This window comes from Cylindrospermopsis curvispora GIHE-G1, from assembly GCF_014489415.1.
Lineage (GTDB): Bacteria > Cyanobacteriota > Cyanobacteriia > Cyanobacteriales > Nostocaceae > Raphidiopsis > Raphidiopsis curvispora_A.
Map to the genome: position 1 here is coordinate 3,175,269 of NZ_CP060822.1, position 57,671 is coordinate 3,232,939.

A 57,671-nucleotide genomic window follows, 5' to 3' on the forward strand; every position below is an offset into this window, starting at 1 on the left:
TGGTTAATAGAGTTTATCAGATCAGTCTGGTTGTGCTTCTTAGCAACGCCCCATAAATCAGCAATGAGGTCAAAGGAACCATCGCTATTACGAGACCAACCTAAATCGTACTCGCCTTCCAATACCGCAACAATGTCCGAACGTACACGCTGACCGTTATAACCACGTACATCAGCCTCAGTTTTTACAGTAATACCTAGGTCGCTTAGGGAAGCTTTGAGAATTTCGGCATCGGTAATCTTAGTACGCAGAGTGCTAAAATGAGACATTTGGGTTTCCTCCAATAAGAAGATTGATGAGAAAAACGACAACGGTTTCTTTTTCACCAAAGCCGCATTAATCTGGGATTAATTGGGAAGCGGCTTAACTCGTAACCCGTTAGCCCGTGGACTAACCTTTCCCCTCTGGTTTACAGAGGAAAGCTTTTAAAACTCCAATCGCTGATACTCAGCTACGGAGGATGCTGCTGGTCTAGCACGCTGTCTGGCCCAGTCCCTTAAGGCTGTGACCTGTTCTTGCATCGTCCTTGACAACGGCAATGTAGACTTCAATGCAGCAATAATATCTAATTGGGTGAACTCCCGATCCTGAGCAAAGGCCTCATACATGGCTGCAATTATTGCCTGCTCTATTTCAGCACCGGAAAAACCATCGGACATCTTGGCTAGTTGCTCTAGGTCAAATCTAGCAATTTCCTCTCTTCTTTTGGTTAGGTGAATCCTAAAGATATCCTGACGTTCTTCCGGTGTGGGTAAGTCCACAAAGAAAATTTCATCAAAGCGACCTTTTCTTAAAAACTCTCCTGGCAACCTTTCTACTCGGTTAGCTGTTGCCATGACAAATACTGGAGACTTTTTCTCCTGCATCCAGGTCAAGAAGGAACCAAAAATTCTACTTGATGTCCCTCCATCAGAATCGCTAGACCCCGCACTACCAGCAAAGGATTTATCCAGTTCGTCTATGAATAAAATAGTTGGGGAAATAGATTCTGCTGTTTTTAAAGCATTACGCAGGTTCGCCTCGCTCCGACCCACCATGGAGCCATCGTAAACTCTCCCCATGTCCAATCTTAAAATTGGCAATCCCCATAACCTGGAGGTGGTTTTTGCTATCAGTGACTTCCCGCAACCAGGAACTCCTAAAATTAACATCCCTTTCGGTTGTGGTAATCCATACTCCCTCGCCCTTTCTGTAAAGGCGTTGGACCTCTGTTTCAGCCACTTCTTTAATTCCTCTAACCCACCTACGGCTTCGATAGTTTCATCTTCTTCAATGTATTCTAAAATGCCATTGCGGCGAATTAGCTGTTTCTTTTCTGATAAAACTATATCAACTTCATCTTCCGTCAGCCTCCCACTTGTTACCTGGGCCTTTCGATATACTTTCTCGGCTTCATCCTTGGTCAGTCCTAAGGCCGCTCTCAGTAGTTTTTCCCTAGCTTCGGTAGTTAAACGCCGCCCCCTATTCTGCTCCTGGTGGGCAGTGAGAACTTTACTTAACTCGGTCATGTCTGGCAGTTGGAAGTCAATAACAACAACCTCTTTCTCCAATTCTATCGGTACTTGTTGCATCGGAGACATTAAAATAATGTTCTTTTGCATACCTTTAAAACTGGCGATCGCATCCCTTAAGGACCTGGTTGTTGCCGGAGCATCAATAAAAGGATGTAAATCTTTAAAAATAAATATACCAGGTTCTTTCTGTCTAATTGCCCACTCAATAGCTGCCTCTGGTGACACGGTGTTATGCTGGTTTGTACTCCTAGCCTGCCCGTATTCCACAATACCATGGGTTACAGTCCACACGTAAACCCGACGCTGGGATTTTAACGACTGAGCCATCGTATAAATTGCTTGCTCTGCCCGTTCTTCCTCGGAGGTCACAAGGTAGATTAAAGGGTATTGAGCTTGAATGAGTATGTTTAGCTCTTCTTTCATATCTATCGACCTACTTGAGACCTTATAGAAACACTACAATTATGGTTATCAGAATAACGGAAAGGTTTAAAAGTTTCCACTCACCCATTCATAATTTTTAACTAGCAAGGTACTAATTCTTCCTCAGTCCTGGGATGGGTTTGACTTTCAGTACACAGGTCATCTTGTCCAATAATTCCCGGTTGACGACCCAGGGCTATTAATTCCCCATCCTTTAAAACCAGTGAACTCAGACAACTGGGACAGGGATAAACTCTGTGGGTTCCTCCGTAAATCGACTCTTCCAGTTCAGCTATCACCTCTGAATGGGCTAGATAGAAACTGATTGCTCGCTCTGCTAAACCTGACATCGTTTCTGAGTCCATAACTGAGCGAATCTTGAGCTTTCTGTGTAATTCGGGCGATAAGTGCAACGTTACTTTTTGTTTTGTTTCCTGCTTTGTGTGCATATTACTATTCGACTGTCCTACCCGGGTATGTAAATCACCTTATCTCTTATTTTTTTTCTTGTCAAGCCATCAAACCAGTTTAACGCCTATTTTGTTACATTTCTTAACAATGTTCATTTTTGGTAGCAGGGGATGAAATTAATGGCTGGGGGAATTCATAGCGCAGGATACAAAAATCTGATAGATTTAGCTATCAGCGAGTAAAAACTGGTAAAGATGAAAGTCCTGGTTATTGGTGGCGATGGATATTGCGGTTGGGCAACGGCTCTGTACCTTTCTAATCGAGGTCATGAAGTTGGAATTTTAGACAGTTTGGTGCGTCGGCACTGGGATAATACGCTTGGTGTTGAGACTCTAACCCCAATTGCACCAATTCAACAACGTCTCCAACGATGGCAAGATTTGACGGGTAAATCCATCGACTTGTTTATTGGCGATATTACCGACTATGGTTTTTTGCATAAGGCGTTGCATGAATTTGAGCCAGAAGCAATAGTACATTTTGGTGAACAGCGTTCGGCACCATTTTCCATGATTGACCGTGAACACGCTGTGCTCACCCAGGTCAATAACGTAGTTGGCACGTTGAATCTACTCTATATCATGAGAGAAGACTTTCCCGATTGCCATCTAGTGAAATTGGGAACCATGGGTGAATATGGGACACCTAATATTGATATTGAGGAAGGCTATATTACCATTGAACACAATGGGCGTACAGATACCTTACCCTATCCTAAGCAACCCGGTTCCATGTACCATTTAAGTAAGGTTCATGACAGTCACAACATTCACTTTGCTTGCCGAATTTGGGGTTTACGTGCAACTGATCTCAATCAGGGCATTGTCTACGGTGTGATTACCGAGGAAACCGGATTAGATGAGCTGTTAATTAATCGCCTCGATTATGATGGGGTATTTGGTACAGCACTGAATCGCTTTTGTATTCAAGCTGCTGTGGGTCATCCCCTCACCGTTTATGGGAAAGGTGGACAAACCCGGGGCTTTTTAGACATTCGCGACACAGTGCGATGTATTGAATTGGCCATTGCCAATCCCGCCCAACCTGGGGAATTTCGTGTGTTTAACCAATTCACAGAATTGTTTAGCGTTGGTGATTTGGCCTTAATGGTGAAAAAAGCCAGTTATGCTATGGGGCTAAATGTGGAAATTAACCACATTGATAATCCGAGAATTGAAAAGGAAGAACATTACTTCAATGCCAAAAACACTAAGTTATTAGACTTGGGCTTGCAACCCCACTATCTCTCAGATTCCCTACTGGATTCCCTGTTAAACTTTGCTGTTAAATATAAAAGGCGAGTTGATAACAAACAAATTTTGCCTAAAGTCTCTTGGCACAGAAAATAACTGACACTAGACATTAGTAAGGATTGATATGAATCCCTGTTAATTTAACTTGCTACTAGGCACAAAAAAACAAATCTAGGATAGACAAGGTTGGGGGGAGAGTCAAAAGATTCCATAATACATAATATTAAGATATAAATGTTGAGAATACTGACAGTATCCCCCACCTAATTTTATGAAAATTGCCCTATTCACCGAAACTTTTTTGCCTAAGGTTGATGGCATTGTCACCCGTTTATCTCACACAGTTGACCATCTGCAACGAGATGGACATCAGGTTATGGTATTTTGCCCAGAAGGGGGTATTAAAGAATATAAAGGAGCAAAAGTGCACGGAGTTAGTGGGTTTCCCCTACCTCTTTATCCAGAGTTAAAATTAGCACTACCCCGCCCTGCCATTGGTTATGGGCTACAAGAGTTTGGTCCAGATATAATTCATGTGGTAAATCCAGCAGTTTTGGGACTATCAGGTATTTTCTACAGCAAATTGCACAAAATTCCCCTAGTAGCATCCTATCATACACATCTGCCTCAGTATTTACAACATTATGGACTAAGTTTACTGGAAGGACTACTATGGGAACTGCTCAAGATTGCTCACAATCAAGCAGCTTTAAATCTGTGCACCTCTACAGCTATGGTTGAGGAATTGGCGGCCCATGGAATAGAAAGATTAGACTTGTGGCAACCAGGGGTAGACACAGAGCTTTTCCATCCCGATTTAGCCAGTCAGGAAATGCGCTCCTATCTATCCCAAGGTCATCCAGACAGTCCTCTGTTATTGTATGTAGGTCGTCTTTCGGCAGAGAAAGAGGTTGAACAGATTAAACCCATTTTGGAAGCCATTCCCCATGGGCGTTTAGCCCTGGTGGGGGATGGACCCCATCGGCAAAATTTACAAAATCACTTTGCCCACACTAATACCCATTTTGTGGGCTATCTCAAGGGTCAACAATTGGCCTCAGCCTTTGCTAGTGCCGATGTGTTTGTCTTTCCCTCCCGTACGGAAACCCTGGGATTAGTATTATTAGAAGCCATGGCTGCGGGTTGTCCAGTAATCGCTGCTCGTTCTGGGGGGATTCCCGACATCGTCACTGACGGTGTCGATGGTTATCTTTTTGACCATAATGCCTCTATTCAACAAGCTATCGACCTCACAATTAAGTTGTTAAGAGAAAAACAGGAAATTGCCGTTATGCGTAGTAATGCTCGTAAGAAGGCGGAGAAAATGGGATGGTCTGCTGCTGTAAGACAACTACAAGCATACTACCAGAGAATATTAAATTAAGAGTCAGACTCACTTTCCGGTGGGAAACTTTTACCTATTCTGAGTTGTTTCTTAGAGCGTTTTAATTGTTTCCACAGAGACCTGATTTGTTCATAAGCATCCTCAGGGGGAAGTTTACCACCGGTTTCCAAGTTACAAATATAACTAACTCTCTGAGCAAACTCCTGGAGATTGGCATTAAAAACCAGATTTTCAGGTTGTACATGACCATAGTAGCGACCACGGGGATAGAGGAAATCATCTTTTTTGTCCACTATTTTTTCTCCATATACTTAATTAATCCCATGCTTTCTCAAACAAAATGACGGACAAAGGCTCTTATGCGTATTTTTTTGGTAAGAAAATGCTAAACGTTAAACTAAGATTATGACAAATTTTTTTAGTTATTGGTTAGATTGGTTAATTAGTTTAGTTAATTTGGCGTATAACCAAATCAGATAATAAAATAGTTAAGCTCAAAAACATAGCTCTGGGAAAATAATCTACCACCATGTCTGTTAACACTAATAACAAGCTATACGAAGGTAAAGCCAAAATCATCTACACCACAGAAGACCCACAGGTTTTATTGGCTGAATTTAAAGACGATGCAACCGCATTTAATGCGAAAAAACGAGGTAGTATCCAGGGGAAAGGGAGTATAAACTGCACCATTTCCAGTAAATTGTTTCTCCGCATGGCACAGGAGGGTATAGAAAACCATTTTATTGACAGTCCAGCTGCTGGTCAGATGAGGGTAAAAGCGTTGAAAATTTTGCCCTTGGAAGTAGTAGTGAGGAATATTGCAGCTGGGAGTCTTTGTCAACAAACCGGAATAGAGTTAGGCACAGTGTTGACAAAACCTCTAGTGGAATTTTACTACAAAGATGACAAACTAGGGGATCCCCTGCTGACCAGGGATCGTCTCCTGTTGCTGAAACTAGCCACAGAGGAACAAGTAGAGCAAATTATCCATCTAGCATTACAAATCAACACTTTTCTCCAGGATTTATGGCAGCAGTGTAGTATCACTTTAGTGGACTTCAAACTCGAATTTGGTTTAGACTGGCAACACAAACTGTTGTTAGCAGACGAAATTAGTCCTGATACCTGTCGCTTGTGGGACACGTCAGAAATTGATCCTATTCATCGCATCTTGGACAAAGATAGGTTTCGTCGAGACTTGGGTAAGGTAGAGGATGCCTATCAGGAGGTTTTGACCAGATTGCTGGAAGTTATACCCTAGGTTAACCCCTAACTTAACAAGTGGTGAGTAATGACTAAATTAAATTGTGTGTGGCGGTTAAAAAATGAGTAAAAAGCATTTATCTCCTGTATTTTTGGTTACGGTAGCTGTAGCTGCCAGTTTGGAAAGTTCCTTGAGCGCCCATGGACAAACCCCTACTCAGTCTCAACATTTACTGAGTGGGGACAGCATGAAAGTAAGTAAGTCCTTATCTAGCACAATGTATAATGTTAAGGGTGAGACTTTCATTAGCACAACAGCACAAGCTACTCCTAACAGTAATGGGAATGCAGTAGATGATAATCAATCAGGTAATCAACCTGATAATCCCAATAATACCCAACCAGCAGAAACACCAGAACCTAGAGTATTAATTTCAGAAGTGGTGGTCAAGTCAGCGGTTGGACAACTCCCATCGGAAATAGAAACCCAAGTTTACCAGGTCATTCGTACTAAAGCTGGACAAACTACAACCCGCTCACAATTACAAGAGGATATTAACGGAATCTTTGCCATTGGGTTTTTTACTAATGTACAAGCATTTCCAGAAGATACGCCATCTGGTGTTAAAGTAACTTTTGTGGTCAGTCTTAATCCTGTACTTACCAAAGTAGAATTAGACGCTAATCCCGGTGCTGGAGTGGCTTCCGTTATACCTGCTGCAACCGTGGATAAAATCTTCAGTCAGCAATATGGTAAAGTAATTAACCTACGTGATTTGCGAGCTGGGATTGGGCAATTAACCAAAGAGTATCAAGACAAAGGTTACGTACTGGCTAACTTGATAGCAGCACCCAAAGTTTCTGAGACAGGAGTAATCACCTTACAAGTAGCTGAGGGAATAGTAGAAAATGTCCAGGTTGCTTTTCGCAATAAGGAAGGCCAAGATGTGGACGAGAAAGGTCGACCCATTCGGGGAAGAACAAAAGACTATATCATTAAGCGGGAAATGCAATTAAAACCCGGTCAAGTGTTTAACCGCAATATTGTCCAAAAAGACCTACAAAGGGTTTTTGGACTCGGTTTGTTTGATGATATTAATGTCTCCCTCAACCCGGGAACAGACCCTAGTAAAGTTGTTGTTGTAGTAAATGTGACTGAGCGTAATAGTGGATCCATCGCCGTAGGGGGAGGTATTAGTTCTGCCAGTGGATTATTTGGCACCATTAGCTACCAAGAACAAAATCTATCAGGTAGAAACCAGAAGCTGGGATCAGAACTGCAAATTGGACAACGAGAACTCTTATTTGACTTGCGATTTAGCGATCCTTGGATTGACGGCGATCCCTATCGTACTTCCTACACAACCAATGTTTTCCGCCGTCGTTCAATTTCTCTAGTGTTTGAAGGTAAAGACAGCAACGTAAAAACCTTCAACCCTGATAATACTACTGATGTAAATAGTCAAGCAACCCCCCGCATTGCCCGCTTGGGCGGCGGAGTTTCTTTCGGTCGCCCCCTTTCTACCAATTTATATGAGAATCCAGAATGGTTTGCCTCCCTAGGTTTACAATATCAAAGGATTTCCAGTCGCGATGTCAATGGTAATATTAGACCTCAAGGGGCGGTTTTTGATGACAGTGGCAATCGACTCAGCCCAACCATTCCTCTCACCCAGTCCCCTACCGGTGAAGATGATTTGTTCTTATTACAATTCAGCGCCCAAAGCGATCGCCGGAATAATGGGGTGCAACCAACCAAAGGTTCTTACCTGCGTGTAGGACTGGATCAATCTGTGCCCATAGGACAAGGTAGTATACTAATGTCTAGGGTAAGGGCCAACTACAGTCAATACGTACCCATAAAACTTCTGGGATCTAAAAATCCAGAAACCCTTGCTTTTAACCTGCAAGGGGGTACAATATTAGGTGATTTACCACCTTATGAAGCCTTTAGCCTGGGGGGAAGTAATTCCGTGAGGGGTTACGATGAGGGTAAGTTAGCAGCGGGACGTACTTACGTCCAAGCGTCAGCAGAATATCGTTTCCCCATATTCTCAGTGGTTGGTGGGTCTCTATTTTTTGATTGTGGTAGTGATCTGGGCAGTGCTACCAGAGCAGCTGAAATCCTCAATAAAAATGGGAGCGGTTATGGTTATGGCTTGGGATTGCGCATTCAGTCACCACTGGGTCCTATTCGCATTGACTATGGTATAAGTGATAAAGGTGATAGCCGCATCAACTTTGGTATAGGGGAAAGGTTCTAATAGTGGAAAACTGTAACTAGTTGCGTTGAGATTAAACAAATCGATGTCTTGTCTGAGTGTATCTATCGCCCGTTTAGTTAATAGTGGACCGAATAACTTTGCCGTTTGGGTAGTGAAAGCTCCCTATCCTAGCGGTTACGTTTTGCGTGACTGTGTTTTTCCACCTCAACTTGCTGAGATTTGGATAGAATGGCAGCAAATGTTTGGTGGTTTTGTAGACAACCATGACCTGGGGAAGGGATTGGTTGGGTCTGGGATGGGACAAACCACTGGTTCTTATAGTAATCGGTTAATGCAATCTTTAGGAATCAGTTTATGGCGTTGGCTATTTGATGGAGAAATTCTTAGCAGTCTAGAGCGCAGTCGTGGTCTAGCTATGGGAAGCAATCAACGATTGCGGTTGCAGTTGGAAGTTCGTGAACCCGATTTGATTGGTTTACCATGGGAAATTATGCAACCGGAAGCGGGTCATTCAGCAATCTCCGTCAACCAAGAGGTTTTGTTTAGTCGCACTATCAATCAGGTTGAACCAATAGCAAATTTATCAGCAGATTCCTCTTTAAACGTGTTGTTGGTTTTGGGGTACAATGGCAATCTAGAGTTGGAAAAAGAGGCTACCATTCTGGAGAAAATCCTCCTAGAATCTAGTCCTCCTGGTGGGTATTACATATCAAACTGTTTGGTCAAAAAGCTATTACAACCTACACCAAAGGAGTTGATACAAGAACTGGAAACCAAGGCGTATAATGTAGTTTTTTATGCAGGTCATGGTTTGCCCAATCCGGATGGCGGACTGCTGTATTTAACAGAGGAACAGTCCCTTAATGGTATAGAACTAGGTCAATTATTAGCTCGTAGCAGAGTTAAACTAGCAGTATTTAATGCCTGCTGGGGTGCCCAACCAGCAGTTCATCACAAAGCAATACCCACTAGTAGTTTGGCAGAGGTTTTAATTCGTCATGGTGTGCCCGCAGTTTTGGCCATGCGTGACGAAATTGCTGATCAGGAAAGTCGTAGTTTTATTCAGGGGTTTACTCAAGCACTGCGCATGGGTGAAGCGATTGATGCAGCTGTAGCAGTAGCTAGACAGGAATTATTAGCTATTTACAAGTTTAATCAGCCAGCATGGACTTTACCAGTTCTCTATCTACACCCAGATTTTTCGGGTCAGTTGATTAAAAGTGTTGATGAGGGAATTACAGAATTGCCAGATCTAACTACTGGAATAAATGTTCCCCAGTCCAGTGCTGTTTTGCGCTCAGTTTCCCCCCAGGGTCAAAGTTGCTCCCTGCGTTCCGATGTCACTCGCATTGGTCGCACCAAGGATAATGATCTTGTGATTCCCCAAGTTTATGTTTCTAAGCACCATGCAGAAATACTTTGTAGAACCATACTAGATGGTTCTCAACCAGTTGTTACTTACTATTTACAAGATTGCTCTACCTACGGAACAACTTGGTATTTAAATGATTATGGTTGGCAACGGGTTTTACGAGAGGAGGTAGTGTTAACATCGGGAATGAAGTTAAAGTTTGGCAGTGCGAAGGGGGAAACATGGGAGTTTCTGATTTTTGATGATTAGCACCAGCGGAGATTGTTTTTGTTGTTTTTGCGGAAATTCCTAGCTGCTAACTGTAGCTCCCTATAATACCAATTATGCGGATGAAGTTTGAGGCCCAATATGATTGATAACACAGGTGATTTAGATAATCAGAAACCTTTCCTTCCCTCCGTGGATTGGGAATTGTTGACAGCAATATTAGAACCGGAAGATGAAACTTATCCTTGGAATCTTGCAAGTGACCAAGCGGATGATTATTTTCAAAAACTAGCAGCGCCATTGCACTCTGACCTACTGTTGATGGAAAGTCTCGATCAGCAAGGGGAAAATTTCTATAATTCTCTTGACCAGATCTGGACTCAGGTTTATAACTCTAAAGCTGACCGTGATGAAAGACCACGCACTACCCTAAATGATATTTTTGGCACGTTTGTTCCTTCCCACTACCTTGATCAGATTATGGAAGCAGCAAAGAAAACCTTCCATGATATGGAACATTCTACCAGTGAGAAGATTGTGGGTTGTGTTCAATCTTTGTTACCTAATTGGGATATGGAAGACCTATTAGTTTTGGCACGTCCTATTGCTTACTCCATGAGAAGTGCTCCACAGGATAAATCGGAACACAACTTACCAAATCGCAATTGGACTGAATTATCAGAGGTAGAACGGGCAAAGACTTGTTTAGTAGTGGCTGACTATGCCTTAAAAGCAGTTTCTACGCAAGCAGCAGAAAATGGAGAGTAGTATTTATTTCGGATCCAGAAACCGGGTGGCAAAATTATGCGATCGCGTAGGTGATAATACTCGAGCTTTGAGGATAGCAGCCATCAAAAAAGCATAGGACAAAACACCTACAATTACTAGTAGTAGAGCATTAATGGAACCGGTAGCATTCCAGAGAGCATGGAGAGCGGAGGCGGTGAAATAACCAACACCCAGGATTTGCCAACTCATGCGGGGTTTGAGGGTGGCCAAACCGATGAAGTAACCTAAATACCCACTATAAGCCATGTGTCCAGCTACGGAACCCAAAATCCGGGGGATAAGTAACTGTAAACCGATGAGTTGACCAGTACCTACTCCCGATTGCTGGCTAATATTTTGGGTGATTACAGGAACATATTGGCCAAGGGTTTCTAGTAGAGTAAACCCCACCGCTGATGCAGTCCCCAGAAGAATGCCATCTAGTGGTTCCCCAACCCCTATCCTTTCCCTCCAGGGGGATGGTAGGGATTTGCCTAAAAAATAGGCGCCTATTACCGGTAGGGCCTTGAGTAGTTCCTCCATTAACCCAGCTCCGAAAAACATTCTGATCAATAATTCTGTGAATGTGTCACTACCGGAGGGTGATAAACTACCAGGGAGAATTTCTCGAAAAACAAATATAAATAAATCTAATAATGGACTGACTAAAATCAGCATGGTGCTTAGGGCCATGGCCATGAGTATCCACCATGGTTTTTGTTTGCCACAAAGTTGATAAACGAAATAATAAGCGGCTGATCCAATATAAGAACCGACAATTACTTGATTAGCTTGGGGATATCCCACGGTAGCAAACATTAACACGACAAAAATTACTGTTAGTATCCCTGGTATAAGATATGCTTTACTAGTTAAGTCTTTACCTGTGGAAATTATAGGAAATAACTGGGTGAAACTAACTCCATCGTGCTTTGATTGTTGTTGAGTTGTTTTTCCTGGTACTATAACTGTAGCTGGATTAACTGGGACAGTTCTGGATACAGGTATGGTTTCACATTCAAAGATAAATTCAGGACCATCATAACCCAAAGAAATGCGATCGCCATTTTGTAGCTCTTGAGGTCCCCGTAGTAGTTGTCCATTGAGGAAAGTGCCATTAGCACTGTTTAAATCACAAATGGTCCAGGTGAACTTACTTTCTGGAGGACGAACAACCGCATGACGACGGGACACCATTCTATAGGTTATAGCGTCCAAGACAACCTGACAACCGGGGTCACGTCCCATGACCATTTCCCGATGGGAAAGCAGTGGGTAGCGGGATTCTGGACTGGAAACCGCTTCACTAGACACCAGTCTCAAAAATGCATTCTGTCTTGGGTTTTTGCCTATCATTTACTTAGCAGTTGATGAGAATGTTGTTGGCTTATTCATTAGTTATCACCAAACCTGTGGGCGGATCCAAATGAAATTCCGCCATTGCTTTGGGAAAATTTTTATTTTCATGACTGGGGAGACTTAACTTGACCAGTACAAACCTTTGTAACGGAGTTAAGTCTTGCCACTGCTCCAGGGCGATCTTAGCACCTATGGTCTCTACTTTTTCAATAAGTTGTTTAGGTAGGGTGGTAGGATCTAGCCAAGGGGGATGGGGATCCGTGGGAAGCAAAGAGGGATAGGTTCCCGTGTATTTAAAAACCAATTCCCTTAAATAGTTTTGGTAGTTTTGTATTTCCCCTGGTGTAAAGCAGGGTAATGTAACTAGAGTATCACGTTCTGGGAGACTAATCTGATGCCAATGAGCCAATTTTAGTTTAATTCCACATGTATCCAGCTTATAACGGACTATCATGGGTATACAACGAAGGGTGGCTATAAAATCAGCTTCAAATTGGAAAAACTCGGTAGACATAACAGGAAATTAGGATCCTCAATTTTTATGACCAGTTATTGTTGTCCAACTAAGTTACAACTAATGTTTATTGCGACTTTGGATAATGAAATAGCTAATAGATAGAGCTAGTACGGCAATTCCCAACCCAATAATATCAATTCCTGTCACTTTTTCCAAGTCTAGGATAATGATTTTTCTAGCAACAGCAATTAAAGAAGTAACAATAACTAATTCTACTTGAAAAACATGCTTTTGTAGGTAGGCCGTAATATTTTCTAAAATTTCTAAAGCAATGAGAATATTTAAAAACAAACCAAATATCTTAAACAAAATAGTATTAAACTTGCCATAGGGAGCATCAAATAACTCTTTAAGCAGAAAAACTGTTAAGTCCGCAATGGCCACAAGGATTACCACCACCATTAAAATAGAAAGAACCTTAGAAACTATCACCACAACATTTTCAATCAAGTGCATGAAATTATCATCACTGGTGAAAGTTTTCAGTTGCCTAAAAAACTTCTTCATTGGATTTACAATACCCCATCAAGTAAACAAATTACGTAAATTCTCCTGTAGGAGAACCCACCGAGTATCTTACCATATCCAGTGGGGTACATTTTTTTAAGATTGAATAGGAATTAACTGTACAGCACAGGCTTTCAATTCTGGCTGAAAAGAGTCTGGACAAGACGCAGAATGAGTAAGGGTATTAGCTTCAGAATTTTCTGACCATAGTTTACCCCAATGCATAGGGACAAAAACAGTACCAGGGGAGATAGTCAAAGTGATTTTAGCAGGAAATTCCGCTGCACCACGACGGGAACGAACCATCACCAACTGATGATCAGCAAGCTGTAACTTGAGCGCATCACGGGGATGAATTTCCAAAAAAGGCTCAGGGTGCATTTGACAAATCTTATCAATTCTTCCTGTACGTGTTTGGGTATGCCAATGGCCATATAATCTTCCTGAAGTGAGAATAAAGGGATATTCAGGGTCTGGAGGTTCAGCTAAACCCCGAGAAAAACATGCTGCAAACTGAGCCTTGCCATCATGAGTATAAAAACGTAAATCTGTATATAATCGTTTAACTTCCTGATAATTATCTTGAGAAAAAGGCCAATGAGTTGGACCATTAGCAGTTAGAAACTCATAACTTAAACCCGACATATCACAGGGACGATGACGAGTTAATTGCACAAATTCCCGATAAACCTCACTAGAATCCTGAAAATTAAACTGATGTGAAAAACCCAACCTTCTACCAACCTCAGCGAAGATTTCCCAATCAGACTTAGCCAATTGTGGAGGATTTTTAAAAGCAGAACATAGGGTGATTCGACGTTCCGAATTAGTCATCACCCCAGTTTTTTCACCCCATTGAGCAGCGGGTAATAAAAGATGAGCGTAGTTAGCAGTTTCCGTGGGATAATAGGCATCCTGATAAATAGTAAAAGGGGATTGTAACAATGCTTTTTTAGTTCTTTCTAAATCCGGCATACTTACAGCTGGATTAGTTGCTGCTATCCATAATAGCTGCACATTACCAGACTCCAAAGCCATAATCATTTCCCACACATTTAACCCAGGAATAGGTGAAATAGTACCTGGTTGTAAACCCCAAAATTCCTCCACTTCCAACCGATGTTGTGGATTTTTAATTAATCTGTATCCGGGCAATAAATGTGCTAAACCACCCGCTTCCCTACCACCCATAGCATTAGGTTGACCAGTTAAAGAAAAAGGACCTGCACCTGGTTTTCCCACCTGTCCTGTGAGGAGGTGTAAATCAATAATACTCCTTACCTTAGCAGTCCCTTCAGAAGATTGGTTCACACCCATTGACCACAAAGAAAGCACAGATTGGGCTTGACCCCAATATTTAGCAGCGGTTTCTAAATCTGCCAAAGAAATACCACATCGACTGGTAACAAGATCGGGAGAATAGTAATTAATGACTTGGATATAATCTGCGAAATTGCTAGTATAGTTATCCACAAAATTTACATCCCAAGAATTCCATTTCACCAATAGATGGGCCATACCATTCAACAAATCAATATCAGTACCCGGAACAATGGCTAAATGTAAATCAGCTGTTTTAGCAGTGGGAGTGGAACGGGGGTCAACCACCACCATTTTCACGTGAGGATTTTTCTTATGATATTTAGCTAACCGGTTAAAAATAATGGGGTGACATTCTGCAGTATTAGTACCTATTAAAAAAACGCAGTCAGTTAATTCTAAATCGTCATAACAGCAAGGAGGGCCATCAGCACCAAAACTTTGGAGATATCCAGATACCGCACTAGACATACAAAGACGGGAATTAGCATCGAAGTTATTAGTTCCTAAACAACCTTTCAGTAATTTTTGGGCAATATAATAATCTTCAGTTTGAAACTGTCCAGAACCGTACATACAGATAGATTCTGCACCGTGAGTAACTAAAGTTTGTTGAATATGATTTGTAATGATAGTGAAGGCTTCCTCCCAGGAAATCAAGCGAAAATCTTGTGTTAAAGATTCTCGAAACATGGGATATTGCAATCTATTTTTATATATTGCTTCTGCAACAGTTGCACCTTTAACACATACCATTCCTTGACTAGAGGGATGAGATTTATCTCCACGAACACGCCAATTAACAGTTTCTTGATCACCCGTATTATCCGTAGTGGAACTTGGATGTTGGGTAGGGGAAGAGACTTCTAATCCACAACCCACACCACAATAGGGACAAAGTGTTTTGATAAATTCGGTCATATTGGTGGATAAACTACTCTTCAATATGAGCACAACGACGATAAAGAAAATCCAGAGCGTAGTTCCTCAAATGATAATATTCTGTACTTTCCATAATCTGACGACGCTGACGGGGACGAGAAAAAGGAATATCTAATATTTCACCAATATTAGCAGCAGGTCCATTTGTCATCATGACCAATTTATCAGCTAGAAAAAGAGCTTCGTCAATATCATGAGTAATCATTAACACAGTAACTTGATGATCGGACCAAATTTGCAGTAGTTCCTCTTGTAATTCTTCCTTAGTAATTGCATCCAAAGCGCCAAAAGGTTCATCCAAAATCAGAACTTGAGGACGAATAGCCAAAGCACGAGCAATAGCCACCCTTTGTTTCATACCTCCTGATATTTGATGGGGTTTCTTTTGAGCAGCTTCCGTCAGTCCTACCATACCTAAATGTTCTCTAACTATAAACCGTTTTTCAGCCTGGGTTTTATTAGGAAATACAGAATCAACAGCAAGATAAACATTTTCAAAAACACTTAGCCAGGGAAGTAGACAATAGTTTTGAAAAACCATCATCCGGTCTGGTCCTGGTTCAGTAATAGGTTGACCTTGCAACCAGACCACACCATTGGTAGGTTGATTGAATCCAGAAATCATATTTAACAGTGTAGATTTACCACAACCCGAATGTCCAATGAAACAAATAAATTCTCCCTCTTGGACTTTGAGACTAATGTTGTCTAAAACAGTATATGGTCCCTCGGAGGTGGGGTAAATTTTGTTTACACCGTCAATGAATAGGAAATCCCGTGATTTTTGGTGAGACTGTGGATTACCTAAAGCTTGAAGCTGAGTATTTTTGGGGAGATTCAATGTGGTCATGACTTTCATCCTTTAATTTTAATTTAGTTAATTCAGTCTAATATAAGATGAACGTAGGTTGGGTTGAAGTATGAAACCCAACGCCCGCACGGGTAACCCATCCTATAAATAATTGTGCCTCCCTATTTAAACCAGAGCTTCTTCAACTCGCACCTGGGATTTAATGGCTAAACCTTTAAGATATTCTAAGGGTTGAGAGGGATTAAATGTTTTACCATCAAATAACTGAATGGATTCTTCCCTACCAATATCCAAAATTCCCACTTCTCTTGCAGCTACACCAAAGATATCTGGACGACAAACTCGGTCAATTATTTCTACCCAGTTTTTGGGGAAAGCAATAAAACCCCACCGGGCTAATTGGGTAAGAATCCAGAGCATTTCGTGACGGTTGGGATAGTTGGCTTGGTGCAGATAAAACTGATGGGAAGTTTGGGAATGTCGATGATAGTTACTTTGATAACTTTCTAATAATTCAGAGCGTAAATTTACATGATGATCACCTATATATTGAGGTTGAGAAATTAGACTGACAATTTCTGACTCATTACGAATATCATCACAATATTCACAAGCTGCTAGGAGCGATTTAACTAAGGCTAAATGTGTTTGAGGATATTGTTGAGACCAATCTTCTGTGACTCCTAGTATTTTATCTACATGTCCCTGCCAAATATCTGAAGTGGGCAACATAATAAACCCCAGATTTTGCTCAACAGCACAGGTATTCCAGGGTTCACTAACACAATAACCATCTACTTTTCTTTCCTGGATAAAATCAACCATTTCATCCGGTGGAATTACTATTAATTTGACATCCTTATCTGGTTCAATACCACTTGCTGCTAACCAATAACGCAATAACAAATTTTGCATTGATGCTGGATGAACAACTCCCAAAGTGTAAGTTTTATCAAGGTCAGTGTTGACTGTTTTTTCTAGATCTGCAGCATTCCTTACACCATTTGCCCGTAGTTTTTGGCTTAAAGTAATAGCACTACCGTTGCGAGATAGAGTCATTGCTGTTACCATGGGAGTCGGTGTTTTTCCCATAGCACCTAGAGTCATGGCTAATGGCATACCAGCAACCATTTGAGCAGCATCCAGCTTACCACTAGCTACACTTTGGGCAATATCTTGCCAATTTTTTTCAGGTATTAGGTTCACTTGTAAACCACATTCTGCAAAAAAACCTTTTTCTTGGGCAATGATTAAAGGTGCAGCTTGGGTGATAGGAAGATAACCGATTTGTAAGTGAACTTTTTCTGGTTGATTGGTGGAAATCAGAACTGGTGATATGGTTTGTTTTTGACGCTGTTTTGCCAGTTTCTGTTGGTTTAGGAAGTAGATCATTTGATTCCGCAGATTGTAATAACTGGGATGTTCAACTACCTCTAATCTTTGTCGGGGACGGGGAATAGGTACTTCTAAAATTTGTCCGATGTGTGCTTCCGGTCCATTGGTTAACATCACAATTCGGTCACTTAATAATAGTGCTTCATCTACGTCATGTGTTACCATCACACAGGTAATTTTATATTCATTACAAATTTTCATTAATTGCTCTTGCAAATTACCCCTCGTTAGAGCATCCAAAGCACCAAAAGGTTCATCCAACAATAACAATTTTGGTCTGGTAGCTAAAGCACGAGCAATGGCCACTCTTTGTTTCATCCCCCCAGATAATTGACCAGGAAGTTTTTTAGTAGCACGACGTAACCCTACTAAGTCAATATGTTCCGCAATGATTTTCTGGCGTTCTCCTACAGATAGATTCTGATGTACCTCATCTACTGCTAAGGCAATATTGCCCTCAACTGTTAACCAGGGAAGTAAGGAGTAATTTTGAAAAATTACCATTCTATCTGGACCTGGTTCTCTAACTTCCCGACCTTCTAAAGTCACCCCACCAATAGTGGCTTGATCTAGACCAGCAATAATATTTAGGAGAGTGGATTTACCACAGCCAGAATGACCGATGAGAGAAATAAATTCTCCTTGATTAACCTTCAACTCAATATTTTTCAAAGCAATATATTTACCACCATGAGGGAGGTTGAATATTTTATCTACATGGTCAATTTCTACAAAGGTGTTCATGGTCTTCTGGTGATTATGGTAAAAGTTATTTTTGTTCTTTTTGTACAATCTTATCAGCTATAAAAGCCACTGTTCTATCTAACATCAGTCCCACTATTCCCACATAGATTAGGGCGACAATAATCTCGCTCAAATTAGTATCTGTGGTAGTATTATAAGCATCCCAAATAAATGAGCCTATGCCCACACCACCTACCAACATTTCTGCAGCTACAATGGCCAACCAAGATAACCCAATACCAATTCTCAGTCCAGTAAAAATATAGGGAACCGTGGCTGGGAAAACTATTTTTAAAAAATATTTGCCCTGACGTAAACGCAAAACGCGAGCCACATTTACATAGTCTTGGGGAATATTTTGTACTCCCACAGTTGTATTTATTAAAATTGGCCAAATTGAAGTGATAAAAATCACAAAAATCGCTGAAGGATTGGCTTGTTGAAAAGCTGCTAAGGAAATAGGTAACCAAGCTAGGGGCGGAATAGTTCTTAATACCTGGAAAATAGGGTCTACCGCATTATATAAAAATCTATTAGCACCAATTAATATGCCCAGGAAAACACCCACAATGGTAGCGAGAGAAAACCCCAATCCTACTCTCCCTAGACTGGTCAAAATCTGCCAACCTAAGCCCTTATCGCTATCACCATTGTCAAAAAATGGCTGAATGATAAAGGGATCCCAGGTTTCAACAAAAGTTTCTAAAGGACCCGGTAATTGAAATCCCGGAATGGAACAGAGTAATTGCCACAACATTAAAAATATGACCAGTCCACATAGTGGTGGTAATACCTTATGCACTAAAAATTTGTTAATTGTTTTAATTGCTTTTTTTTGTTTAGTGCTAATTTTCTGATTTGTTACCCCCACGGACATCTTCTTCTTGCTCCTTATTGTGGAAATTGGTCTTGTGATTTCGTGTCTCCCATAACTCCCGCACCCCATCTCAGAATTGCTCGCGGACTAGACCTTTTTAATGGGTAAACTGTTTAAATATTCTTCTGGTTTTTCTGGGTCAAACTTCACCCCATCAAAAAATGTTTCCACCCCTCGCGATGAACTAGTAGGAATTTCCGCTGCAGAGACTCCCAAAGCTATGGCCGCTTTTTTCCACAAATCTTCTCGATTTACCTGATCAACAATGGTTTTAACATCCGTATCCTTGGGTATGTAACCCCAACGAATATCCTCGGTCAAAAACCAAATATCATGGCTTTTATAGGGGTAGGAAGCATTGTCAGCCCAGAATTTCATTCGATAGGCAAAATTTTCCACTTTCCGACTATCCCCATAGTCAATGTTTCCTTTGGAGCGTTCTAAAATGTCACTAACTGCAACATTAAAGTATTTCCTATCAGCACATATTTCGCACATTTCCGCTTTATTTTCATCTTTTTCACACCATTGTTGTGCTTCCAAAATGGCCATTAATAGTGCTTGTGCTGCATTGGGATTTTGATCAACCCAATCTTTCCTCATGGTGAAGGCTTTTTCTGGATGATCCTTCCACAATTCTCCGGTTACTAAAGCTGAGTAACCCAATTTTTGACTAACCAATTGGGCATTCCACGGTTCACCCACACAAAAAGCATCCACTGTACCTACTTTCATATTGGCCACCATTTGTGGTGGTGGAACTGGTTCTAATATGACATCTTGGTCAGGATTAATCCCACCAGCAGCTAACCAATATCGGGTCCATAAATCATGGTTACCTCCGGGAAAGGTAATGGCAAGTTTGATGGGTTTTTGTGCAGATTTTGCTTGATATGCTGTTTCTTTAAGAGCTTTACTATCCAACCCAAGTTTTATGGCTTTGAATTTTTCAGCTACAGAAACGGCCTGACCATTAGTATTTAGTCTTGCCAGCACGTACATGGGTACTTTGTCATTAAGAGTCATTAAATATGGCATGGGACTGAGAATATGGGCACCATCAATACCACCACCTGATGAACCAATTTTTAGATTGTCACGAGTCACTGGCCAAGACTTTTGTTTGCTAACCTCTACTTCAGTCATGCCATGTTTGGCAAAAAGTCCCTTCTCTTTGGCAATAATAAGAGGAGCTGAATCTGTTAGAGCGATAAATCCCAATTTAGCTTTAGTAGTCTCTAGTTTAGAAGAGTTGGAGTTTGTTGTTGTTGATCTGGAGTTATCAGATGAACAACCATGTGCTACAATCGCTGTCGCTGCTGTTACACTAGATGTGATCAGAAATTTTCTGCGGGAAATATTGCTCATTTTAATTCTCTCTAATTCTTTGCTATTTGTGACTGTGGTCTGATTTGATCTGCTGTTTGTTCGCGCACTTTTGCCCCAAACTGTTTTAGCAGGATATCTTTCAATATCGGTTGCAGGTCTTCACAAGCAACACTTTTCTGAATACAGGTTCCTAACCTAGCATCTTTGCCAACTTTTCCACCCATATAAATGTCAACGCCTTCCAACGTTTGCCCATTTTTTCGCACTTTGGTTCCCATTAGTCCAATATCCGCCACTTGAGGTTGTCCGCAGGAGTTTGGACACCCTGTCCAGTGAATACGTACGGGCTTTGATAGGATTAATTCCTGTTCTAACGCCTCAGTCATGGCTATAGCCCGTTTCTTAGTTTCTATGAGGGCAAAATTGCAAAACTGGGCCCCAGTGCAGGACACAACTGATCGCATTAATAAACCAGGACTGACACTGAATTTTTTCAATATTGGTTCGGTCAGAAGTGTGTTTAATGCAGAATCGTGAATATTGGGAATGATGGCATTCTGCTCAACCGTAAACCTTATTTCTCCGCTACCATAAACTTCTGCTAGTCTGGCCAGTTCAAACATATCATCCGCAGTTAGTCTCCCCACGGGAATGTTTAATCCCACATAATTTAACCCCGGTTGTTTTTGGGGGTAAACGCCAATGTGATCTCGTTTTTCCCAATCTATTTCATCTTTGGGCGCTGCGGTTTGCAAGCTTTTTCCCCATTGTTTTTCCACTTCATCCCGGAATTTTTCTAACCCCCATTCATCAATTAACCACATTAATCTAGCTTTTTGCCGGTTTAAACGTAAACCATGGTCTCGAAATATCTCTACTATGGCTTTAGATAGACTAACTACTTCTTCTGGTTTTACCCAAACATTTAAGGGAATAGCAGCTTCACACCGTTTACCTGAGAAAAATCCACCAACTAAAACGTTAAAACCAAATCCTTCTTTAAATGCTGGTACAAATGCCAAATCGTTAATTTCTGCATGAATGGAATTATCTTTTCCTCCAGTAACCGCAATATTAAACTTACGAGGAAGATTGGTAAACTCTGGATTACCTTCCCCCCTATTAGTTAGCAGATCCTGTATTTGCTGCACCAATTCTCTGGTGTCATACAACTCGTTGGCATCTAAACCCGCCAGGGGATCACCCGTAATATTACGTACATTATCCATACCAGACTGAATACTGGTCAACCCGACTTTGTGAAATTTGTTAAAGATATTCGGAATATCTGAAAAATCTATGCCACGAAGTTGTATATTTTGTCTAGTAGTGATGTCCGCGCTGCCTTCCTTATCGTAACGCTGTATCACTTCCGCTAAAACACACATTTGAGTGCTAGTTAGAATACCATTAGGTATCCGCATTCGCATCATAAACTTACCGGGGGTCACTGGACGAAAAAACACACCCAACCATTTTAGGCGGTGGTTGAGGTCATTTTCTTCCATGGATTCCCAACCTTTACGAGCAAATTCGCTGATTTCTTGTTTGACTAGTAATCCGTCCTTTTCAGCTTTTAATTTCTCGAACTTATTGAGCTTTTCGCTACCTGTTTCTGTCATAGGTTTTTAGTGAACAGGATGTGGTTGATTATGGATCCGTGTTCTTAAATCGTGCCAACCACCCACCGAAAAACAACTGATCGTAGTTCTCTGGTAGGGGTTGTAACAATTTCGATATTGATAACCTAGGGCAAATTTCGGGAAGGATTCGTATACTCAGTTACGGAATTCTCAGAAATTATCGGCTGTTGTGCAGATTTTGCATTTATTATTGTCATTTTTTACATAGGAAATGATTTATGAAAAGACGTGAGTTTTTCCAGTGGGTGGGTTTAAGTTTATTAGCTAGTTCTTTACCTGTAGCATTTGCCGCTTTGACATCAGAGGATGATACATTGGCATCACCAACGCCAAACAAAGCGGCTAAAGACTGGCAGAAAATCGGAAGTGTTGCCCAATTGGATAAAAATGGGCAACTACTGGTAGAGAATTCCCCTATAGGGGCGGTTTTGGTGGTGGGAACATCTAAAAAACCAAAGAACTTAATAGCAGTTAGACCTAACTGTACTCATCAAGGTTGTACCGTGGAATGGAAAAGTAATCAATTCGCTTGTCCTTGTCATGGAGCAAGATTTAGTGCTAATGGTAAGGTAAAGAACGGTCCAGCTGAAAAACCTTTGAGAACCTATTTGGCTAAAATCGAAGCTGGTTCTGTTTTTGTTAAACCGGTCTGAAACCCACATTCCGCACTAATCCTCTCTTGCATAGGTGGTAATTCAATTACATTACCACCAACATAACCGTTTAATTATCAAAAAGAGTTGCAAAAAGTACCATCTTGCCGTTGTACTAAGCGGTCCCATCCATGGATTAGCAAGTCCTAATTAAATCCTCCATTAAATCTTCTACTCCTGCAACTGGTAATATCCTAATATTCAATTCCTTAGACACCTGTGCTACCGTCATATCATCTAAAAATACTAATTCACCATGTTTGAGCATGATGCTAGGTAATAATAAACTGTCACCTAAATCCTTCCCTTTCAGGTGGTAGAGTAAATCATGTCCAGTTAATAACCCGGTAACGGTGATATTTTGTCCCCAATAGTCACTATATAGTGCAACCATATTTACCCTTAAACCTTCAACCCTATTTAACCTATCAACCAGGGGTGTAAATGCTTTCTCTACTGCATTTCCCACTACCCAAGTTAATGTTTTCTCAGGATAAATTTTTGCCGGTAGTAATTTATTCGCTACTTGATTAAATTCCTTCATAAATAATCTTATGGAACCTACTCCGTTATCTATTTGCGGATATTCTTCATACTCCTCCTGTGCTGGTAGTTCCTCACCACCAATTAAAAACCATTCATCCGCTAACCAGACTACTCGAGAATCATATTTTTGCTTAAATTCTTGACCAAGCATTTCTACCTGACCTATTACTTCCCTGGCTTTTTCTCTGGTTACGGGAATTAACTCATCTTGTGGGGGACGAAATCTGGTTAAACCCACAGGAACTACTGCTACTGATGCTACTGTGGGTACTTCCCCCATATAAAAGGATGCTAAATCTCTTAGTGTTCTTTCCAGGTGCGGACCATCATTAATCCCAGGACAAACTACTACTTGAGCATGAATTTGTAAGCGTCTTGCTTGAAACCATTTAATTTGCTCTAAAATCTCTCCAGCTCGACTATTTTTTAACAGTCTAATTCTTATTTCTGGTTCTGTTGCATGAACTGAAACATATAAGGGTGATAGTCTCATTTGTTCAATTCTTTGCCATTCTCTTGCAGGTAAATTGGTCAGGGTTAAATAGGAACCATACAAGAAACTTAAACGATAATCATCATCTTTTAAATATAAGCTGGAGCGTTTACCAGGTGGTTGCTGGTCAATAAAACAAAAGGGACAGCGATTATTACATTGAATTAAGTTATCAAATAAGGCTGTGGCAAATTCTATTCCTAGGTCTTGGTCGTAGTCTTTCTCAATTTCAACTTGATGAATTTTACCATGTTTATCTAATACTTCTATTTCCAAAATTTCATCTGCACACAAAAACTGATAATCTATTAAATCTCGAGGTTTGATTCCGTTAATGCTCACAATGGCATCACCTGCTTCAAATCCAACCTCAGCAGCAATGGATTCGGTTATAACACTGGTAATTTTTGCCGGTTTAATCTCAGACATGATAATTTTTAACAGCTTTATTTTAGACTAGTATCAATTTTTGTCACCCCTGCCAACCATTAGCAAGTGCCAATAAAATCGCTCCACCAAAAGCTAGTCTATACCAAACAAAGATAAAAGTGTCTTTAGTTTGTAAATAACGAATTAAAAATGCAATTGACAGGTATGAAAAAATAAAGGTCGAGATAATTCCTATAACCAATAACAAAACTATATTCTCTGGTAATTGCCCCTCTTGAAACAAATGAAATATTTTTAAGCTCTTGTATAGGGTGGCTATGGTCAAGGTGGGAAAACCTAATAAAAATGAAAATTTTGCTGCTGTGTCCCTTTCTAGTCCTAAAAACAAGGCTGTGGTCAATGTGGAACCAGAACGGGAAACCCCAGGAATTAAGGCCAGGGATTGTCCTATCCCTACTAAAATACCATCTCGAATTTGCAAGTGATCAAATCCCCGCTTGCGATCGCCAATTTTTTCAGCCAATCCCAATAAAATGGCCATGACCACTGACATTGTACCAATAATTAGGGCGCTTTCGGGCAAAATGTCCTTTAACAAAAAACCAAGAACTAGTGCTGGTATGGTGCCCACAGCAATACCTATTACAATTTTCCACTCTTCCCTTTGCCAATCTTTATCCTTAAATCCTTCCACTGCTCCTTGAATAATACTAGCAATCAATGACCGAAAATACAATAAGATTGCTACCACACTGCCAAATTGAATCGCATCAACAAAGTCTTTAGCCCCTAACTCTTTCCAACCAAATACTTTAGTAAAAATTAATAAGTGAGCTGTACTACTAATCGGTAAAAATTCGGTAATGCCCTGAACTATACCCAGAATAAATGCTTGTAACCACTCTAGATTAGCTTGATTGCTGTTGTCTGCCACACCAAAGATTGGTAATAATAGTAACTCGTTAGCTGTTCCTAAGATTGTGATCATGAATTAGACCCCTAAAAATATAGCTTTAAATGTAGCTACAAAACGCCTTGACGGACTACAGGTGTTTGCCTGATACGATGACATATCCTAGCAAGTTATTCTCAAATTGTCCAACCTAACAGTTCATTTTTTGCCCCTTGTGCTTTACAATCAAAATACCCCTGGGGGGGATTTTACAGTGTGATACTGTAGAAAGGTAAAGTTTAGTAACAAATATTAAAAACTTTGATTAATAAAACACTCTCATCCTACAAAACTGTGAACTCCTCTATTAAAAATGATTTACATACCTCTGAGAGCAAGGCCATAAGTATAGATGAGTTCCATTCTCCTCTCTTCCTATTACCCGCCTTACCGAAAGCGATCGCCACTAGTCAAAGTTGGTTAATATTTGGAGCTGCGGTGTTTTTAGTATCCGTACCTGTATTTATAGAAGCGCCCCTAGTGCGATCTTTACCGACTATAAGTCTAGCCATTACTGGATTGTGGGTGTGGTTAAGTTTACAATTAATGTCCAATGAAAAAACTTATATTTGGGGTGATTTACTTTTAGGATTTAGTCTTACCTGGTTAACAGGGGCAATTTACTGGGGTTGGTTACGGTGGGAACCACTGTGGCACTTACCCATAGAATCCATATGTTTACCCATGGCACTTTGGTGTTTACACAGAAACTGGGGTAAGATTGGTAACTGGTTTTATCTTGGCTCTCTATTTGGTACAGTCCTAACGGATGTATATTATTACCTAGTAGACCTAATGCCCTATTGGCGGCAAATTATGCGAACTGATGTCCTGGGAGCATCACAAATATTTAAAAACGCCTTATTACAAGTACAAACTCCCTGGGGAGAAGCCTGGGCCATAGTTTTAGTTTTATCACTATTAGTTGCTGGTTTACTACCATTAAAAAATAAACAAAAGCATTGGTATGCATTTAGTGGAGCAGTTTTAAGTACAATCCTAGTAGACAGCCTATTTCTAGTAGCTGCGATTCTGGCTAAAAATTCTTAACCATGGGAGAGCAGCTAAGTCATAGAGTGTCAATCAGAAGTTGTATAGTAGTTTTTGACTCCTACAAACATTCCCTCAGTGGAATGAGAGCGGACTACCCGTGGTTAAAAGAGTTGATTTTTGTTTGATGGAAAGAGGAAAAAAATTGTGAAAGGATTAGTGCGTTTATTAACAGTTTTTAGTTTGTTACTCGGATGCTGGGGATGGTTAGGAACAACCCAAACAGCTCAAGCTTGGGATTTTAGCCATGTTAACCTACCCCAAACGCCAATTTTGGCAATTGCTCGCCAAAATAAAGCTGATCAGAAACTAGCAACGGATTTTGGCAAAAAAATAGACTTGAATAATACCAACATTGCTCGATTCCAGGGGATCAGAGGGTTTTATCCGGTTCTGGCTAAAAAAATCATTGCTAATGCTCCCTATGCTAAAGTAGAAGACGTGTTGGAAATTGAGGGTTTGAGCAATCGCCAGAAAAAACTGCTACAAAATAATTTAAGTCAATTTACCGTAACAACATACGATGCTGAATTCAATGAAGGCGATGATCGTATTAACAACGGTATTTACAGATAAGACAAATACCTAATGGGTGAGGAGGGGTGAAAAATTTTCTCCCCCTAATCTCCCATTTTCTGATTCCTTGTTTATACCCATATACCTTAACCTTGACTGAAATAGATATTAATCAGACATTTGATGTACTAGTAGTAGGTGCTGGTGCGGCTGGACTATACACAGCTTTATGTTTACCTGCATCCTTACGAATTGGCTTAATTACTAAAGAAAATCTTACCCTATCTGCTAGTGATTGGGCCCAGGGTGGTATTGCTGCTGCCATATCCCCAGAGGATTCACCAAAACTCCATATTGAGGACACCTTAAAAGCTGGTGCAGGTTTATGTGATATTAAATCAGTAGAATTCTTAGCTCATAAAGCTCCCGATTGCATTCAGGCATTAGTAAACTTGGGTGTGGCCTTTGATCGTCATGGTACAACCCTAGCCTTAACCTTAGAAGCTGCTCATTCCCGTCATCGAGTGCTCCACGCAGCAGATACTACAGGTAGGGAAGTAACCACCACCCTAGCAAATCAAGTATTATGTCGTCCTAATATTCAAGTGATTCAACAGGCTTTAGCCCTTTCTATTTGGTTAGATGGAAAAACTGGACACTGTCAGGGAATTAGTCTGTTTTATGAAGGAGAAGTAACTTGGCTAAGAGCAGGTGCAGTGGTTTTAGCCACAGGTGGCGGAGGTCAAGTATTTGCTCAAACTACTAATCCAGCAGTCAGTACAGGTGATGGGGTGGCCATAGCTTGGCGCTCGGGTGCGGTTATTCGCGATCCAGAATTTGTGCAATTTCATCCTACTGCTTTAATAAAACCAGGAAGGTTTTTAATTAGTGAAGCTGTACGAGGGGAGGGAGCCCACTTAATTGATGATCAGGGGCGACGTTTTGCATTTGATTATCATCCCGCAGGTGAACTAGCACCTAGAGATGTGGTCAGCAGAGCTATATTTAGTCATCTACAACATACCACAAATGATCTAACCACCGCCCATGTTTGGTTAGATATGCGTCCCATAGATCCGGATAAAATTCGCCAAAGGTTTCCTAATATTATTAAAGTTTGCCAATACTGGTCCATAGATGTATTTAGTCAACCTATTCCCGTATCCCCCGCAGCCCATTATTGGATGGGTGGTATTCTCACGAACTTAGAAAATAGCACTTCCATTCCCGGTTTATATGCTGTGGGAGAAACTGCTAGTACTGGTGTTCATGGTGCCAATCGTCTGGCCAGTAATTCCCTATTAGAATGTATAGTGTTTGGGGCTCAGATGGCTAATTGCCAATTGCCCACCCCTTCCACACCATCCCACTCACACCCCAGTTTCTGGGAATGTAATTTATCCACCTGGGAAAGCCAACAATCACTATTAGAAGGTATGAGAGAAAATTTGCCCCGACTGGTTTGGCAAAGTGCGGGTATTTGTCGAGAACAAGTAAGTCTAGACCAGGCGATCGCCCAGGTTGTATTTTGGCAAGGGGAATTTGCCAGTTTACCTTTGAGTCAGTTTTTAAAAACCTTACCTGGTGGAACACCAGCTAAATTTAATTATTCCGATATCAATCTGTTATTACGTCTATGGGCAGAAACCCAAAATTTATTAGATGTAGCTTATTTAATTCTTAAAAGTGCTGCTTTTAGGAAAGAAAGTCGAGGTGGACATTATCGTTCAGATTATCCGGAAGTGGCTAATGAATGGCAAGTGCACACAATGATCCAACATAATCATTGGTGGAAATCTGAGGGAATTTAGGACGAAAAACTATCGGTTACCATCCAAACTAAAATTCCTAGTATGGAATCAATGGGAGGGAGTGGGTAGTCAGTTAAATCAATAGTCACTGTAGTTTGTGTGAGTTGTAAAAACCGCCAGACAGTACCATTGGTAACAACACCATAGATGGTAGGAATGGGTTGATTATTAATTTCATTAAATTTTTGAGCGCCAATCATTTCCGCCATGCACTGTCCAATTCCTGGGTTCAAGTCTGCTTTTTTTGCTTCTACAATTATTACCGCTGGGGCTTCAATTTCTAACTGTTCCGGTGAACGACTCAGGAGAAAATCGCAAACCCCAGTTAATCCTAAACCATTGTCTACATTAAAGTCCACTCCAGAAAACAAACTTACTTTCCCCTTTAAAATTTTACGCACTTCCACCAGAACCGGACTAATGATTAGCTCAGATCTGGCTTTTTCACTCCCCATTGCTATTGCTAAAGGCAAAGTTTCTTGTAAAAAGGATGTGAGTGTACTACTAGCAGTAATTGGTTGGATTTGTGGGAGAAATTTTTGGTCTTCAACTGTATTGATTCCAAAAGTTTGCTTGACTTTTTTCAGGGTGAAATCACTGTATGACATAGAACAATTTACCACCTCTATAATCTGCTTCCCCAGCTCCCTACACCATTAACGAAAGTATTTGAAATTTTGTGGACCTGTATAACCGCTAAGTCTAGCTAAATCACTTAAATTCTGCACTCCACTATAGATTTTACCGTTAATTATCCAAGAGGGAAAGCCCTGAATCTTTGCTGCTCGACAGAGTTCTGGTTTCCCTTTAGGACTGTCTGCAGCACATTCCACTGTGACATTATTATCATTGATGATTTCATAGGCCTCTTTACCAAACAGTAGCTTCTGTTCATGACAATGGGGACACCAATAGGCAACGTACTCTTTAGCACCAATTTTTACTAAGTGCTGGGCTAGGGCAATTTCTGATTCTCCAGATTTGGTGGTTATTTTCCAACCAAAATTAGGATTGGGTTCTTCCTTGGGTGAAAAATTAATACGTTGTTCACTGGAAGCAATAGTATCAATATTCTCATTTTTGCTAGTGTCAATCCCTGAGTAAATACCCAAAGTGCCAATCAGTGTCACCACCACCACTATCAAACCAATAAACAGAACTTGACCAATATCCTCCCATTCTCTTCCTAAAACAGTCAAGGTCAGCATACTCAAAGCAAAAACTGCTGAGGCAATACAGTACCAACATACAGCCTGTAGTTTAAATGCTAAAACATACATTAAATAGCCACTGAACACAGTCATGGCGATCGCCCCGATCCACAGTAGCCACCAACTTAAATTCTCTAGTTGTCGTGTACTTTTGTTTTGACTACTTTTCTTGCTGTCATTATCTTTTGAAATTAGTACAATAGGAACTACAGCTAGTAAAAGCATAGACGTATATGCCAATAAACCAAACAAAGCCAAAGGTTGATTAAACACAGTTCCCCAGGGACTAGAGAGAACATCCACACAACCTTTGACCTGCTCCCCAGCTGTACATATAGGCGCACTACCTGTTAGTTTTTCGTAAGTAAGATAACCAGTGTTCAGCATACCAAGAGCAGCGATCGCCCCGATGAGGGGACGGGACCACTGATGAATCCAGGGAGTAGAACGACGACGAATCATAATTGTTTATCAGTTTAGTTATTAGCAGTATATTGAACAATTAAATTTTTGTGGTGATGCTTCTATGAGCAGCTTCTACAAATTGACTCACACGGGTAGGATCAATGGGTTGAGAGATTTGACCATGACGTTTGAGAGAGCTGGAAACAATGACTCCATCCACTACTGGCATAAGAGTACCAATATTTTCCCAATTGGCACCGCTACCGATAAATACTGGAGTAGTAGCAGCAACCCTGCTAGCCAATTTTAAATCCTCCAAGCTGGGAGGACTACCAGTTTCCAAACCCGATAAAATCACCCCATCAGCCAAACCCCGTTCTATGGTGTCTTTAATAGCCACACTCAGATGAGGATGACTTAGGGGACGAGCATGTTTAACTAATACATCAGCCAGAATTTTCACATCGGAACCTAATTCTCGACGATAACGGAGTAACTGGTGTGCCCTTCCTTCTATTAATCCTTGATCCGTATCCATAACACCGGTCAAAACATTAACACGAATAAATTCAGCCTTTACACAACTGGCTATCGCCATAGCACTTTCCGCATCGTTTCTTAAAACATTTAAACCCAGAGGCAAAGTGACCAGATTTTGAATTCTCTGCACTGCTAGGGTCATAGCACTAACCACAGCAGGATCAACGTGATTTTTAGTAAAGGGGGCGTCGAAAAAATTTTCTACAATTAAAGCATCCACACCACCACTGGCCAGGGCGGTAGCTTCCTGTTCAGCGCGGTCAATTACTGCTTTCAGACTACCTCCCCAACGGGCTGATGTGGGTAAAGGTAACAAATGAACCACACCAATAATGGGTTTACGAGTTTTGAATAGTTTATATAAGTTCACGTTTTTAATTTGACTAGAGCATTCTTCAATCCAGGGATGGGGAAGTTTAGGGGGAGTCACCCTTCCTGTACGTTCTCCACCAGATTTAACCGGTCATTGTCTTGATGTGTTTTGGCGTATTATTCAGAAATTAAAAAATCTCCTCATGCTCAAGATGTAAATTGCTGTTAAACCTTTCATAAGATATGTTAAGATAAAACTTGGCTATAAGAGGAGCTTGCCACTCAAAAAATGCAAGACAAATGTCCTGATTTTTCAGTACATGACTGTATGTAATATACAGCACAATGCTAGGAACCAGGTCGTGGAACTGCTTGATGGGTTTAGTCGCCTTGGCGATTTCCCGGAGGGTAGCAACTTCTCAAAAACAGCCCTTGGGGCGGCTTCCCGATGGGTAAATTAACAACGCGCACGCTAAGGTTTTGTAAAATACCATTAAGCGAATCGTTAAAAAATATGAAGAGTGTCCTAACTACCCAAAGACACCAGAATTTACCCGAGGAAACAAAATAACAAAAACATCATAACATAACCTCAATCATCAAGTATGAATGGGGTTAGACCGTGACGAGCATGAACTAGAGATCTAGAGATAGATATAAAAGAGAGTGTTCAATGCGGATTTAAGGTGCAAGGAAGGTGTCCATGAACTTGTGTTAACGAAAAAAGTGAAGATATATTCAAGATATGGGTGATAAGCCAACAATTGCCATTTCACACCTAGGCTGCGAGAAAAACCGAATAGACACAGAACACATACTAGGACTGCTGGTAGAAGCGGGATATAGTGTGGATACGAACGAGGATCTAGCAGACTATGTGATAGTAAATACCTGTAGTTTCATTCAAGCTGCCAGGGAAGAATCAGTGAGAACCCTAGTGGAGTTAGCGGAGGCCAACAAAAAGGTAGTAATTGCTGGTTGTATGGCCCAGCACTTTCAAGAACAACTATTAGAGGAGTTACCAGAAGCGGTAGCGGTAGTAGGGACTGGGGACTACCACAAGATAGTGAATGTGCTTGAGCGGGTAGAGAAGGGAGAGCGAGTCAAACAAATTAGTGTTGACCCCACATATATAGCGGACGAAAATACGCCCCGCTATAGAACGACCACAGAGGGAGTAGCTTATCTTAGAGTTGCTGAAGGCTGTGATTATGGTTGTGCGTTTTGTATTATTCCCCATTTAAGAGGTAATCAGCGATCGCGTACTATTGAATCAATAGTAGGGGAAGCCAAGCAACTAGGAGCGCAGGGAGTCAAGGAGCTAATTTTGATTTCCCAGATTACGACCAACTACGGGTTAGACATTTATGGTCAACCTAAATTGGCCGAGTTAATTCGGGCCTTGGGGGAAGTAGATATTCCCTGGGTAAGAATGCACTACGCCTATCCCACAGGAATAACACCGGATGTGATTAAGGCAATTCAAGAAACGACGAATTTCCTTCCCTACTTAGATTTACCCTTACAACATTCCCATCCTGAAATACTGCGTGCCATGAATCGTCCTTGGCAAGGTAGAGTCAATGATGGAATTATTGAGCGGATAAAAACCGCGCTACCAGAAGCAGTGTTGAGGACAACATTTATAGTTGGGTTTCCTGGGGAGACACAAGAGCATTTTGATCATTTGTTGGAGTTTACCGAGCGACATCAATTTGATCATTTGGGAGTTTTCACATTTTCACCGGAAGAGGGTACTCCAGCGTATAACCTACCAAATCAATTACCACAGGAATTGATGGTAGAAAGACGGAATCAACTTATGGAAATGCAACAGCCCATTTCCCTGCACAAAAATTGCCAGCAGGTAGGAAAAATAGTTGATGTCCTAATTGAACAAGAAAATCCCCAAACGGGGGATTTAATAGGACGTTCCGACAGATTTGCCCCGGAAGTAGATGGTCAAGTGTATGTTCAGGGGAAAGCCAGCTTAGGAACAATAGTGCCTGTGAAAATCACCACTGCGGATGCTTATGATCTATACGGTGAAGTGGTCATGGCATAGGAACGGAGTGCAAATACAAATACAGATCTAAATAGAGATCCACAACTCAGAATAAAATTTAGGAGAATTAATGAGTAGTATTACCTTTCAAGAACTAGGCATTTCCCCAGAACGTGCGACCCACTTAGAAAACATGGGGTTTACCACACCGACCAACATCCAGACCCAAGCTATTCCCCAATTATTAGCGGGAAGGGACGTGGTGGGTCAATCTCAGACTGGTACAGGTAAAACAGCGGCTTTTTCCCTGCCTATATTAGAGAGACTAGATCCTAACAAGAGAGCAGTACAGGCTTTAGTGTTAACTCCCACTCGTGAATTAGCAATGCAAGTTCATGATGCCATTTCCCAGTTTATGGGTGATAGTGAGCTGCGAGTATTAGCCATTTATGGTGGTCAATCCATTGACCGACAAATGATCCAATTAAAACGGGGCGTACATGTAGTAGTGGGAACCCCAGGAAGGGTAATTGACCTTTTGGAACGAGGTAGTTTAAAACTTGACCAAGTAAAATGGTTTGTTTTAGACGAAGCGGACGAAATGTTAAGCATGGGATTTATTGATGATGTGATCAAAATTCTCTCCCAAGCACCCCAGGATCGTCAAACTGCGCTTTTTTCAGCCACCATGCCACCCTCTATTCGCCAATTGGTGAATAAGTTTCTCAATTCTCCCGTCACAGTGACCGTGGAGCAACCCAAAGCTACACCTACTAAAATTAATCAAGTAGCCTATTTAATACCCAGACACTGGACTAAGGCTAAAGCCCTACAACCAATTCTGGAGATGGAAGATCCGGAAACAGCCTTGATTTTCGTGCGTACTCGTCGTACTGCTGCGGAGCTGACAAATCAATTGCAGTCCGCTGGTCACAGTGTAGATGAATACCACGGAGATTTATCTCAACAAGCTAGGGAAAGATTATTAACCCGGTTCCGCAATCGTCAAGTAAGATGGGTAGTAGCAACAGATATTGCTGCGCGGGGGTTAGATGTTGACCTACTTTCCCACGTGATTAACTTTGACCTACCAGATAGCGTAGAAACCTACGTGCACCGGATTGGGAGAACGGGACGTGCTGGTAAAGAAGGAACAGCAATATCACTGGTGCAACCCTTTGAAAGAAGAAAGCAACAGGCTTTTGAACGTCACAATCGCCAAAACTGGCAAGTATTGTCAATTCCTACCAGAGCCCAAATCGAAGCTAAACACATTCAGAAGTTGAAAGAGCAGGTTTCCGAAGCTCTAGCTGGGGAAAGATTAGCTTCCTTCCTTCCCATCATTAGTGAATTGACGGAAAAATATGATGCCCAGGCTATTGCAGCAGCAGCTTTGCAATTGGCCTATGACCAGACCCGTCCTGCTTGGTTACAAAATGGAGTAGATATTCCTGTGGAAGAGCCCACACCCAAGCCAAAAATCAACAAACGACGTGATAGCAGTGATGGTACGGGACCAGGTCGTGGTCGTTCTTGGTCTAAATCTGATTATGGTGATGAAGGTAAACCCACACCCAAACCTAAACTGAGACGTCGGGAACCATCGGTTAGTCCCAGCAATTAGGGCCACAATGTAGGTTATAGATTGAGCCAGAACACCTGGCTCAAGCTGCGACCCAATTTGGTAGTTTGCATTTTGGTATAATAAGTTCTGTTTACCTTTGTAAGTCTATTTTAACAGTAGTCCTAATCTACCTATTAATCTGCTCCTTCTATGGGAGCAAAACCCTGACGTTGAATGTTCTCGGTTATGGTTCTTGGCTCTAAAAACTGTAATAAATAATCAGGACCACCTGCTTTGGAACCCACACCAGAAAGTTTAAACCCACCAAATGGTTGACGAGCTACAATGGCACCGGTAATATTCCTGTTAATATACAAATTTCCCACTTCCAGTTCCCTCTTTGCTTGTTCAATATGGGAAGGGGTGCGGGAATAAATACCCCCCGTTAAAGCATAGTTGGTTGAATTGGCAATTTCTACCGCTCGATCAAAATCTGGCGCAGGAATTACTGATAAAACCGGACCAAATATCTCCTGTTGGGCGATCGCTCCTTGGGGAGGAACGTCAGCAAAAATTACGGGCCCAACAAAGTACCCTTGAGATGGGGACTCCAACTGTAAAACCAATTTGGCTTCTTTTTTGCCCATCTCTATATATTCTAAAATCCGGGTTTTAGCTTGACCATCAATCACTGGACCAACCTGGGTACTGGGTAGTTCTGCTGCACCAATATTTAAGGACTTGGTTGCTTCAATTAATCTATTTAGAAACGTTTCATATATAGGTTGCAATACAATCACTCTAGAGCAGGCGGAACACTTTTGACCACTATAACCAAAAGCGGACTGAACTACTCCTACCACTGCTTGGTCTAGATCCGCACTTTCATCTACAATAATGGCATTCTTACCTCCCATTTCGGCAATTACCTTTTTAAGATGTTTTTGTCCAGGTTTAACAATGGCGGCTTCCGCATAAATTCTACATCCCACTTCCTGAGATCCCGTAAAAGCAATTACATGGGTTTGGGGATGATTGACTAGGTGAGCGCCCACTTGAGAGCCCTTTCCGGGCACATATTGAAAAACACCTTTGGGGATTCCCGCTTCTAGGAGGATTTGTGTAAACTTGGCGGTAATCACAGAAGAGGTTTCTGCTGGTTTGAGCAAAGTGCAATTTCCCGCAACCAGAGCAGCAACGGTCATACCACAAGCGATCGCTAGGGGAAAGTTCCAGGGGGAGATGACCACAGCAATTCCCTTGGGTTGGTAAATATAACGGTTGGTTTCTCCAGCAACATCATAAACTACTCCCCCATCCAGACGTTCCATTTCCTGAGCATAATAACGGCAAAAATCTATAGCTTCGGAAACTTCTGCATCAGCTTCTTTAACAGGTTTACCAACTTCCAATACAATCCATGCTGCCAATTCAGCTCGTCTGATTTCCATTAAATTTGCCGCTCGACGTAAAATGTCAGCTCGCTGTGGCACAGGTGTTTTTTGCCAATGGGGGAAAGCAGCTTGAGCTGCTTTCATTGCTTCCTCAGCTTGTTCCACACTAATCAAGCCAATTTTGCCCACTACCTGACTAAAATCGGAAGGATTTAAGGAGTCTATAATAGTTGTTGTGTTAACGTATTCTCCATTAATCAGGGGTAAATAGGTTTTTCCCAATTGTTGACGTACCTGCTCAAAAGCCAATCGGGAATCTTCCCGTTTTTGCTCCTCAGCATAATCTATATCCGCAGCACCTATAAAATCCTCTGTTGGGTTTTCTCGACTGGGGGTTTCTTCCACTATGGGAGGAGCTAACAATTCAGCAACCGGACGATTTTCCAGATTTTGCCTTAAAAAGGAACTATTAGCCGTATTCTCCAACAATCTGCGAATTAGATAGGCCATCCCCGGTAATAAATCACCGTAGGGACAATAGACTCGCACTCTATACCCTTTATCTACTAACGCTTTAGCAATTTTATCGCCCATGCCATACAAAACTTGCATTTCAAAGCAGCGTCGTGGAACTTTGAGACTTTCTGCAATGGCTATGGCCCGAGCTTGGGATCTGACGTTGTGACTACCTAGAGCAGAATAAACGTATTGATGATTTTCTAAAAGAAGCTGGGTTATGGCTTCAAAGTTAGCATCCGTAGCTACTTTATCATTGTAAACTGGTTGGTCCCAATGTTTTTGAGCAGCCTTAATAGTTTCCTGATCCCAATAGGCACCTTTTACCAATCTAATGGTTAAGGGATAACCTCTTTGTTTCAACCAGTCAATTACCCCTTGTACATCCTCCTTACTGTCACGTAAATAGGCTTGAATAGTTATGCCAATGTCTGTACGTTGACGAAATTCCTCTTCTAATAATAGCTTTTTCAGAATTTTCAAAGTTATATCTTTATAGGCATACTGCTCCATATCAAAATGTACTGCTGCTCCCAATTCCCGCGATCGACGCAGCAAAATCCGAATCCGCTCGCTTACCTTTGCTTCACTCCCTTCAGCATTTAAAGGATCAAACTGGGAATAAAAGGCGGTTAATTTCACTGAAACCTGTACTTTGGGCAGTATTTCTCCATCAGCTTCGTCAATAATAGGTATGTGCTGCCATTTTTTTGATGCTTCTACTAAATGCTGCATCAATTCTAAATATTTTTCTAAATAAGACTGTGCTTCTATTTCTGTAATAACTGCTTCCCCAAGTAAATCAATGGTGAAGGCCATTTTTTCTTTTCTGAGTCTTTCCACGGTCTTAATTACCTGTTGGATATTCTCTCCAGAAATATATTTATGTGCCAGAGTTTGCACTGCTGTCTCCACAGTGGTAGCAGCTACCTGACCTGGCATGGAATCTGGGTAGGCAAAATTTAACAAGCTTTTTAATGCTGGGGGTAATTCCACTGAATCATCACCCAAATACTCCTGTAAATGGGAGGCAATTTCCACTTTGCTATGGAGCGCAGGTAAAGTGTCTATAAAACGAAACAATTGCACCCGCAACCCAGGATTACCCATGGTCCACCCTAACAGCTTGTCATCCCATCGCATTTGATCCCGTAAAGCAGCAAAAAAGGAACGACTTTCCTGGGTGTTAGCGAGAATCTGCTGGGCAATTTCTTGGGTTTTAACTTCGTAATTGTCGTTTTGTGTTTTTAATGCCATAAATGTGATAATAAGATATTACTGGAATTACTACCTATAATTTAAAAGAGGCGATCGCCAATTATTCTAAATATAAGTAGGGAGGCACAATTATTTGTAGGATGGGTTAACCCATGCGGGTGTTGGGTTTCATACTTCAACCCAACCTATGTTCATCTTATATTTAATTCCACCCACCCACTTAATACTGTAATCTAAAAATCCGCCAATGAACAGTCAACAACTAGCTAGATATTTAGAACTAACCGATAGTATTACTAAACCGTGGTTATTAGTGCAACTCAGGTTAAAAAAACTACAGGAGCGACGGCATAACATATCTACGGAAGTCTACATACAAGAACTAGCAGACATTCACCAAGATATGATGAATTTAGGAGAATGGTGGAAAGGAATAGAGGACGAGGTTTTCTAGTGATTTTATAGAATGATGGATAGAAAAAAAACGGAAGGTTAACATTACAGTCATGGATTATCGGGATGCAGGTGTGGATGTGGAAGCGGGTAGAGCTTTTGTGGGACAAATTCGCAATTTAGTTCACAGTACCTTTAGGCCAGAAGTTTTAGGTGGTTTGGGCGGTTTTAGTGGATGTTTTCAACTCCCCACAGGTTATCGCGAACCTGTATTGGTGTCTGGTACGGATGGTGTGGGCACAAAGCTAAAAATTGCCCAAATCCTCAATTGTCACCACACCGTGGGTATTGATTTGGTGGCTATGTGTGTTAATGATGTGCTCACCTCGGGAGCAGAACCACTATTTTTTCTAGATTATGTGGCTACTGGTAAACTAGAAGGAGAGCAGTTAACTCAGGTGGTGTCAGGAATAGCTCAAGGTTGTAAATTGGCTGGTGCTGCTCTATTGGGGGGAGAAACAGCTGAAATGCCAGGTTTCTACCAGGTGGGTGAATATGACCTAGCTGGTTTCTGTGTGGGAATTGTGGAAAAAAGCAAAATGTTAGATGGTTCCCAGGTGCAAGTTGGCGATCTGGCCATAGGTCTAGCTAGTTCTGGTATTCACAGTAATGGTGTGAGTTTAGTCCGGAAGATTATTAGTGATGGTGGTTTTGCTTGGGACCACACTCCACAGTTGTTCCATGGAAAAACTTTAGGTTCTATTTTTCTCACCCCTACTCGCATTTATGTTAAGTCTGTTTTATCAGCTCTGCACCAGGGTTTGGAAATCCACGGTATGGCCCACATCACTGGTGGAGGTTTACCAGAAAATTTGCCTAGGTGCTTAGGAGCTAATCAAGCTGTGAAAATTCATCCAGGTAGTTGGCCAATTCCCCCCATATTCAAATGGTTGGCCGATTTTGGATCGGTAGGTGCAGAAGCTATGTACAATACTTTTAATATGGGTTTGGGTTTTGTGTTGATTTTACCTCCCACACAAGCACAACAAGCAATTACTCATTTCCAATCTCAGCATATTCCTGCTTTTACTATTGGTGAGGTTGTGGAGGGAACTGGTGAATTAATTGGTCTTTTTGATTCTTAGCTATCCACAGGATGTTGACCGTAGTAGGGTAGGGAATCGGACCAATGACTGTTTTTACCTTCTTGCCAATCTAAATAAGCTAATTGTAAAATGCTGGTTACCGTTACTCCTAAATTTGATGTAGCTCTAATTAGTTCATATTCAACTGGGTAATTATTGGGCAAACCATTTAGGGTTTCTTGCCATGCTTCCAGGGTGAACACCTGGTCTGCTAATAGGGTTTTCATCCCAGGATTTTCAGCATTAATCTGATAAATCGCCCCAAATACCTTCCCTCGCTGTGCTGGCATTTCTACAGCAATAGTGTCTGGTAATTGGGGATTTTGATTCTTTTCGTGCCATGCTACTGCTGCTAAGGTGGATATAGCTAAAACTGGAACGCTCAACTGCTGTCCTAGGGTCCGTGCTATAACCACACCAATGCGAGTACCGGTAAACCCTCCAGGTCCTTTAGCTACTGCAATTAACTGTAGATCTGGCCAGCTTTGGGGTAGGATGAAATCCACTAGATATTGATGAATATGACTGGATACATCACGTCCCAAATTCCACACCTGAAATCGTGTGTCATCCACAAAGTTACTCATTACCAAACCTAATTCTGGTGTAGTAGTGTGTATTCCTAAAGCGTATTTTTGGTCTTGTCTAGTTTTTTGGTGATTGTTCAAGATGTTATTAGCAGTAATTGACAGCAGTTAACATTAAGTTGGTAAACTGAAATAATATGCACTAATTTTAGGTGGGTACTAATTCACCCGGACGTAATGATGCCCATTTACCCATTTCTGGTTTAAAACTCAGACAACCTACCACATCCCATTCCATCTCAATAATTTCTCCTTTAGTACGAATATTAACATTTATGGAAGGTTCCTGGGCATTAAAGTCGGGATTTTCATTTAAGTGTGGTTGTTGGTGTTGATTTTCTACCGCATTGTAGGTAACACAACGGTCTACGTAGTGACAGTTAACGCAAATACACATGACCAACTCCTACTCTAAGGTTAGATATGTAGCTATATCATATAGTTTTAGCAGGTGGAATAGCAATATAGACTAATTTGCCGCTCATACTTTTTTGGATAAATAATGAATGACTCAATTGCTGCTCGTTTAGATCCCAAAAATTGGCCCTTTAGCTTGGAGATGCTACCTACACCAGCTTATATGGTGGGTGGTGCAGTGCGGGATGGGATTTTGGGTAGAAGTCAAGACTATTTAGATCTAGACTTCATCATACCAGAGAATGCGGTAAAAGTTGCTCGGGCGATCGCCCAAAATTATGGAGCTGGTTTTGTGCTGTTGGATGGTAAGAGAAATATTGCCCGGGTGGTATTTCCCCAGGGAACAGTGGATTTTGCCCAACAGGATGGAGAGAGTTTACTAACTGATTTACACCGGAGAGACTTTACCATTAATGCGATCGCCTATAATCCCTATACTCAAGAACTTATGGATCCTCTGGGTGGTTGTAAAGACATAGAAAGTGGTCTCTTGCGGATGATATCTCCCCAAAATCTCCAAGATGACCCTTTGCGTTTAATGCGTGCTTATCGTCAAGCTGCCCAATTAAATTTTGTCATTGAACCTCATACTCAAGCAACTATTCGCAACTTATCTTCAATTTTTTGTCAAGTTGCGTCTGAAAGAATTAGAACAGAGGTTGGTCATCTTTTGCAAAGTGCTGTAGGGACATTTTGGCTAAAAACCGCATGGGAGGATGGGTTATTAGGTCAATTTTTTATTTATGCAACCAGAGAAAGTGTAGATAAACTAATTGCAGTAGATCCAGCGGTTCAAGCAATAGGCGAAAATTGGTCAGAACTGGGGGAACAGCTAGAAAAACCCATTCGGGATTCTATGAAAACCAGATGGTTGGATATTGCTAAACTGGGGTGTTTAGTAAATCCTGCTCCTGAGATAGCAGAACAGGAGCTGGGGGAAATGACATACAGTCGAGTGGAGATTCGTAGTATTATTACCGCCCTGCGACTATTCCCGCAGATGAAACAAGCAAGTAGCATGTCCCTGCGAGAACAGTACTTTTGGTTTAGGGAGGTAGGGGTTGTTTTTAGCTCTACAATGGTTCTAGCTTTAGCACAGGATATGTTAAACACCAAGTTCCAGAAGCGTAGTTTAGAATTGTATAGACCCCTAGTTAAACGTTATTTGAACCCTGATGATTTGGTGGCCTACCCATCACCGTTGGTGACTGGTAAGGAGCTGATTATAGCACTAAATATCCCACCCTCACCACTGGTGGGAGAAATCTTGCAGGAAATTGCCATTGCTCAAGCTGAGGGTAAGGTAAATAATTCCCAGGGGGCACTAGCACTAGCTAGAAAACTAATAGAAAAGTGATAGACATCATAGAGCATATTTGGGAGACTTGGCTAATCCTTCGGCAACATTTTTAAACCGGACTAACTGTGACCGCATATCCGATTGAGTCCAGGATGCAGCAAAAGTGTTAAATCCCCAACTGATAATGGGATTGGGTATTTTAAATTCAAAGGAATTAATCAGTAATGTACCTTGACTCAAAGGTTGGCATTCCCAGCGATCGCTCCCTTGGAAGAAACCCTTAAAACCCCAGACGATAAGTCCTGGTTGTCTGTCAATGACCACCACATTGAGAGTGGGTTTAATTCCTGGAATTTGGATCATAAAACGACTGCGACTGCCAATTTCTGTGGACCAAACCTCCCCCAGGGGTTCACAACAGAGCAGAGGATTTAACCATTGGTGCATTAAATTCAAGTCTGTCAAACATTGTTCTACTAGTGTAGCAGGAGCATTAATTTCAATTGACTGTTGTAAAAGTTGGGTCATTTTTAAAAATATAGCTTGTGCCACAATTTAGGATGGTGAGCTGAGTGATTCCTGGGGATGGTCTATATACCAGTGATATAAAGCCAATCGTTGGATTTCACGCCAAGGGAGATGATGCTGTCTAGCTAGATTAGCACAGTCTTCATATTCAGGTTGTACATTAGTAATGACCTTTTGTGACTTTTTACCTTGCCAAGCTACCTTCACAGCAACTTGACCATAGGGAGTTTGCACGGTTTGCATATCTCTTTCTAAAACACGGCGTTGTTGAGTAGTATAACGAATACCCAAGGTGGTAGTTTCCCTAAATATCACCTCCTGACAACCAGTCAGATTTTCCGGATGACAAATTGCAGTTAGTAAAATTCCCGGACGTGATTTTTTCATACCTATAGATTGGGTAAACACATCTACCGCACCAGCAGCAAACAAAGCTTCAAAAACATAACCTATAGCTTGGGGACTCAAATCATCTATTTGGGTCTCTAAAACACAAATTGTCTCTTCCCTTTCTCCATGAGGATCAGCATCATTCACGTGTAACTTATGAATATGTAAATGATCCGGGGAAGTTTCACCTAGCCAAATGCGTAGTATATTAGGAATGGGTAAGTCCAGAGAACCAGCACCCAATCCCACCTGCTTCAGCACCATGGGTGGGGGCGAACCAAAACTCCTCGCCAAAGTAGTGGCGATCGCTGCTCCTGTTGGTGTAACTAATTCTCTGTCAATACCATTACTATAGACGGGACAATTGGTCATTTCCCATAACTTTAACACTGCGGGTACGGGGACTGGCATTCTACCATGAGCAGCTTTGACCGTTCCCCCCCCCGTAGGAAAGGCTGAACAATAGACTAAGGGTAGCCCAGTTTGATCACTGTCTATTCCTAACCAATCCAAGCTCAAACAGGTTCCCACAATATCTACAATCGCGTCAACAGCACCAACTTCATGAAAGTGAACTTTTTCCGGTGCAATGCCATGTACTGCGCCTTCTGCTACTGCTAATTGGCGGAATACAGCTAAACTCCAGTCAGCTGCTCTTGTGGGTAGATTAGCTGCGAGGATCATCTTTTCTATTTCTGGTAGATGACGACCATGGTGATGATGGTGATTATGATCGTGATCATGATGGTGGTTGGTTAGGTTAACATGAATTTTAGTAGCTTGTTGAGTTTGACGATGAACTAACTCGCTTTCCAATTCATATTCCTGGTCAATCCCCAAACCCCCAAGTTTTTCCAATAAATAGTTGACAGGAACACCTAAACTTACGAAAGCGCCCAAACACATATCACCAGATATTCCCGTAGGACATTGAAAATAGGCAATTTTACTCATAAAATGCTAATAATGATTAATCGTTTTTTTGTGTTTCTGTTTAAACTGTAAGTTAAATTCTACTGATCTTATGGTCATGGAGGGGTCATAGGTAGCAATGATGTTTAAGTTGGAAATTAATCTTTCACCCATTTATTAGCTTATGGCTAGAATTTTGGAAATTCATCCTGATAACCCACAAAATCGTCGGATAGAGGATATAAGGTTGGCACTTTCTGGTGGTGCTGTTATGCTTTATCCTACTGATACGGTTTATGCCATCGGTTGCGATTTAAATGCCAAGTCAGCTGTAGAAAGAGTTAAGAAAATTAAGCGGTTGGCCAATGATAAACCATTAACCTTCCTATGTCCTTCTCTTTCTCGTGTAGCTACTTATGCCTTTGTCAGCGATATAGCCTATCGGATTATGAAATCCTTGATACCAGGCCCCTACACTTTTTTGTTGCCTGCTACCAAGTTAGTACCGCGACTGGTACAAAATCCTAAGCGTAAAACCACGGGGATTCGAGTACCAAATCACCACCTGTGTTTGGCCTTACTGGAATCTTTGGGGAATCCCATTATCTCTACTTCGGCACATTTACCCCTCCACCACATGGATGACCCAAAGGTAGATACTGATACACCCCCATCTAAGATGGACCTGTTTGACCGTTTAGATAGCTTGGTAGATATTATTATAGACACAGGTGAGGAACCTAAGAATCAGGTATCTACTATTTTAGACTTGACGGATAATCAACCTGTTGTGACAAGAAAGGGAATGGGTTGGGAAGCAGTAGCAGCTTGGATATAATCACCTTGCCAATTTCAATAGATGATCCTCATTTTGACTATTACTTTGATACTATTGCACCAAAAAATGCTCAATTCAGAAAATACAGCTTTAATACTTCACGGTAACACACATCAAGACTATCCGCAAAGAATCTTCAAGGGAAGTGCAGGTGGCTTCATACCGGATAATGCTATGGAAAGACATCAATCAGTTGCGTTTAATTGTAGTTAAGGTGCAATACTCAGGAAAAGTCATGAAAGCTAACCCCGTTAATCTGCCAAATTTTAGACCCGCTGTTGATGGTGACTCTCAAGACTCACCAGTTGCTAGTTCCAAAACCTTAGTACAGCTCCTATCTGAGGAAATCGAGTCTCAAGTTAAGGCTTCCTCTGGATGTATACAAGCTGTTGTAAATCGCATAACTAAGGAAGTGGAAAGAATTTGTGATAAAAGTTCTCGTATTCAAACTTCTGGACAAGTTAAGTCTTGGCAGGCTACTTTAGCTAAACATCGCTTACAAAAATGCCTACGTTATTATCAATTGGGTTCAAGACAAGGAAGAATAGAGTTACATAGTAGTTTAGGTGCAATTGTGTATCGTCACGTCACTACAGCTGGATCTGAACTAGGTTTTGAAGCCCGTTACAATCTAATTGAAGATTTTTTACAAGCATTCTATATTGAGGCTATTAAGGCCTTTCGTCGGGAAAACGAATTACCGGAAGATTATACACCACGTACTCAACTGGAATTAGCTGAGTATATGGCATTTACAGAGCAGTATGCTAAACGTCGAATTAATTTGCCTGGTGGAGCTAATCAACAGTTAATTGTGCTGCGGGCCCAAGGTTTTGCTCGTCGTCAACCCCAGGAAACAACGGTTGATATTGAAATGGCCGTGGATTCAGCTAAAACGGAAGAAGCAGAATCTTATCAGCGCAATTTGGCAGTTCAGCAAATTCGCTCCCAAATGGTAGCTAAGCCTACCTTTGACCCCTCTGAAGAGTCGGAACGAGACCGGGTAATTACTGAGTTGATGAAGTATCTTCAATCTCAGGGTCAAGCAGACTGTATGAATTATTTGTCTTTGAAACTCCAGGATCTATCCGCACCAGAAATCGATCAAATTCTGGGACTAACCAGTCGTCAGCGCGATTATTTACAACAAAGATTTAAATACCACGTCGAAAAATTCGCTAAACAACATCATTGGCAATTAGTACATCAATGGTTGGGAGCTGGACTAGAACATAAGCTCGGTTTATCCTCTCAACAATGGGATCTTTTCTGGAATCAATTGACTGAACAACAACAACAAATCTTTCAACTTAAAACCACGATGGAAAATGATCAGGCGATCGCCAAGGCTGTGCAATGTACTCCTAAGCAGTTACAAAAGCGATGGACTCAAATGTTGGAATTAGCCTGGGCTATACGTAATGGAAATATGGAAGTTAAGACTTGTTGAACCGTTGAGACCGCTAAACTGATATTGACCATGGGCAAAATTTGAAAGTCTATTAGTAACCCTATTGCCCATTTTCTGTTAAACTACTTTAATAATAAAAAAGTGTATATTCAAAACTCAAATGTTTGACGGATTCTGGAATAACGTATTTCGCTACCCCCGCTACCTGGTGACTATAGTCTTAGGTCTGCTAGTTAACACATTTGACCCTCTAATTCCACTTTTAAAACGCCCAGGTACACTACTGGCGATTATGGGTCTGTTTGTGGGAGGGTTCTTCTTCCTCACCCTAACTCTCCGAGCTATGTTGGGACTGAGTGCAATCTAAAAGGATTATTCCTAGTAAGATAAACTATCTATTGTTAAATCTCTATCAAAAGGCGGAATTTATAATATGGCTACAAATCGCCGTGTTTCCCGTGTTGCGGAATTAATTAAACGGGAGGTCAGCCAAATGTTACTCCACGGTATTAAGGATGATCGGGTGGGTGTGGGTATGGTAAGCGTCACTGATGTCGATGTTTCGGGAGATTTACAACACGCTAAAATATTTGTCAGCATTTATGGTACAGAAGAAGCAAAAGCCGAAACTATGGCGGGGTTAAAATCCGCTACCGGTTATGTTCGTAGTGAGTTGGGCGCCAGGGTGAGATTGCGTCGCACCCCAGAAGTGATTTTTGTGGAAGACCGTTCCTTAGAAAGGGGAACTAAAGTGTTAAATTTATTAAACCAACTTCAACAACAACGCTCCCAGGAAGACTCCCACGAAGATTGATCTACCGCCAAAATACTAGCTCAGTTTGTAACTCTAGACATATTCATACTTCACTCAAATATGTTAATACTGTCTATATGGTACTTTCTATCATGTTTGTGCCTGCTTTTTGGTTTGACTATTACTAGTACATTTAGTTTTGATGTTATATTTCCTTGACAAACTTCATATTTCTTTAGATAATTTATAGGTCTGTAGCGTCAAAATAATAATAGTTCCGTATAGCAAACTACAAAACCTAGCCACAGGTCTAAATTATCACCATGTTTTCTCAATGAAAATTGGGAACAGTATCTAAACGTAAATTTGTGAGTAAAAGCAATGAGTGTAAGTACGGTGCCTTCTATCAATTATTACTCTCTAGACGTAATCCAGTACGAAGCAAGTCAACTTGTGCGTAAGGGAATAGTCAGTCGGCAGCAGCCGATATACACACTCTGCCAGTACATCCCCGCTCGGGAATGGGTCTTTGTGGAATATGAGTTAGAGAAATGTGACTTTTTGTTGCGTGATCGCATTGGGGATTTGATTGGTCGAGAACAATGGGAAAATGACTAATCAGGACTGCAGTAATTAAGGAGGATCTCGAAGATTCCCAAGTTCCCTAAGTGGTAGTTAAGTAATTTATTTAATCTATGCTTGTCTAAAGTTAATGACTTTGGCAAGTATATTTTTCTCAGGAGGTTGGTTCTGTTTGTTGTATGTACTGATTAATATCGTCAACTAAGCGGGTAAGATCTGCTTCTGTGGTTAAGCGAATGCCGAGATTGCGTACAGTGAGTAGAACTTTAGCTGCGAAGGGAGTGGGCCAGATATTAGGGTTACAGAACACCTCAAAGAAAACATCACCTGTATGGCGATATTCCAAAGTGGGTTCCGGTGTGATTTTTCCCCCAGGGTTAGATTTAACAGTAACAGCTTTCAGACTGAGCATTAATTTATCCATGGCAGCTTTTAGCTCCATTGCAGCGTGGTGGGAAAAATTAAAAGAAATAGAGCCATGGTCAAGATTGAGAGTGAGTAATGGGGAGGACATACTGGTATGGGGTAAAAATTTTCTAAAACTTTGGCAATGATAATAACTATAATAACAAGTTACCTAATTCCTCCATAATTAGGAATAGAAATGGTAAATATTCGATTATGAATTACAACTACCTAAGGGAAGTAAGAAAAGTACTAATTATTACCCTCTTACTTAACTTGTTTGTGATGGCATTAAAAGTTGTAGTAGGGTATGCTACTGGTTCCTTAAGCTTACTAGCGGACGCTTTGCACAGTGTTACAGATAGTGCTAACAACGTGTTAGGACTAGTAGCTAGTAAATTCTCTTCTCCCTTACCAGATCGAGAACATCCTTATGGACATCACAAATTTGAAGCAGTGGGGGCGTTAGGAATAGCAGCATTTTTAGGGATAGCTTGTTTTGAAATTATTCAAGGAGCTATTGAGAAAATGATTAAAAGTGGTTCACCAGTGAGAATATCTGGTCCTGAACTGTGGTTATTACTAATTGTATTGGGCGTAAATATCTTCGTCGCATTTTATGAGCGTAATGTAGGGACAAGAATAGGCAGTTCCATTTTAGTTGCTGATGCTAAACATACTATGAGCGATGTGTGGGTAACCATTTCTGTCCTAGGGGGATTAATAGGGATTTGGTGGTTCAACTTTCAATGGTTGGATGTGGTATTGGCCTTTCCCGTAGCTTTGCTAGTTTTTTGGAGTGGATGGTCCGTTTTAAAAGAAAATTTGCCCTGGTTAGTGGATCAAATGGCGATCGCTCCAGAAGCAATACATGGGATTGCCACTTCCGTACCTGGTGTAATTAACTGCCATGATATTGCTTCTCGTGGGGTGATAGGTAGACAGGTATTCATAGAAATGCATCTAGTAGTAGATACACCGGAAGTAGAAACTGCCCATCAAATCACAGAGGAAGTAGAAAACAAACTACAGGAGAGATATAGTCCTGTGAGGATTATAATTCACGTAGAACCACCAGCATACCAATCGGAGAACATTAGCTTTGGTAATTAGGATTAGTACAGGATTAGCACCCGAATTTGGTTCTATCAGCTATTCCCATTCTATAGTGCCCGGTGGTTTGGAAGTAATATCATAGACCACTCGATTGACCCCTTTAACCTCATTGACAATTCTATTAGAAATGGCTTCTAGCACATCATAAGGTACTCGTGCCCAGTCTGCTGTCATGCCATCTTCACTAGTCACTATTCGTAAGACCACAGGATAGGCGTATGTGCGCTGATCACCCATAACCCCCACACTACGAATAGGTAGTAAAACAGCAAATGCTTGCCAATATTGATTATATAAATTCCTTTGGTTGATTTCTTGACGAACAATTAGATCAGCATCACGTAGGATATTTAACCTTTCTGCTGTCACCTCCCCCAAAATGCGAATAGCTAAACCTGGTCCGGGAAAAGGTTGTCTTTGAACTATCTCTTCTGGTAGACCAAGGGAACGACCCACCTTACGCACTTCATCTTTAAATAGTTTTCGCAGGGGTTCCACCAGTTTAAATCTCAAGTCCTTAGGTAGTCCACCCACATTGTGATGACTCTTGATCTTTACTGCTACCCTCTCCCCAGTTTTAGGATCTACATTAGTGCCAGCAGATTCAATTACATCTGGATATAGTGTACCCTGTGCTAAATAGTCAAAGTGACCCAATCTTTTGGATGTTTCTTCAAACACCCTAATAAACTCGTGACCAATACGACGGCGTTTTTCCTCTGGATCTGTCACACCAGCAATAGCATCTATAAAGCGATCGCGTGCGTTAACATACTCCACGGGAATATGAAATTGCTCCTGGAACAATTTTAATAACCTTTCTGGCTCTAATTTTCGCATAAAACCCTGATCAATAAACACACAGGTCAATTGATCTCCAATAGCTTTATGGAGCAAAAATGCCAGGGTGGAAGAATCCACACCTCCAGAGAGCGCCAACAGCACCCGTCTATCGGAGACCTTAGCACGAATCTCCTGAATGGCATTTTCCACAAAAGCTGCTGTTGTCCAACTGGGTTCGCAGTCACAAATATGGTAAACAAAGTTGCGAATTAGTGCCAGTCCTCCCTGGGAATGAACTACTTCGGGATGGAATTGCACACCATACAGTTTGCGCTCATGATTTGCAATAGCTGCACAAGGAGTATTTTCTGTATGTGCCAGCAGTTCAAAACCAGGAGGCATGGTTGTAACTGAGTCTCCATGACTCATCCACATGGTTACACCATTTTCTACATTGGTAAGCAAGTGAGTGGGATCATCTATAAGTAATGATGCTTTACCATATTCCCCACGATCAGCTTGGGTCACTTTTCCCCCCAGTTTATTCACCATCAGCTGCATTCCATAACATACACCCAATATGGGTATACCCAATTCCCATATTTCCGGGTCACATTGAGGTGCATAATCGCTATAAACTGACCTAGGACCACCAGATAAGATAATCCCCTTGGGGTTTATTCTCCTTATCTCTTCCGGTGTGATGCGATAGGAAAGCACCTCGGAATATACTTGTGTCTCCCTTATGCGTCGAGCAATCAGTTCAGAATATTGGGAACCAAAGTCTAGAATCACTATCATTTGGCGATCGCCATGTGGGAGATTTTCCTCGCTTTGGCATGCTATATCTATTGGTAGACCTACCGCTGTATTCATGATGGTGGGAGTGTGTCTTTGAACATAATTGAGTTACTATTTCCGACTTTTTAGGTTACTATGTAGTTGTCAGTCTATTTAGGTTAGCACAATTTCTCCATTAGCACACAACCTGTTTGACTTTTAATAATAACTTCCCTATTTCGGTCAAAAAGCACAGAACCACAAACTGTTGTTTTCACACTCTGGTTGCTATGGCTTTTTATATACTCTTGGGACCGATTGTCAATAGTTTGGGCAATACTGAAATAAATTTGGTTAGTCCAGTTACTACCACCTATGGTATCCAGGAAGCGCAGATGTTGCAGGGCATCCTCCGCCCTGGGACTATGAAATATTATTTGTATATCTTCATACTTTAGCCCCAAGATAGCGCTGTGGGCAACTATAATTTCTCTCCTCCCATCTGCTAAATGATGATGAGTATGAAATATTCCCCCTGCTAGTTTCATTAGTTTTCCATGATAGCCAAATAATAATATTTCTTCAACTCCTAAAAGATGGGCCTCAACCAGTAGAGGACCAATCCAATTAGCAGTTTTTACCATCCGTTGGGGATTGATTCCTAATTTTTTTCCCAGGTCTAAACCATTTTCGCCAATACAAAAAACTAAGGTATTAAACTCCTTTGCTTTTGCCCTTAAATCGTCCCGAAAAACCTCAAGCTGTTCTGGTGTACTTAATGGTTGAGATATACCGCTTGTTCCTAATAAAGAAAGTCCTTCCACCACTCCAAAAGCAGGGTTGGAGGTTCTGGTAGCTAGGGAGCGCCCCTCAGGTAAAATCACTGTCACTAGGATTTTTTCCCCCGGAAATAGGAGTCTCTCTAGGTTTTTCCGCAACAATTGCTGGGCGTATGTATAAATAGCTGCTGTTCCCTGTAAGTCCTTACCAATTCCTTCTCCACCCCTAATAACAATCGTTTCCCCATCCCCATCATACCATTCTACTTTTGTCCAAATCGGTGTATGTTTGGTTAGATCTAGGTTATCCCCCGGATCACTTCGAGTAATGGCTAAAGCACCACTCTCGGAAATTCCAGCTACCTGTTCAATGGGAATTTCGACTATTTGATCCGGTGAAATTAGGTCAACACCTGCTGTATTTAGTATGCGGCAATGGCGTAACCAATATAATGCCGCTATTGCACCACCACAGGCAAAAACTGGTAGGGTATAACCGGAACGAGACATAAAAGTTTGTGTTTTTGTATTTGATTATATAGATGATGAGCAATGAGTCTTTCAACTTTCCAGAAAAATACCCACCTCTGATAATAAAACTGCCATGGTCTCCCAAGAAATACCCTGTTGAATATAACGGGGTGATTCGGGATTATAAGGACTAGCTATTCGGTCAATGGTGACAATTGTCGCACCTTCTGGTAACACTGCCACATCAGGGTCAAAAGCTGTGGGGCGCATCAAGGAGCTAGAAAATCCTTTAAAAACTGCTATTTTGTCCTCCTCCCCATCAATATTAATGGTGACTACTAGCACTTCCTGAGATCTTTTGCTCGTGTATTCTTCTAGGCACTTAGCAATGGAGTTACTCATCACACTCTATAAATACTTTTATAAAAAATTTCATAAAGACTTTAATGTACTGCTGTTCTACCATACTTGCCAAATTTAACCAAGACAAAATAAGTAAGATAGATTATGTAAATTGTTAAGCCAACAATACCTAAAAAGCCAAGAAATGCAGGTGTGCTGTTATGATGGAAATAGTCCTTGAACATCAGGGGTGCTTCGGTCCAAACCTTACAGTAGGCTGAATTCCTGGAGTCACCTGAAAAAGCACAGCCCAGAAAGGGCACGGTGCCAATTACCCCTAAAATTCCATAAAGGGTTATTGCCCAACGCCAAGAGGTAAAAACCAGTTTTAAAGCTCCCGGGGACTGATACTCAACTTCATCATTTAAATCAACCCAGAACCAGATGGAACCAGGAATGAGGATCCGAGCTATTAGACCAGATATAAAACTGACTGCAAATCCGCCAATCATCAGGTATATAGTTATGGCCGCAAGACTAGCTACACGCCAGTAAATAGCCAGTAACCTTTGGATACAGTCCACTCTTTGCACAAATGCCCAAATTGTTAAAACTACGGGGATAATTAGGTTAAATAGCAACGCCAATCTATAATCTGTCCACACATAAGGGCGAAACCAAACTTCGTCTAGGTTTGTCATCTCTTGGTTATGCTTGTATTAGTCAGTTTGAAGTTGTTTTGGTAATGGGAGACAGGTGCCAAAGATTAATACTTTTTACCACTCTGTCCCCCTACGCTTGACACCGGATGACCACGTTTGAACTTTAGTCAAGAACAGGTGCTGCTATCTGAACATGGACTCCTGAATCTCTAATTGTCATTAATGCGACATTCATCTGCATCCGGATTAGCTTCACAATATGCTTCTAAGGAGTTCTTAGGTTTTTCTTGTTTCTGGTGAGAAGCAGCAGCTTGCAGTTCTTCTACCGCATCCCATGCAGCAGCACAAGCTGCAGAGTTGCCACCAGAAATATCACAAACTTCACGAGCTTGTTGGCGTTCTTGTTCGATTTTATCTTGTATGGAGATTGCTGTTTCTTGAGTGTTTGTCATGAGCTTAGTCTCTTTGATTATCGTTTATATCAGTCTAGGAAAGTTCAAAATTGCGGTTTTGGTTTTATAGTTCACACACTATTCTAACCTCTAGGTTGTTAAGTTAGGTTAGAATTGGGAATTATTAATTGCTAATAGAGCAAGTTACCACATCTAGACCTGATCCGTCCTGATATTTTAAGATTTCAGAACCCGGTAATAAAACTCTACCGCTCATTAATGTCTACCCAAACCTACCCAGATTGTTAATATCTGGGTAGGTGGGGTGAGCGTGCATGACTCCGCCATAAAAAAAGAGTTACCTACCATCAGGTAAGGTTGGCTACGAAAGACAGATCATGACACCTACAAATTAACTCCAGTTTGTAGCTCTGTCGGTAACTTCAACAAAAGGCGAGACATCTTAGAAAGCCCTCTGAACTACCATTTAAAGATGCGGCTGCTGTCAATGCAACTCGTTGGAAGCTGTTTGAGACGCTGAAGATGACGGGATTACCTGTCAGCACGGGGACAGGCGGATCGGCATCAAACTCGAATACATCGAAAAGCCTATTCATCGCAAAAACGGTTACAGTTATGCCTGAAAAACAGAAAGGAATGTCTAGCTATGTCCAGAAATTGTCGAACAGCAGCCAACCCCATTAAAGTTCCCAAGATAAGTTTCCTGACTATGCTCAGGTTAGGTCTGTTTCAGATGGGTCTGGGTATGATGTCCCTTTTGACATTGGGCGTATTGAATCGAGTCATGATTGATGAACTAGCGATTCTGCCCTTTATTGCGGCAGGAACGATCGCAATGCACCAATTCGTCAGTCCAGCTAGAATTTGGTTTGGTCAAAAATCTGATAGTCAGAAGATTTTTGGATATCATCGCTCTGGATATGTTTGGATTGGAGCAGCTCTATTTACTAGCATTTCCTTTGTAGCTTTACAAGTAGTGTGGCAATTGGGAACCAGTTTGCAAAATACTGGCTGGAGTCTACAAACCTATAGCTGGTCAGCGCTATTAGCTTTGATATTTGGTATGTATGGGTTAGCGTTGAGTGCTAGTTCTACTCCGTTTACTGCTCTTTTAGTGGATATTACTGATGAAGATGACCGCCCTAAACTAATTGCCGTTGTTTGGTCTATGTTAATGATAGGAATTGTCATTGGGGCTAGTATCAGTTCTAGATTGTTAGAAAGACCGGAAATTTGCGGAACTGCTTTGTTAGCATACGATCCATCCCAGATGAATAAGTGGGTGGATATTAGCAAGTTACAAACAACTATTAACCCGGTATTTATCATTTTACCCGGGGCGGTCTTTGTCCTCACCCTACTGGCCACCTTAGGTATAGAAAAAAAATATTCTCGCTACGGAATACGTGGCAATATGGTGGAAAGAGAAGACCAAATTACCTTGGGTAAAGCACTAAAAATTCTCACAGCTAATCGGCAAACAGGTATATTTTTTGGGTTTTTAATGGTGTTGACCCTCAGTATTTTTATGCAGGACTCAATTCTAGAACCCTATGGTGGAGAAGTTTTTGGAATGTGTATTTCCCAAACCACCAGATTAAATATTCCCTTTGGTATAGGGACTCTTCTGGGTATTGGCTCCACTGGATTTTTACTTATACCTCGATTAGGCAAAAAACAAACTACTAAAACTGGTTGTATTGGTGCTGCTGTGAGTTTCTGCTTGATTATTATGGCGGGATTCTTTCAAAACTCTGGTTTATTAATGACTAGTCTGTTCTTTTTTGGTTTAGCCTCTGGTGTAATTACAACAGGTGCTACTAATTTAATGTTAGACTTAACAGCAACAGAAACCGCTGGAACCTTTGTTGGAGCTTGGGGTCTATCTCAGGCTATGGCTAGAGGTATGGCAACGGTTTTAGGTGGTACTGTGTTAAATCTGGGTAAGTTAGTATTTACATCTCCCATATTGGCCTATGGGATGGTGTTCGCACTCCAAGCCATGGGAATGCTGTTGGCAATTTGGTTGTTGCGTCGTGTGAATGTGGTAGAATTTCAACGGGAAAGCAAACAAGTTTTGGCTTCCGTATTGGAAAGCGATCTGGACTAACCAATGAATGATTTTTGGAACACAATTTTAGATTTTTCCCAAGACATAACCAGCGAGGTGGGAAAACAATTAATCCGCGACTTTGGCAAGGTTCACGCTTCTCAAAAGGCTGATGGCAGCTTGGTGACCCAATCTGATCAGTGGGCTGACCAGACAATTAGAGATGCGATCGCCGCCAATTTTACTGGTTATGGTATTTTAAGCGAAGAGGGTGATCACGTCTTCCCCCATACCGAGTGGTGTTGGGTAATTGACCCTTTAGATGGGACGACTAATTTTACCAGAGGTATTCCCATTTGGTCAATTTCCCTGGGTTTACTTTACCGAGGAACTCCCATTTTTGGTTATGTTTTTGTCCCACCCCTAAATCAAAGATTTCATGGTTTTTGGTCTGGAGATTCCGGGTTACAAACGCCAGTGGGGGCGTTTTTAAATAATCATCCTATTCATACCAGCAAGGAAGAAGCCACTAGTAATCACTTTTTTAATCTTTGTTCTCGGAGTACGGGCATAATTCGACCGGGTTTTCCTTGTAAGTTAAGAATGTTGGGGGTTGCTAGTTATAATTTTTTAACTGTCTCTAGCGGAGCAGTTTTGGCAGGTATGGAAGCCACCCCTAAAGTATGGGATATTGCTGGCGCTTGGGTAATTTTACAGGCTGCTGGTGGTACTTGGATATCTCTGAAAGATGCTCCTTTCCCCCTATTGTCAGGTCTAGATTATGGCGATCGCTCTTTTCCCACATTAGTCATTAGTGATACAAAAGTTGAATCTACTTTTAGTCCCTTCGTGGCTGAGTTTAAATCCAAAGTAGGTCAATAATATTAAAACCCAAAAAAATATAAAAAACCTATACACTCTAAAATAGCTATGAAGGGAATTTGGTTAGAAAACAATCAATTACAACTGAGAACAGACTTGCCCATTCCTGAACCACCAGAGGGAGAAGTTTTAGTTAAAGTTTTACGTGCGGGTATTTGTAATACCGATCTGGAGTTAATCAGGGGATATTATCCCTACAATGGTATATTAGGACATGAGTTTGTGGGAGTGGTGCAAACAGGGCCAAACCATTTAATCAATCAACGGGTGGTGGGCGAAATTAATGCTGCATGTGGTCATTGTCGTTTTTGTTTGGAGGGGAAACCCACCCATTGTGAAAATCGCACGGTGTTAGGGATTGTGAATCGTCATGGTGCATTTGCGGAATATTTGTCTCTACCAGAAAAAAATATACATCTTGTACCCCCGCAGGTCACCACCGATGCAGCAACTTTTACTGAACCTATAGCAGCAGCTTTACAAATTCAAGCCCAGGTTAAAATCACTCCCCAACAGAGAGTTTTAGTGGTGGGTGATGGCAAATTGGGACAATTGATAGGTCAGACCTTAGCCTTGACCGGTTGTGATTTGTTGGTTGTAGGAAGACACCAAGAAAAACTAGCCAATCTTTCTTCTAGAAACATTAAAACTGGTTTAGTCAATATGGTAGAAGATAGATCCTTTGATATTGCCATTGACTGTACAGGAAATGCGGAAGGATTTGCGGTTGCACGTCGAGCTTTACGTCCCAGAGGTATATTGGTTTTAAAAAGTACCTACGCAGGAAATTTAAGTTTGGATGCTTCTGCTCTAGTAGTTGATGAAATTACCCTAGTAGGTTCTCGTTGTGGAGCATTTACTCCAGCACTGGAACTATTAGCCACAAACCAGATAGATGTAACATATTTAGTTCATGGAACTTATCCCCTAAATGAGGGTTTAGCCGCTTTTAAAAAAGCCCAGACCAAAGGAGTTTTGAAAATTCTGTTAGAGATGTGACAGTAGGAATTGTAGCAGGTAGAATGCCTGCCACAATCTGTGAGTTCGGACTTAGACTTGACCCACAGGTTCCTTCGCTAGAAACTGCTCCAGTTCTGCGATCGCATCAGCATCCACCTTAGTTTGCATAGGACAGAACTTAGGACCACACATAGAGCAGAACTCTGCTTGTTTATAAACTTCCTCTGGCAGAGTTTCATCATGATATTCTCGAGCTCGTTCTGGGTCTAAAGACAACTCAAATTGACGATTCCAATCAAAATTGTATCTAGCCTTAGAAAGCTCATCATCCCTATCTCTAGCACCGGGACGATGTCTACCAATATCTGCTGCATGGGCGGCAATTTTATAAGCGATCAAACCATTTCGCACATCTTCAGCATTAGGTAAACCCAAATGTTCCTTAGGAGTTACATAACACAACATAGCTGTGCCATACCATCCTGCCATAGCAGCACCAATAGCAGAAGTGATATGGTCATAACCGGGGGCGATATCAGTTACCAAGGGACCAAGGACATAGAAAGGAGCTTCTGAGCATTCCTCCATTTGTTTACGGACATTAAACTCAATCTGATCCATAGGCACATGGCCTGGACCTTCCACCATGACCTGCACATCATGTTCCCAAGCTTTGCGAGTGAGTTGTCCTAGGGTTTTCAACTCTGCTAATTGAGCTGCATCAGATGCGTCGTGGGTACATCCAGGACGTAGGGAATCACCCAAACTGAAACTAACATCATATTTTTTAAAAATCTCAATGATGTCTTGAAAACGGGTATAAAGGGGATTTTGCTTGCGATGTAACAACATCCACTTAGCGAGGATTCCACCACCACGGGAAACAATACCCGTAAGACGGGTTTTCACCAAAGGTAAATGTTCTATTAATAAACCCGCGTGAATAGTCTGATAATCAACCCCTTGT

General features: G+C 41.3%; 54 protein-coding genes (2 of these 54 cut by a window edge). 24 read left to right on the forward strand and 30 right to left on the reverse strand.

Annotated elements, in window-relative coordinates; translation table 11 throughout:
* The 3 genes from IAR63_RS14150 to IAR63_RS14160 all read right to left on the reverse strand — a co-directional run.
* Nucleotides 1-269 carry the 5' portion of a DUF1257 domain-containing protein gene (locus IAR63_RS14150; RefSeq protein WP_009344125.1) on the reverse strand. The gene continues 82 nt to the left of window position 1, outside the view, so the window shows 269 of its 351 coding nt (coding positions 1-269); it begins with the start codon at nt 267-269; the stop codon falls past the left edge of the window.
* A 156-nt stretch (nt 270-425) separates the two neighbouring features.
* The gene (gene ycf46, locus IAR63_RS14155; protein WP_187705703.1) at nt 426-1,937 is read right to left on the reverse strand and encodes a stress-responsive protein Ycf46; all 1,512 of its coding nucleotides are present in this window, start codon (nt 1,935-1,937) and stop codon (nt 426-428) included.
* A 101-nt stretch (nt 1,938-2,038) separates the two neighbouring features.
* Entirely contained in the window at nt 2,039-2,386 is a 348-nt protein-coding gene (locus IAR63_RS14160; RefSeq protein WP_187705704.1) for a slr0373 family blue light stress response protein, read from the reverse strand.
* Between the two features lie 216 nt (nt 2,387-2,602).
* On the opposite strand from IAR63_RS14160, the gene IAR63_RS14165 reads away from it, so the two are divergent.
* Nucleotides 2,603-3,757, forward strand: coding sequence for an NAD-dependent epimerase/dehydratase family protein (locus IAR63_RS14165; RefSeq protein WP_187705705.1), 1,155 nt, complete (start codon nt 2,603-2,605; stop codon nt 3,755-3,757).
* 175 nt (nt 3,758-3,932) lie between these two features.
* Nucleotides 3,933-5,045 carry a glycosyltransferase family 4 protein gene (locus IAR63_RS14170; protein ID WP_187705706.1) on the forward strand — a complete coding sequence of 371 codons (1,113 nt, stop codon included), beginning with the start codon at nt 3,933-3,935 and terminating at the stop codon, nt 5,043-5,045.
* Here IAR63_RS14170 and IAR63_RS14175 read toward each other — a convergent pair.
* A complete protein-coding gene (locus IAR63_RS14175) occupies nt 5,042-5,299 on the reverse strand; it encodes a DUF7219 family protein (RefSeq protein ID WP_187705707.1) in 258 nt (85 codons plus the stop codon). The genes IAR63_RS14170 and IAR63_RS14175 overlap by 4 nt on opposite strands.
* 236 nt (nt 5,300-5,535) lie before the next feature.
* On the opposite strand from IAR63_RS14175, the gene purC reads away from it, so the two are divergent.
* From purC to IAR63_RS14195, 4 genes are all read left to right on the forward strand, one after another.
* The gene (gene purC, locus IAR63_RS14180) at nt 5,536-6,270 is read left to right on the forward strand and encodes a phosphoribosylaminoimidazolesuccinocarboxamide synthase (RefSeq protein ID WP_187705708.1); all 735 of its coding nucleotides are present in this window, start codon (nt 5,536-5,538) and stop codon (nt 6,268-6,270) included.
* Between the two features lie 64 nt (nt 6,271-6,334).
* A complete protein-coding gene (locus IAR63_RS14185; protein ID WP_187705709.1) occupies nt 6,335-8,476 on the forward strand; it encodes a BamA/TamA family outer membrane protein in 2,142 nt (713 codons plus the stop codon).
* A 43-nt stretch (nt 8,477-8,519) separates the two neighbouring features.
* Complete coding sequence (locus IAR63_RS14190; protein WP_187705710.1) at nt 8,520-10,058, forward strand: CHAT domain-containing protein; 1,539 nt, start codon at nt 8,520-8,522, stop codon at nt 10,056-10,058.
* 99 nt (nt 10,059-10,157) lie between these two features.
* Nucleotides 10,158-10,784 (forward strand): hypothetical protein, encoded by a 627-nt coding sequence (locus tag IAR63_RS14195; RefSeq protein ID WP_187705711.1) that lies wholly within the window; start codon nt 10,158-10,160, stop codon nt 10,782-10,784.
* Between the two features lie 3 nt (nt 10,785-10,787).
* Here IAR63_RS14195 and IAR63_RS14200 read toward each other — a convergent pair whose 3' ends face one another.
* The 9 genes from IAR63_RS14200 to IAR63_RS14240 form a co-directional block, all read right to left on the reverse strand.
* Complete coding sequence (locus tag IAR63_RS14200) at nt 10,788-12,140, reverse strand: PrsW family glutamic-type intramembrane protease (RefSeq protein ID WP_187705712.1); 1,353 nt, start codon at nt 12,138-12,140, stop codon at nt 10,788-10,790.
* A 31-nt stretch (nt 12,141-12,171) separates the two neighbouring features.
* Nucleotides 12,172-12,657 carry a nitrate reductase associated protein gene (locus IAR63_RS14205; protein ID WP_187705713.1) on the reverse strand — a complete coding sequence of 162 codons (486 nt, stop codon included), beginning with the start codon at nt 12,655-12,657 and terminating at the stop codon, nt 12,172-12,174.
* Nucleotides 12,658-12,717: 60 nt separating this feature from the next.
* Entirely contained in the window at nt 12,718-13,167 is a 450-nt protein-coding gene (locus IAR63_RS14210) for a phosphate-starvation-inducible PsiE family protein (RefSeq protein ID WP_096546434.1), read from the reverse strand.
* Between the two features lie 96 nt (nt 13,168-13,263).
* A complete protein-coding gene (locus tag IAR63_RS14215) occupies nt 13,264-15,408 on the reverse strand; it encodes a molybdopterin oxidoreductase family protein (RefSeq protein WP_187705714.1) in 2,145 nt (714 codons plus the stop codon).
* 13 nt (nt 15,409-15,421) lie between these two features.
* Nucleotides 15,422-16,279 carry a nitrate ABC transporter ATP-binding protein gene (locus IAR63_RS14220; protein ID WP_006275769.1) on the reverse strand — a complete coding sequence of 286 codons (858 nt, stop codon included), beginning with the start codon at nt 16,277-16,279 and terminating at the stop codon, nt 15,422-15,424.
* 126 nt (nt 16,280-16,405) lie between these two features.
* Nucleotides 16,406-18,379 carry an ABC transporter ATP-binding/substrate-binding protein gene (locus IAR63_RS14225; RefSeq protein ID WP_187705715.1) on the reverse strand — a complete coding sequence of 658 codons (1,974 nt, stop codon included), beginning with the start codon at nt 18,377-18,379 and terminating at the stop codon, nt 16,406-16,408.
* Nucleotides 18,380-18,404: 25 nt separating this feature from the next.
* On the reverse strand, nt 18,405-19,256 hold the full coding sequence (gene ntrB, locus IAR63_RS14230; RefSeq protein WP_187705716.1) for a nitrate ABC transporter permease: 852 nt from the start codon (nt 19,254-19,256) through the stop codon (nt 18,405-18,407).
* A gap of 87 nt (nt 19,257-19,343) precedes the next feature.
* Entirely contained in the window at nt 19,344-20,624 is a 1,281-nt protein-coding gene (locus IAR63_RS14235) for a CmpA/NrtA family ABC transporter substrate-binding protein (RefSeq protein ID WP_187705717.1), read from the reverse strand.
* An 11-nt stretch (nt 20,625-20,635) separates the two neighbouring features.
* Nucleotides 20,636-22,207 carry a ferredoxin--nitrite reductase gene (locus IAR63_RS14240; protein ID WP_187705718.1) on the reverse strand — a complete coding sequence of 524 codons (1,572 nt, stop codon included), beginning with the start codon at nt 22,205-22,207 and terminating at the stop codon, nt 20,636-20,638.
* Nucleotides 22,208-22,446: 239 nt separating this feature from the next.
* Between IAR63_RS14240 and IAR63_RS14245 the strand changes: the two genes are divergently transcribed.
* On the forward strand, nt 22,447-22,881 hold the full coding sequence (locus tag IAR63_RS14245) for a QcrA and Rieske domain-containing protein (RefSeq protein WP_187705719.1): 435 nt from the start codon (nt 22,447-22,449) through the stop codon (nt 22,879-22,881).
* A gap of 136 nt (nt 22,882-23,017) precedes the next feature.
* On the opposite strand, the gene IAR63_RS14250 is transcribed toward IAR63_RS14245, so the two are convergent.
* Nucleotides 23,018-24,349: a TIGR03279 family radical SAM protein gene (locus tag IAR63_RS14250; RefSeq protein WP_187705720.1), complete on the reverse strand. Its 1,332-nt coding sequence runs from the start codon at nt 24,347-24,349 to the stop codon at nt 23,018-23,020.
* Nucleotides 24,350-24,392: 43 nt separating this feature from the next.
* On the reverse strand, nt 24,393-25,298 hold the full coding sequence (locus IAR63_RS14255; protein ID WP_187705721.1) for an undecaprenyl-diphosphate phosphatase: 906 nt from the start codon (nt 25,296-25,298) through the stop codon (nt 24,393-24,395).
* A 225-nt stretch (nt 25,299-25,523) separates the two neighbouring features.
* Here IAR63_RS14255 and IAR63_RS14260 point away from each other — a divergent pair, with 225 nt between their 5' ends.
* The 3 genes from IAR63_RS14260 (at nt 25,524) to nadB (ending at nt 28,639) form a co-directional block, all read left to right on the forward strand.
* Nucleotides 25,524-26,312 (forward strand): DUF3120 domain-containing protein, encoded by a 789-nt coding sequence (locus IAR63_RS14260; protein WP_187705722.1) that lies wholly within the window; start codon nt 25,524-25,526, stop codon nt 26,310-26,312.
* Between the two features lie 147 nt (nt 26,313-26,459).
* Nucleotides 26,460-26,888, forward strand: a complete 429-nt coding sequence (gene psbU / locus IAR63_RS14265) for a photosystem II complex extrinsic protein PsbU (RefSeq protein ID WP_187705723.1) — start codon at nt 26,460-26,462, stop codon at nt 26,886-26,888.
* Nucleotides 26,889-26,980: 92 nt separating this feature from the next.
* Entirely contained in the window at nt 26,981-28,639 is a 1,659-nt protein-coding gene (gene nadB, locus IAR63_RS14270; protein WP_187705724.1) for an L-aspartate oxidase, read from the forward strand.
* Here the strand turns inward: nadB and IAR63_RS14275 are convergent.
* Genes IAR63_RS14275 through btpA form a run of 3 tightly spaced genes read right to left on the reverse strand, consistent with a single transcriptional unit; the run spans nt 28,636 to nt 31,165 of the window.
* The gene (locus IAR63_RS14275) at nt 28,636-29,247 is read right to left on the reverse strand and encodes a hypothetical protein (RefSeq protein WP_057176889.1); all 612 of its coding nucleotides are present in this window, start codon (nt 29,245-29,247) and stop codon (nt 28,636-28,638) included. The two genes, nadB and IAR63_RS14275, sit on opposite strands and share 4 nt — an antisense overlap.
* A 48-nt stretch (nt 29,248-29,295) precedes the next feature.
* On the reverse strand, nt 29,296-30,312 hold the full coding sequence (locus IAR63_RS14280; protein WP_187705725.1) for a vitamin K epoxide reductase family protein: 1,017 nt from the start codon (nt 30,310-30,312) through the stop codon (nt 29,296-29,298).
* Between the two features lie 40 nt (nt 30,313-30,352).
* Entirely contained in the window at nt 30,353-31,165 is an 813-nt protein-coding gene (btpA, locus tag IAR63_RS14285) for a photosystem I biogenesis protein BtpA (RefSeq protein ID WP_187705726.1), read from the reverse strand.
* Nucleotides 31,166-31,852: 687 nt separating this feature from the next.
* Between btpA and rimO the strand changes: the two genes are divergently transcribed.
* Nucleotides 31,853-33,172, forward strand: a complete 1,320-nt coding sequence (gene rimO / locus IAR63_RS14290) for a 30S ribosomal protein S12 methylthiotransferase RimO (RefSeq protein WP_187705727.1) — start codon at nt 31,853-31,855, stop codon at nt 33,170-33,172.
* A 70-nt stretch (nt 33,173-33,242) separates the two neighbouring features.
* Nucleotides 33,243-34,736 carry a DEAD/DEAH box helicase gene (locus IAR63_RS14295; protein ID WP_187705728.1) on the forward strand — a complete coding sequence of 498 codons (1,494 nt, stop codon included), beginning with the start codon at nt 33,243-33,245 and terminating at the stop codon, nt 34,734-34,736.
* 134 nt (nt 34,737-34,870) lie between these two features.
* On the opposite strand, the gene pruA is transcribed toward IAR63_RS14295, so the two are convergent.
* Nucleotides 34,871-37,843 (reverse strand): L-glutamate gamma-semialdehyde dehydrogenase, encoded by a 2,973-nt coding sequence (pruA, locus tag IAR63_RS14300; RefSeq protein ID WP_187705729.1) that lies wholly within the window; start codon nt 37,841-37,843, stop codon nt 34,871-34,873.
* Nucleotides 37,844-38,051: 208 nt separating this feature from the next.
* On the opposite strand from pruA, the gene IAR63_RS14305 reads away from it, so the two are divergent.
* Both IAR63_RS14305 and purM read left to right on the forward strand, forming a co-directional pair.
* Nucleotides 38,052-38,258: a hypothetical protein gene (locus IAR63_RS14305; RefSeq protein WP_187705730.1), complete on the forward strand. Its 207-nt coding sequence runs from the start codon at nt 38,052-38,054 to the stop codon at nt 38,256-38,258.
* 52 nt (nt 38,259-38,310) lie between these two features.
* A complete protein-coding gene (gene purM / locus IAR63_RS14310) occupies nt 38,311-39,342 on the forward strand; it encodes a phosphoribosylformylglycinamidine cyclo-ligase (RefSeq protein WP_187705731.1) in 1,032 nt (343 codons plus the stop codon).
* On the opposite strand, the gene tsaB is transcribed toward purM, so the two are convergent.
* Together tsaB and IAR63_RS14320 are read right to left on the reverse strand one after the other, a co-directional pair.
* Nucleotides 39,339-40,010, reverse strand: a complete 672-nt coding sequence (gene tsaB / locus IAR63_RS14315) for a tRNA (adenosine(37)-N6)-threonylcarbamoyltransferase complex dimerization subunit type 1 TsaB (protein ID WP_235678284.1) — start codon at nt 40,008-40,010, stop codon at nt 39,339-39,341. The two genes, purM and tsaB, sit on opposite strands and share 4 nt — an antisense overlap.
* A gap of 67 nt (nt 40,011-40,077) precedes the next feature.
* Complete coding sequence (locus tag IAR63_RS14320) at nt 40,078-40,326, reverse strand: Ycf34 family protein (RefSeq protein WP_096543609.1); 249 nt, start codon at nt 40,324-40,326, stop codon at nt 40,078-40,080.
* Nucleotides 40,327-40,431: 105 nt separating this feature from the next.
* Between IAR63_RS14320 and IAR63_RS14325 the strand changes: the two genes are divergently transcribed.
* Complete coding sequence (locus tag IAR63_RS14325; RefSeq protein ID WP_187705732.1) at nt 40,432-41,703, forward strand: tRNA nucleotidyltransferase/poly(A) polymerase-related protein; 1,272 nt, start codon at nt 40,432-40,434, stop codon at nt 41,701-41,703.
* Between the two features lie 6 nt (nt 41,704-41,709).
* Here IAR63_RS14325 and IAR63_RS14330 read toward each other — a convergent pair whose 3' ends face one another.
* Nucleotides 41,710-42,174, reverse strand: coding sequence for an SRPBCC family protein (locus IAR63_RS14330; protein WP_187705733.1), 465 nt, complete (start codon nt 42,172-42,174; stop codon nt 41,710-41,712).
* Nucleotides 42,175-42,201: 27 nt separating this feature from the next.
* Nucleotides 42,202-43,518 (reverse strand): nickel pincer cofactor biosynthesis protein LarC, encoded by a 1,317-nt coding sequence (larC, locus tag IAR63_RS14335; protein ID WP_187705734.1) that lies wholly within the window; start codon nt 43,516-43,518, stop codon nt 42,202-42,204.
* A 142-nt stretch (nt 43,519-43,660) separates the two neighbouring features.
* On the opposite strand from larC, the gene IAR63_RS14340 reads away from it, so the two are divergent.
* The 5 genes from IAR63_RS14340 (at nt 43,661) to IAR63_RS14360 (ending at nt 47,097) form a co-directional block, all read left to right on the forward strand.
* Nucleotides 43,661-44,314, forward strand: a complete 654-nt coding sequence (locus IAR63_RS14340; protein ID WP_187705735.1) for an L-threonylcarbamoyladenylate synthase — start codon at nt 43,661-43,663, stop codon at nt 44,312-44,314.
* 235 nt (nt 44,315-44,549) lie between these two features.
* Nucleotides 44,550-45,764 carry a HetZ-related protein gene (locus IAR63_RS14345; protein WP_187707481.1) on the forward strand — a complete coding sequence of 405 codons (1,215 nt, stop codon included), beginning with the start codon at nt 44,550-44,552 and terminating at the stop codon, nt 45,762-45,764.
* A 121-nt stretch (nt 45,765-45,885) separates the two neighbouring features.
* Entirely contained in the window at nt 45,886-46,092 is a 207-nt protein-coding gene (locus IAR63_RS14350; RefSeq protein ID WP_096543619.1) for a DUF751 family protein, read from the forward strand.
* 66 nt (nt 46,093-46,158) lie between these two features.
* Nucleotides 46,159-46,539 (forward strand): 30S ribosome-binding factor RbfA, encoded by a 381-nt coding sequence (rbfA, locus tag IAR63_RS14355; RefSeq protein ID WP_187705736.1) that lies wholly within the window; start codon nt 46,159-46,161, stop codon nt 46,537-46,539.
* A gap of 321 nt (nt 46,540-46,860) precedes the next feature.
* The gene (locus IAR63_RS14360) at nt 46,861-47,097 is read left to right on the forward strand and encodes a DUF4327 family protein (protein WP_006276764.1); all 237 of its coding nucleotides are present in this window, start codon (nt 46,861-46,863) and stop codon (nt 47,095-47,097) included.
* A gap of 118 nt (nt 47,098-47,215) precedes the next feature.
* Here IAR63_RS14360 and IAR63_RS14365 read toward each other — a convergent pair whose 3' ends face one another.
* Nucleotides 47,216-47,575 (reverse strand): hypothetical protein, encoded by a 360-nt coding sequence (locus tag IAR63_RS14365; RefSeq protein ID WP_187705737.1) that lies wholly within the window; start codon nt 47,573-47,575, stop codon nt 47,216-47,218.
* Between the two features lie 107 nt (nt 47,576-47,682).
* Between IAR63_RS14365 and cdf31 the strand changes: the two genes are divergently transcribed.
* Nucleotides 47,683-48,579: a CDF family zinc efflux transporter Cdf31 gene (gene cdf31 / locus IAR63_RS14370; RefSeq protein WP_006276766.1), complete on the forward strand. Its 897-nt coding sequence runs from the start codon at nt 47,683-47,685 to the stop codon at nt 48,577-48,579.
* A 39-nt stretch (nt 48,580-48,618) separates the two neighbouring features.
* Here cdf31 and guaA read toward each other — a convergent pair whose 3' ends face one another.
* The 5 genes from guaA to IAR63_RS14395 all read right to left on the reverse strand — a co-directional run bounded on the left by guaA (nt 48,619) and on the right by IAR63_RS14395 (nt 52,851).
* Nucleotides 48,619-50,241, reverse strand: coding sequence for a glutamine-hydrolyzing GMP synthase (gene guaA, locus IAR63_RS14375; RefSeq protein WP_187705738.1), 1,623 nt, complete (start codon nt 50,239-50,241; stop codon nt 48,619-48,621).
* Between the two features lie 83 nt (nt 50,242-50,324).
* Nucleotides 50,325-51,434 carry a cobalt-precorrin-5B (C(1))-methyltransferase CbiD gene (gene cbiD, locus IAR63_RS14380; protein WP_187705739.1) on the reverse strand — a complete coding sequence of 370 codons (1,110 nt, stop codon included), beginning with the start codon at nt 51,432-51,434 and terminating at the stop codon, nt 50,325-50,327.
* Between the two features lie 51 nt (nt 51,435-51,485).
* Nucleotides 51,486-51,797: a DUF7734 family protein gene (locus IAR63_RS14385; RefSeq protein WP_187705740.1), complete on the reverse strand. Its 312-nt coding sequence runs from the start codon at nt 51,795-51,797 to the stop codon at nt 51,486-51,488.
* Nucleotides 51,798-51,838: 41 nt separating this feature from the next.
* Nucleotides 51,839-52,438 carry a DUF3177 family protein gene (locus IAR63_RS14390; protein WP_187705741.1) on the reverse strand — a complete coding sequence of 200 codons (600 nt, stop codon included), beginning with the start codon at nt 52,436-52,438 and terminating at the stop codon, nt 51,839-51,841.
* Nucleotides 52,439-52,608: 170 nt separating this feature from the next.
* On the reverse strand, nt 52,609-52,851 hold the full coding sequence (locus tag IAR63_RS14395) for a Calvin cycle protein CP12 (RefSeq protein WP_187705742.1): 243 nt from the start codon (nt 52,849-52,851) through the stop codon (nt 52,609-52,611).
* Nucleotides 52,852-53,521: 670 nt separating this feature from the next.
* On the opposite strand from IAR63_RS14395, the gene IAR63_RS14400 reads away from it, so the two are divergent.
* The 3 genes from IAR63_RS14400 to IAR63_RS14410 are packed head-to-tail and all read left to right on the forward strand — an operon-like array spanning nt 53,522 to nt 56,743.
* A complete protein-coding gene (locus tag IAR63_RS14400) occupies nt 53,522-54,922 on the forward strand; it encodes a BCD family MFS transporter (RefSeq protein ID WP_235678403.1) in 1,401 nt (466 codons plus the stop codon).
* A 3-nt stretch (nt 54,923-54,925) separates the two neighbouring features.
* Nucleotides 54,926-55,744 carry an inositol monophosphatase family protein gene (locus tag IAR63_RS14405; RefSeq protein ID WP_187705744.1) on the forward strand — a complete coding sequence of 273 codons (819 nt, stop codon included), beginning with the start codon at nt 54,926-54,928 and terminating at the stop codon, nt 55,742-55,744.
* A 48-nt stretch (nt 55,745-55,792) separates the two neighbouring features.
* Nucleotides 55,793-56,743, forward strand: coding sequence for an MDR/zinc-dependent alcohol dehydrogenase-like family protein (locus tag IAR63_RS14410; RefSeq protein WP_187705745.1), 951 nt, complete (start codon nt 55,793-55,795; stop codon nt 56,741-56,743).
* 51 nt (nt 56,744-56,794) lie between these two features.
* Here the strand turns inward: IAR63_RS14410 and thiC are convergent, their stop codons facing one another.
* Nucleotides 56,795-57,671, reverse strand: partial view of a phosphomethylpyrimidine synthase gene (thiC, locus tag IAR63_RS14415; protein WP_057176904.1) — the 3' portion only. 497 nt of this gene lie beyond the right edge of the window; the window shows 877 of its 1,374 coding nt (coding positions 498-1,374); its start codon lies beyond the right edge, outside the window; its stop codon occupies nt 56,795-56,797.

Coding starts and splice junctions, on each gene's coding strand:
- IAR63_RS14305 (WP_187705730.1), top strand. CDS start 38,052: ATGAACAGTCAACAACTAGCTAGATATTTAGAACTAACCGATAGTATT.
- IAR63_RS14385 (WP_187705740.1), bottom strand. CDS start 51,797: ATGAGTAACTCCATTGCTAAGTGCCTAGAAGAATACACGAGCAAAAGA.
- IAR63_RS14390 (WP_187705741.1), bottom strand. CDS start 52,438: ATGACAAACCTAGACGAAGTTTGGTTTCGCCCTTATGTGTGGACAGAT.
- IAR63_RS14195 (WP_187705711.1), top strand. CDS start 10,158: ATGATTGATAACACAGGTGATTTAGATAATCAGAAACCTTTCCTTCCC.
- IAR63_RS14365 (WP_187705737.1), bottom strand. CDS start 47,575: ATGTCCTCCCCATTACTCACTCTCAATCTTGACCATGGCTCTATTTCT.
- IAR63_RS14200 (WP_187705712.1), bottom strand. CDS start 12,140: ATGATAGGCAAAAACCCAAGACAGAATGCATTTTTGAGACTGGTGTCT.
- ntrB (WP_187705716.1), bottom strand. CDS start 19,256: ATGTCCGTGGGGGTAACAAATCAGAAAATTAGCACTAAACAAAAAAAA.
- IAR63_RS14250 (WP_187705720.1), bottom strand. CDS start 24,349: ATGTCTGAGATTAAACCGGCAAAAATTACCAGTGTTATAACCGAATCC.
- IAR63_RS14215 (WP_187705714.1), bottom strand. CDS start 15,408: ATGACCGAATTTATCAAAACACTTTGTCCCTATTGTGGTGTGGGTTGT.
- IAR63_RS14330 (WP_187705733.1), bottom strand. CDS start 42,174: ATGACCCAACTTTTACAACAGTCAATTGAAATTAATGCTCCTGCTACA.
- IAR63_RS14160 (WP_187705704.1), bottom strand. CDS start 2,386: ATGCACACAAAGCAGGAAACAAAACAAAAAGTAACGTTGCACTTATCG.
- IAR63_RS14295 (WP_187705728.1), top strand. CDS start 33,243: ATGAGTAGTATTACCTTTCAAGAACTAGGCATTTCCCCAGAACGTGCG.
- IAR63_RS14325 (WP_187705732.1), top strand. CDS start 40,432: ATGAATGACTCAATTGCTGCTCGTTTAGATCCCAAAAATTGGCCCTTT.
- IAR63_RS14280 (WP_187705725.1), bottom strand. CDS start 30,312: ATGATTCGTCGTCGTTCTACTCCCTGGATTCATCAGTGGTCCCGTCCC.
- IAR63_RS14275 (WP_057176889.1), bottom strand. CDS start 29,247: ATGTCATACAGTGATTTCACCCTGAAAAAAGTCAAGCAAACTTTTGGA.
- purM (WP_187705731.1), top strand. CDS start 38,311: ATGGATTATCGGGATGCAGGTGTGGATGTGGAAGCGGGTAGAGCTTTT.
- larC (WP_187705734.1), bottom strand. CDS start 43,518: ATGAGTAAAATTGCCTATTTTCAATGTCCTACGGGAATATCTGGTGAT.
- IAR63_RS14400 (WP_235678403.1), top strand. CDS start 53,522: ATGCTCAGGTTAGGTCTGTTTCAGATGGGTCTGGGTATGATGTCCCTT.
- IAR63_RS14350 (WP_096543619.1), top strand. CDS start 45,886: ATGTTTGACGGATTCTGGAATAACGTATTTCGCTACCCCCGCTACCTG.
- rimO (WP_187705727.1), top strand. CDS start 31,853: ATGGGTGATAAGCCAACAATTGCCATTTCACACCTAGGCTGCGAGAAA.
- IAR63_RS14170 (WP_187705706.1), top strand. CDS start 3,933: ATGAAAATTGCCCTATTCACCGAAACTTTTTTGCCTAAGGTTGATGGC.
- cdf31 (WP_006276766.1), top strand. CDS start 47,683: ATGAATTACAACTACCTAAGGGAAGTAAGAAAAGTACTAATTATTACC.
- ycf46 (WP_187705703.1), bottom strand. CDS start 1,937: ATGAAAGAAGAGCTAAACATACTCATTCAAGCTCAATACCCTTTAATC.
- pruA (WP_187705729.1), bottom strand. CDS start 37,843: ATGGCATTAAAAACACAAAACGACAATTACGAAGTTAAAACCCAAGAA.
- IAR63_RS14220 (WP_006275769.1), bottom strand. CDS start 16,279: ATGACCACATTGAATCTCCCCAAAAATACTCAGCTTCAAGCTTTAGGT.
- IAR63_RS14340 (WP_187705735.1), top strand. CDS start 43,661: ATGGCTAGAATTTTGGAAATTCATCCTGATAACCCACAAAATCGTCGG.
- IAR63_RS14235 (WP_187705717.1), bottom strand. CDS start 20,624: ATGAGCAATATTTCCCGCAGAAAATTTCTGATCACATCTAGTGTAACA.
- IAR63_RS14345 (WP_187707481.1), top strand. CDS start 44,550: ATGAAAGCTAACCCCGTTAATCTGCCAAATTTTAGACCCGCTGTTGAT.
- IAR63_RS14205 (WP_187705713.1), bottom strand. CDS start 12,657: ATGTCTACCGAGTTTTTCCAATTTGAAGCTGATTTTATAGCCACCCTT.
- IAR63_RS14245 (WP_187705719.1), top strand. CDS start 22,447: ATGAAAAGACGTGAGTTTTTCCAGTGGGTGGGTTTAAGTTTATTAGCT.
- IAR63_RS14225 (WP_187705715.1), bottom strand. CDS start 18,379: ATGAACACCTTTGTAGAAATTGACCATGTAGATAAAATATTCAACCTC.
- IAR63_RS14360 (WP_006276764.1), top strand. CDS start 46,861: ATGAGTGTAAGTACGGTGCCTTCTATCAATTATTACTCTCTAGACGTA.
- guaA (WP_187705738.1), bottom strand. CDS start 50,241: ATGAATACAGCGGTAGGTCTACCAATAGATATAGCATGCCAAAGCGAG.
- IAR63_RS14165 (WP_187705705.1), top strand. CDS start 2,603: ATGAAAGTCCTGGTTATTGGTGGCGATGGATATTGCGGTTGGGCAACG.
- IAR63_RS14320 (WP_096543609.1), bottom strand. CDS start 40,326: ATGTGTATTTGCGTTAACTGTCACTACGTAGACCGTTGTGTTACCTAC.
- IAR63_RS14410 (WP_187705745.1), top strand. CDS start 55,793: ATGAAGGGAATTTGGTTAGAAAACAATCAATTACAACTGAGAACAGAC.
- purC (WP_187705708.1), top strand. CDS start 5,536: ATGTCTGTTAACACTAATAACAAGCTATACGAAGGTAAAGCCAAAATC.
- IAR63_RS14210 (WP_096546434.1), bottom strand. CDS start 13,167: ATGAAGAAGTTTTTTAGGCAACTGAAAACTTTCACCAGTGATGATAAT.
- IAR63_RS14405 (WP_187705744.1), top strand. CDS start 54,926: ATGAATGATTTTTGGAACACAATTTTAGATTTTTCCCAAGACATAACC.
- rbfA (WP_187705736.1), top strand. CDS start 46,159: ATGGCTACAAATCGCCGTGTTTCCCGTGTTGCGGAATTAATTAAACGG.
- IAR63_RS14240 (WP_187705718.1), bottom strand. CDS start 22,207: ATGACAGAAACAGGTAGCGAAAAGCTCAATAAGTTCGAGAAATTAAAA.
- IAR63_RS14395 (WP_187705742.1), bottom strand. CDS start 52,851: ATGACAAACACTCAAGAAACAGCAATCTCCATACAAGATAAAATCGAA.
- IAR63_RS14255 (WP_187705721.1), bottom strand. CDS start 25,298: ATGATCACAATCTTAGGAACAGCTAACGAGTTACTATTATTACCAATC.
- IAR63_RS14185 (WP_187705709.1), top strand. CDS start 6,335: ATGAGTAAAAAGCATTTATCTCCTGTATTTTTGGTTACGGTAGCTGTA.
- IAR63_RS14190 (WP_187705710.1), top strand. CDS start 8,520: ATGTCTTGTCTGAGTGTATCTATCGCCCGTTTAGTTAATAGTGGACCG.
- cbiD (WP_187705739.1), bottom strand. CDS start 51,434: ATGTCTCGTTCCGGTTATACCCTACCAGTTTTTGCCTGTGGTGGTGCA.